The organism is Flavobacterium sp. CG_9.1, from assembly GCF_015751645.1.
Taxonomy (GTDB): domain Bacteria; phylum Bacteroidota; class Bacteroidia; order Flavobacteriales; family Flavobacteriaceae; genus Flavobacterium; species Flavobacterium xanthum.
In genome coordinates, this window is sequence record NZ_JADOVC010000014.1 from 57672 (window position 1) to 99608 (window position 41937).

Genomic DNA, 41937 nt, shown 5'->3' on the forward strand with positions numbered 1-41937 from the left:
ATTGAAAAACACGATTTAAAAGGAGATCATTTCATGGCAAATGACCAGATGAAGGGCGTTTTTGCCACAGCTGTGGATGTAGATTGGATTCCGAGATACATAGTCGTTGACAAAAACGGAAAAATCGCTTTGTACCGTGCTATTGAAACTGATTTTGATCAAATCAACGAGACCTTAGAAAGTTTAAGATAAAATTTCGAAAACAAAGAGAAAGAGAATTCTATTGAAAGAACTTTCAAAAATTTAAAACTAAAACTAAAAATAACACAACTAAGATGAGAAAAAAAATTGTTGCAGGAAACTGGAAAATGCATAAAAATGCAGAACAAACAGAAGATTTATTGAATGAATTAATAGCAAAAATCCCAACTGAGACGATAGTACAAGTTATTGTAGCTCCTACTTTTGTAAACTTGGCTTCTGCTGTTGATCATTTAGAATTTACTAATATTGAGGTTGCTGCGCAAAATGTTCATCAAGCAGAAAGTGGTGCTTTTACTGGCGAAATCTCCGCTGATATGTTGAAAAGTGTAGGTGTGGATACTGTAATTCTGGGACATTCAGAACGCAGGGCTATTTTCCATGAAACAGACGCATTAATAGCGAATAAAGTAAATACCGCATTGGAACATGACATGAGAGTTATCTTTTGCTTTGGAGAAGAATTAAAGGACCGTCAATCTAAAAATCATTTTAATGTCGTTGAAAATCAATTAAGAGATGGTATATTTCACATTGAAACTAAGGACTGGGAAAGTATTGTTTTGGCCTACGAGCCAGTTTGGGCAATAGGAACTGGAGAGACAGCTTCTCCAGAACAAGCACAAGAAATGCATGAGTTTATCAGAGAAACAGTTCGCAAAGCTTTTGGAAGTGCTATTGCTGAAAACGTATCTATCCTTTATGGTGGAAGCGTAAAACCGGACAATGCAAAAGAAATTTTCTCAAAACCAGATGTTGACGGAGGTCTTATTGGTGGTGCCGCACTCAAAGCAGACGATTTTGTTGCCATCGTAAACGCACTATAAAAGTTTATTAAAAAACGTAAAAAAAGCGGTGATTTTCTCTATCACCGCTTTTTTTTATATGCCTATCTCCACCTGAAAACGCACATACCAATTATTTTTTATACTTCCATCAAAATAATTTAAAGTATCAAAAGTTAATTCACTTTGAAGTTTGAAACTGTGCTCCCAAATATATTTAGTTAAGCCCACGGTATATTGTTTGGAATTTGGGGCTAACGCCTGAATATCTTTCCCTAGTTTTTGTGTTGAATATCGCCCAATGACCTCATAATTTGAAGGAAAATTATAACTCAATTGATAATCAAATCCACTACCAACATAAGCGAAATTTGATTGTGAACTATCATCTGGATTTACTGTCACAGCATTTCTTGACGTAGCTCTAGACATGTAACTTGACATTGCAGCCCATCCGTTGTATTTTAACATGGCATCTAACATTACTGATTTCATCGTGCGCTCTTCAAATAAATCATTTCCTAATTGCCCTTGTGTTCTTTTGGCGTGATTATTTTGTTGAAAAGCTCCAGAAAGTAATAATTTAGGTCTTTTTTCTCTGATGATATCCCCTTCAAAATAAGTTCCGTCTTTAGCAAAAGATCCAAAAGGCAAAAGTTCCACTTTACCAGTCACTGCTACTCCGGCATCCGCATTTCCGGTGATGTTGCGTCCTTCACCACTAGAAATAGCCGTTTTAAAATTATATGAAAATTTATCTTTAAATTCATTCATATTATGGACTTGAAAACCAAAATCCCTATCAATCGTAAAGCGGGCATTATTAATAGAGCGATCCGTTAATTGCAACCCACCAGACGAATTAACACGCTGACGATTTCCAGGTAATTTAGTTTGTCCAAAACTGATATTCCAATGTTTGTTGGGTCTGTAAAAAACTACTGCATCCCGAATAATATTTAAATTTTCCCCTTCTTTAATTTCTCCCACATCACCTGGGGCAAAAGATAATTGGATGGCATATAAAAATTTTGGCGTTCCTACATAGCCATCCAATCGCAAACGCAAACGTCTAATTTGTCCATCATAAGCTCCATCTTCTCCATCATTCTCTAGATAAGTTACTCTGTTTTGCATCCGAAACCGAATATTCAATTGGTATAAACTGTCCGGAGAAGTAATTCCAATTCCTTTTCCAAAGCTGTAGTAAGGCAGTGCCGATAATTTTAAATCGTTATCCTGTTTCGTTTGTTTGATGTTTTCTTGCGCAGTTCCTAAAAAACTGTACAAAAACACCAAAAAAAGTGTCGTTTTTTTCATTGTTAGTAGTGTGTTCCTTTTGCAAATGTAAAATAAAAATTGATTTCCAAATGCGATTTAAATAGTGATTGTTACCTTTGCAAAAAAAAGAAGCATGTCAAACATATATATTGGATATCATTTTACTATTGAATCAAAAGACCAAAGCGATAGCGAACAAGCGAAACAATTAGGTTCTGAAATATTAATCGCCGAGTTAGGAGAAAAAGCGTTTGAGAGTTTTACCGAAACGCAGGCGGGAATTTCCGCTTTTGTTCAAAAGGATTTATGGGACGAAACTATTTTAGAAGACATTCATATTTTGCAGTCGGAAGAGTTTACAATCACGTATACTTTTGAAGAGATAGCACAAGTCAATTGGAATGAAGAATGGGAAAAGAATTTTGATGCCATAGATGTCGATGGAAATTGCCATGTCCGTGCGCCTTTTCACCTAAAAACAGATGCCGAATTTGATATTGTAATTGAGCCAAAAATGAGTTTTGGAACGGGTCACCATGAAACAACGCACATGATGATTCAACATTTACTAGAAATGGATGTTACTGGACAAAAAACGCTCGACATGGGCTGTGGAACTGCAATTTTAGCAATCCTTGCTGAGATGAAAGGAGCACAACCTATTGATGCCATTGATATTGACAACTGGTGTTACCTAAACTCTATTGAAAATGCAGAACGCAATAACTGCAAACACATTACCGTTTATGAAGGAGAAGCTGCTTTATTGGCAGGCAAAAAATACGATTTGATTATTGCCAACATCAACAGAAATATTTTGTTGAACGATATGCAAAGTTATGTTGACAGCTTAAATCCAGATGGAACATTGCTTTTAAGCGGTTTCTACCAAGAGGATATTCCATTCATAGACGCTTCTTGCACGGAGAAAGGATTAACTTATGTTAAAAAACTAGAAAGAAACAATTGGGTATCTTTAAAATATGTAAATTAGTAGTGATGTTTTTTTATTAATTACGAAAGTACAAAAACCTACAAAAATGAGTACTAAAGAAAAAGTAAGAGAAAGAGTAAGTGTCAAAGAAGCAATACAATTAGACCATGAAATTGTAGTTTACAACGATGATGTAAATACTTTTGACCATGTTATTGAAACTTTAATTCGCGTTTGTGATCACACGCCTGAACAAGCAGAACAATGCTCCTTGATTGTGCATTATAACGGAAAGTGTACCGTAAAAACAGGTTCTTACGAAAAATTGAAACCACAATGCACCCAATTATTGGAAGCAGGTTTAAATGCAGAGATCATTTAAAGAATAGTAGAAACTTCCCAGAGAGAAATAAAGTACTGTGCATCATTTAAAAACATTTTCTTTTATTCTATATTTGAATATTAAAAATAGTTTTTATGGAAGAATATGGTAAAATTTTAGTTTTTGTAATGCCCATTTTTTTAATTTTAATTATCCTTGAAAAAATATATGGGCATTACAAAGGAGAAGATACATCCCCCAATATGGACTCTGTTTCGAGTGTTAGCTCTGGAATGGTTAATTCCTTAAAAGATGTATTGGGACTCAGTATCACGCTAGTTTCCTATGATTGGATTGCCTCTAAAATAGCTTTATTTGAATTAGAGGCAACTGTTTTAACTTATGTTATTGGATTCATTGCTATCGATTTTTATGGCTATTGGAGCCATCGATTGTCTCACCAAATTAATTTCCTATGGAATAAACATGCCATTCATCATAGTAGTGAGGAATTCAACTTGGCATGCGCCTTGCGTCAACCCATTTCAAGTTTTGTCAACTTGTTTACCTTTTTATTGATTCCAGCAGCCCTATTAGGAGTTCCCTCCAAAGTGATTGCGATTACCTTACCCATCCATTTATTCCTGCAATTCTGGTACCATACGAAGCACATTAAAAAAATTGGTTTTCTAGAACAAATATTGGTTTCTCCCTCACATCATCGGGTACATCATGCCATAAATCCCGAATATATGGATAAAAATCATTCCCAAATATTTATAATTTGGGACAAATTGTTTGGCACTTTTCAAGCAGAATTAGCAGCGGTTCCGCCCGTTTTCGGCATAACGAGACCAGCACGAACATGGAATCCAATCCGCATTAATTTCCAACATTTGTCATTGCTAATTACAGATGCTTGGCGCGCCGAAAACTGGAAAGATAAGTTTACAATTTGGTTCAAACCTACAGGTTGGCGTCCAGAAAATTTTGAAGAAAAATATCCAGTAACGAAAATCACCAATGTATATAACTTTGAAAAATATGGAACTCTACATTCCAAAAAACTGATGTATTGGTCCATTTTTCAGGCAATTGTTACTTTATTATTAATTAGCTATCTGTACAACTCCATTGCAATAATAGGCTTACCAAATGTATTTATTTACGGTGCTTTTATTTTTTTGACCGTTTATAGTTACACGGAATTAATGGATACGCGCAAAATTTCTATACTATGGGAAAGTATTCGTTTTGTGGTTGGTATTGGATTAATTTTCTATTTTGGAGATTGGTTTGGAATGAACCAACTTTTTCCTTTTGCCAGTTACATTATTGCGGGTTACCTTCTTTTATCTCTAGTAGTAACGCTCTATTTTGTAAAAAGTAATTTTGAAAAACAAACATTAATGGTACTTCAATCCTAAAATCAACTTATGAAAAGCAACATAATAGTAAAAAGTTTTATTGGTTTTAGTCTGGTATATCTTTTGCTAATTCTATTGGGAAGAGAGGATATTGCATGGTTTTTAAAACCATTTTTATTGTCGTTTTTAATTCTGGCAGTTTATGCACATGAAAGATTCGTTACCAAAAAAATTCTATTAACCGCATTGACACTGTCTTGGATAGGTGATATGATCTTAATGTTTGCGGATCAAGGGAAGTTTTATTTTATCGCAGGATTAATTGCTTTTCTACTTTCGCATATTTTCTACATCCTGCTTTTTAGCAAACAATTAAAAATATATTTAAAGAAAAGTAAAATCATTTATTGGGTTGGAGTTACTGCTATCGCCTTTTATTTAATTGTGCTGCTGTTGCTTTTATTACCTACTTTGGGAGACTTAAAAATTCCAGTTATTATTTATGCACTGACAATTTCAATTATGCTATTATTTGCCTTGAAAGGCTTTTTGAACTGGCAAAAACCAGCTAATATCTATATTCTGATTGGAGCTATTGTTTTTGTAGCATCAGATAGTATTTTGGCATTGGACAAATTTTATACCCCATTGCAATACAGCTCCTTTTTAATTATGACAACTTACCTCATTGCGCAGTACTTGATTGTTAGGGGCATTTTGAAATTAAACCAAAAAAAGTAGTGTTTTCGATTGAAAACACTACTTCATCCATAGCTTTATTTTAATTAATGGGGCAATTTACTCTTTAATAATCCATAGAGATAGGTTCCTACAAGTGCTCCAAAAAGCACAATTAATACAGTCCAAAAACCAGCACCAAGCAAAATGAATATAGGCCCTGGACAGGAACCCACTAAAGCCCAACCCAATCCAAAAAATAATCCTCCAATCCAGTACCGTGCTGATCCTTTTTCTTTGTCAGGAATTTCAATAGATTCTCCTTTAATGTCTTTGATGTTGTTTCGTTTTATGATTTGGATTCCAATAATTCCTGTCAAGATCGCAACCGAAATAATTCCGTACATGTGAAAAGACTGAAATTGAAACATTTCATAAATGCGATACCAGGAAACCGCTTCTGATTTGGTCAATACAATTCCGAAAACAAATCCAACCAAAAGATATTTTACTATATTTTTCATACTTTTTATTTAAAATTTTTAATGATGATTACTTTACTAGTTTAGAATTAATGGCAATAAAAAATGAGCCATAATCAAACCACCGATAAAAAACCCAATCACCGCTTTCAAAGAAGGAATTTGCAAATTACTTAATCCTGAAATAGCGTGGCCTGAAGTACAACCTCCGGCATAACGCGAGCCAAAACCGATCAAAACACCTCCAACAAGCAGAATAAAAATGCTTTTTGGAGATTCTAAAATAGAGTTTCCAAAAAGTGCCTCTGGCACTAATTTTCCATTAGGAGCATCGATTCCGAGCTCCGCTAATTGTGCAATCGTTTTAGGGTTGATAGCTACATTTGAAGCATCACTCATAAAATGTACGGCAACAAAACCACCTAACATGGCTCCTAAAACGACCACTAAATTCCACCGTTGTGCTTTCCAATCAAAATCAAAAAAGGCTACTCGTTTTCCTAAACCAGCCATAGAACAAAGCGAGCGTAAATTAGAAGACATCCCGAATGATTTACCAAAATAAATAAGCGCTAACATAATCATACCGATCAAAAAACCAGAAATATACCAAGACCAAGTTTGAAAAATTACATCCATAATTGTTTTTTTTGGGCAAAGATAAGAAGCATTTTAGCAGATAAAATGATAAATAAAAAATTCCGTGAAAAAGGTTTCAAAATATCTCTGAAACACGTTTCACGTATAAAGTTCTGTTTATCTTTGTAGCATTGTAAACATAAGATTCTCTAGTTACATTTTTCCCTTTTAATACTACCTACAACATGAAAAAATCGATTCTATTTTTTGCTATACTAATTGGCATGACCTCTTGTTCGAGTATACAATCTACTTTGAAAAATACGGATGATAATGCCCCAAACCTAGTGCTGAATAAAGACAATACATTTGTAATTACAGAATATAGTAAAGACAAAAAGTATGGCTTTGACAAAGACTATCCTATCAATCTATTTTTCAATAACACGAAAAATGAAACCGTTAATCAACAACGATTTTTCAATGCGCTTGCCGGGCCTAATGGTGAAAAAATAACTTTTATAAAATTAGAAAACTGCTGTCCGTTTCCGACAAAAAGAAGTGAACTTGGCGCCGGATTTTTAGAGGTATTTGAAATAAAGTGGGCCGGGCAAAAAAAACCAATTCTACTGTATTTAAACATCTATGAAAAAGGAATTTTGATGGTTCCAGTTGGGCTTACATTGAAAAAATAATCGCTTTAAAATCCCATAACATCCATGTTTACCAATTCCCTAGCCCTGATGGAAGTGGAAATCCTCCCGTTTTTCAGGGAGATTGAAGCGAACAGCAGGAAACAGCTCCTAAAAAAAAGTTAATGCCCCAAATTATTTGGAAATCATAAATCGTAAATCGTAAATCATAACTACCTTTGCACCTTTAAAAAATCATACTATGAACCTACAACATATTCCACAAATCAAATATACTGAGAGTGGCAATTTCTTTCTTCTAGCGGGTCCTTGTGCTATTGAAGGGGAAGAAATGGCTATGCGAATTGCCGAAAAACTAGTTGGTATTACTGATAATTTACAAATTCCTTTCGTTTTTAAAGGTTCTTTCAAGAAAGCCAATCGATCTAGAATTGACAGTTTTTCAGGAATTGGAGACGAGAAAGCATTGAAAATCCTTAGAAAAGTTTCGGAAACGTTTAAAGTTCCTACCGTTACCGATATTCATACCAATGAAGATGCTGATATGGCTGCTCAATATGTTGATGTGCTGCAAATTCCCGCTTTTTTAGTGCGCCAAACTGACTTGGTCGTGGCTGCTGCCAATACTGGAAAAGTAGTCAACTTGAAAAAAGGACAATTCATGAGTCCAGAAAGCATGAAGCATGCCGTTCAAAAAGTATTGGATTGTCACAATGAAAACGTGATGGTTACGGACAGAGGAACCATGTTTGGCTACCAAGACATGATTGTTGATTTTAGAGGAATTCCTACGATGCAACAATATGCTACTACCGTTCTTGACGTTACCCATTCGCTCCAACAACCCAACCAAACAGCTGGAGTTACTGGCGGAAGACCTGATATGATTGAAACTATCGCCAAAGCTGGTATCGCTGTAGGCGTAGACGGAATTTTTATTGAAACTCATTTTGATCCTGCTAATGCAAAAAGTGATGGTGCTAATATGTTGCATTTAGATTTTTTTGAATCCTTAATGACTAAGCTAGTTGCCATCAGAAAAACAATTAATACATTTTAAATTTAGGCCCCAAATACATTGAAACATTTTTTATTATATTCCGCATTCCTTACTATTTTATTTACCAATAACGCAACTGCACAGGAAAATACAGAAATTCAAAATAAATATACAACACATAACAAAGGGAAATTTTTTATGTCATGGGGAGGAAACAGAGACACCTACTCCAATTCAGACATCACTTTTAGAGGTAAAGATTATAATTTTACATTAGAAAATGTGGAAGCTCATGACAAACCAAAAGGTTGGCATGTGGATTATATTAATCCTTCGAGAATGACGATTCCCCAAACTAATTTTAGAATGGGGTATTTCATTAGTGACCATTACAGCGTAGCAATAGGAGTAGATCACATGAAATATGTCATGACGCAAGATCAGGCTGTTCCTATTGATGGCTATTATCAAAATCCAGGATCGTATGATGAAATATTGCCCAACAATCAAGTGTTATTGACAGAAGAATTTCTGAAGTACGAGCACACTGATGGTTTAAATTATGTCAATACTGAAGTATCCAGACATGACGATATCTCCTCAATGTTCGCTATTGAAAACACTGATAAAATTCAAATCAATTTAACGGAAGGAGTTGGTTTTGGTCTATTGTATCCAAAAACAAACACAACTTTATTGGGAAAAGAACGACATGATGATTTCCATGTTTCGGGCTATGGTACCTCGTTAAAGGCAGGATTGAATGTTACTTTTTTCAAGCACTTTTATTTACAAGGAGAACTCAAAGGAGGTTACATCAACATGCAAGACATTCGAACTACACAGAATACTGAAGACAGTGCTTCTCAAGACTTTTTCTTTTTCCAGAGAATTATCGCAGTGGGAGGAATATTTAGAATTTAATTCATCCTATATAAAAAAATTAAATAAGCTGTCATAAATGATGGCTTTTTTTATGAATTTGATTTAAAAAAACAAAACGTATAAAATTAACAAGTGTTTCATTTTTTTTTCTTTTTTTTAATTTTAATTAGTTAAATTTATAAATCGGATTTGCTAGTTTCAAGTTGCGTAATTTTAATACAGTATAATTTCTTAAAATTATAAATGACCAAAAATAACACCACTATACCTTCTTTAAAAACAGACTATCACTTTGATAATTTTTTTAATATCTCAGCAGATTTCATATGCATTGCAGGATTTGATGGCTATTTTAGAAGAATAAATCCCGCTGTTTCAAAGTTATTAGGCTTTACGGAAGAGGAATTATATTCTCGACCTATCAGCAGTTTTGTTTACACACCGGACCTCCAAATCACTATAGAAACCAGAGAACAAGTTTATAAAAACAAACCTCTTTTAAATTTTGAAAACCGCTATTTAACAAAAAGTGGCGAAATTGTCTGGTTATCATGGACATCAATGCCTGTTGAGTCGGAGAAATTAGTCTATGCAATTGCTAAAAACATCACCCATAAAAAAAGAATGGAAGATGAGCGCAATTTGCTTATTGCAAATTTGACGCAAATCAACAAAGAACTAACCGTTTTGTCTCATAAAACTTCGCATGATTTAAAGTCTCCCATAAATAATATGCTTTCTGTTTTCAGCCTTATAGACGTTTCAAAAATCAATGATCCAGAAACGTTGGAGTTAGTAGAAATTCTTAAATTAACCAGTGAAAATTTAAAACAAACTTTAAATGATTCTATTGATCAATTAGTAGAAAACGAAAGTATAAATACTCAAATTGAAGAAATAAATTTAAATGAATCACTTGAAGAAGTCCTAATTTCCATAAATTCTCTAGTCCAAGATTCAAAAGCAGTTATTAAAGTTGACTTTTCAGCTTTTGAGAATATTACTTTTAACAAAGCATATATCAAAAGTATTTTTTTGAATTTAGTAACCAATTCAATTAAATATGCAAAACCACAAAAAACACCCATTATTACCATCCAATCTAGAAAAGTCAATGGAGTAAATCAATTAATTTTTTCTGATAATGGACTCGGTTTTGACATGGATAAAGTTAAAGATAAGATTTTTGGCTTATACGAAAAATTCCATAATAACATAGACAGCAATGGAATAGGATTGTATTTAGTGTACAATCACATCACTAGTTTAGGCGGAAGAATCGCCGTGGAAAGTAAAATAAATGAAGGTGCTACATTCACAATTTCTTTTAAATATTAAAAAAAATGATTGTAATTAGTTGGAAATATTTAATGTCGCACTATAAAATGAGTGGAATAATTTTTAACATATAAGTCATGTAAGTATTAAACCTTAAATGACCTTATTGTTACTTAAGTTATATAAGCTCAACACAAGTGAAACTTAAACTTTTATGACTTATATGGTAAAAAAAATGCGACATTGTTTTATTCTTATTGCTTAAAACCAAAAACTATTGCTTTTTTTACTTAGCTATACCGTTTTGATCCATCAAATAAAGCAAAGAAGCCATTGCTGCCGCTCCTAGTTCCAACTCTCTTTTATTGACAGCATCAAAAGTGTCATTTGCAGCATGATGATAATCAAAATAACGTTGAGAATCTGGTTGCAATCCGACTTTTACAATGTGATTGGATTGTAACGGACCGATATCAACCCCGGAATGTCCCTTTACAAATTTGTGTATTAAATACGGTTCAAATAAAGTTGACCAACTGCTAATTTTGTTAAAATTTGCTTCGTCAGCTTCAATTGAAAATCCTCTTGGAGAAAATCCTCCCGAATCACTTTCTAAAGCAAAAATATGATTTTCATTATTTTTATTGGATTGTGTTTCATATTCTTTTCCGCCTCGAACACCGTTTTCTTCATTCATAAACAACACCACGCGTAACGTGTTTTTAGGTTTGTAACCAATATTTTTGAAGATATTCAACACTTCCATACTTTGGACACATCCTGCGCCATCGTCATGAGAACCATCTCCAAGATCCCAAGAATCAAGATGCCCGCCAACAACCATTATTCTTTCAGGATGTTCAGAACCCGTTATTTCACCGACTACATTATAGGACAACACATCATCAAAGGTCTCGCAAGATTGCTTGAAATATAATGCTGCGTTTGGATTTTGTTTTAAACTTTTACTTAAAAGTTCTGCTCCGTTTGTACTAATGGCTGCAGCCGGAATTCGTTGTTCTTTGGCAATATCTCCATAATTAGTTGCACCGGTATGCGGTAAATCATCTAAGCGCAAATTCATCGATCTGACAATAACGGCTAAAGCACCTAGTTTTCCAGCTTCTCTTGCTCCTGATGATCTTTGGTCTACGCAACTTCCGTAGGCTTTGAAAGTTTCTATGAATTCTGGATTCATCGGTCTATTAAAGAAAATGATTTTTCCTTTTACTTTTGCTTCTCCTAATGCAGTTAGTTCTTCCAAACTGTTTACTTCCAGTATTGGCGCTTGCAATCCTTTTTTTGGAGTGGCAACTGAGCCACCCAACGCACATATTGGGAAAGTAATTTTTTGTTTCCCCATTTGTAAATACGCTATTTCTTTTTCGCCTCGAACCCATTTTGGCACCATTACTTCCTGAAGGTATACTTTATCTAAACCTAGTGTTTCTAATTGTGCTTTGGTATACAAAACCGCTTTATCGGCTCCTGTGGAACCTGATAATCGAGATCCAATGGTGTTGGATAAATGTTCCAGCCAAGGATAACATTTGGCATTAGTAAGGGAAGATTTATAAATATCTTTTAACGCTTGTTCGTCTTTAGTTTGCGCAAAAACGGTGATTCCACCAAATAAAAGTGCGGCTAAAACAATTGATTTTTTCATAATAAATTTGGAGCTTTTTTTGGTATTCTTCTTTACAATTCTGATTTTGGTTGCTTTCGCAATTTCGTAATTCTTTGCGAATATTTCAGGTTAGATTCAAAAAAAATCCTGCAAGTTTTAAGTTCTTGCAGGATTTAACACTTATTGGATCGGTTCAAAACTGATTGCTGTTCCTCCACCTGGAGCCAAATTCAATTTGATTTTTGATTTGCTGGTCATCACAATAGTCTTGATTTTATAAGCGATAGGATTGTTTTTCCAATCAGCATTTTTAGCATCTTCATAAATGATGGCTTTGTATTTTTTCCCTTTGGTCAAGAAGTCTAATTTTATTTCTGATGTTCTGGCATTCTCATCGGTGATAGCTCCTAAAAACCATGTTTCTTTTCCTTTTGTTTTTCGGGCAACTGTCACATAATCGCCTGGTTCCGCTTCTAAGTAAATACTGTTATCCCAATCCGTTTCAACATCTTTGATAAACTGAAAAGCATCTGGGTATTTCTCGTAATTTTCTAATAAATCAGCCGCCATTTGCAACGGAGAATACATCGTTACGTACAAAGCCAGCTGTTTGGCTAAAGTGGTATGTACCTGCTCCGTTTTATTTTTATCATAATAGCTCATTTTAATTTCGAATATTCCCGGCGTGTAATCCATCGGTCCGCCCAATTGTCTGGTAAATGGCAAAATAGTTTCATGCATAGGCGGATTTCCAACGCTCCAAGCATTGAATTCATTCCCACGAGCCGCTTCAGCAGCGATATAATTAGGATACGTTCTTCCAAAACCAGTTGGTCTTGACGATTCATGAGAGTTAATCATAATCTTGTAATCTGCAGCGCGTTTTACCACAAAGTTAAAATGATTCACCATTGATTGCCCGTCATGAAATTCACCACGCGGAATGATTTTGCCCACATACCCTGATTTTACTGCTGGATATTCGTATTTTTTCATCAAATCAAAAGCGCGATCCAAGTGTCTTTCGTAATTCCCTACTGAACCAGATGTTTCATGATGCATGATCATTTTTACGTTTTTTTCTTTGGCGTAAGCCGAAAGAGCCGCAATATCGAAATCCGGATAAGGCGTGGTGAAGTCAAAAACTTCCTCTTTCCAGTTTCCATTCCAATCCTCCCAACCTACATTCCAACCTTCGACAAGAACCCCGTCGAAACCGTTTTTTGCAGCAAAATCAATATATCGTTTCGTGTTTTCGGTAGTTGCGCCGTGTTTTCCCGATGCTTTAGGTGCATCTGCAAAATTAGTGGCATTTTGAGAACCGGCATAATCCCAAGTCGATTTTCCTACGTGCATTTCCCACCAAATTCCAACATATTTCATAGGTTTGATCCAAGAAGTATCTTCTAATTTTGACGGTTCATTTAGGTTCAAAATCATCTTAGAACTTACAATATCCCGAGCATCATCACTAATCATGATGGTTCTCCAAGGCGATACACATGGCGTTTGCAAATAGGCTTTATCACCAATAGCATTCGGAACTAATTCAGCTTTTAATTTATAATTTGTCACATCAGCATTCAAATGCATGACTGGATAATTTACTACTGCCGCTTCAAAAATATTGAGATACAAACCGGAAGGCGCTTTCATCATCAACGGCGTTTGAACCATGTATTTCCCTGGAATTGATTTTACTCCAATTCCGTTATTCATATTGATTTTGGAGTTATCAATATCAGAAAATTTAGTTTCGTTGTATTCATATTCATTGCTGTCGAAATCTCCTGGAATCCAAAATACTTTATTGTTTTCAGTTAAATTAAATTGGGTAACCTCATCCGAAATAATAAAATAATTGAGCTCTGCTTGTTTTGGAAAATCATATCTGAAAGCTACTCCTTCATCAAAAACTCTAAAAATGATATTCATTTTCACCTTCGTTTCTTTGTTTAGCAGGGAGATAATAAGTTCGTTGTAATTATTAAGAATACTAGATTGTTCCCCTAAAACAGGTTTCCAAGACTCTTTGAAAGTACTTGCTTTTGAAGTCAGTATTTCAAAATTTGCATCTAAAGCTGGTTTTTCTTTTAATTTTATTCCCAAAGCACTTTCTAAAACGACTGCTTTATTTTTATAGTTGACCGCATAAGAAGGCTGTCCGTTAGCCTCTAATTTAAAACTTAAGGCAATTTTACCCGAGGGCGATGCGACGTTTTGCGCCTGTGCAAAACTCAATACAAAGAGCAGGCAAAGAGAAAATAAATATTTCATTTTGATTGATTTTTTTGAATTGATAAAAGTAAATAAAATAGGGTTGTATTAAAGTATCCGTTTTAACAAATCCATTTTTTTTGTTACAAAAAAACCCTCCGATATAAATACCGAAGGGCTGATCTTAAATAAACAAACCAAATTTATTTAATCAACTCAAAACTAACCTTGTTATCAGTACTGGAATTCGTACCTACAAATACATCAAATCTACCAGGCTCAGCGATAAACTGCAGCTCTGAATTATAAAATTTTAATTCTTCAACTGAAATTTCAAAAGTAACCGTTTGTTTTTCTCCTTTATTAAGAGCAATTTTCTGGAAACCTTTCAACTCTTTTAGTGGTCTTGTAACGGAACCCACTAGATCTCTTATGTACAACTGGACCACTTCTTTACCTTCAAAATTTCCTGTATTGGTAACATCAACAGTAACTTTTACATTCTCATTGAAGTTCATTTTATCCGATGAAATTTTCAAATTTGAATATGCAAAAGTCGTATAGCTCAATCCAAAACCAAACGGATATAAAGGTTCATTTCTTTCGTCGATATAATTCGATCTGAATTTTTCGAACTTTCCTTCTTTATTACCTAACGGTCTTCCCGTGTTTTTTTGATTGTAATAAATAGGGACTTGACCAACGCTTCTTGGAAAAGTAGCCGTTAATTTTCCAGAAGGGTTTTCATTTCCAAACAAAACATCAGCAATCGCACTTCCGGCTTCACTTCCTGCAAACCAAGTATTCAAAATAGCTGGAACTGTTTCATTTTCCTGTACCAAAACCAATGGACGACCTGTAAATAAAACTAGCACAACTGGTTTTCCTGTTTTCAATAAGGCTTGCAATAAATCTTTTTGTGCCTGTGGAATCTCTAAGTTCGTTCTGCTGCTGCTTTCTCCAGACATTTCTGCTGATTCGCCTAAAGCAGCTACAATCACATCGGATTGATTTGCAATTTTCAAGGCTTCCGCCAATAATTCTTCGGAAGTTCTGTTATCGCGGTGTAACGTTTTACCGAACATGGTTGCTTTTTCTTCGAAAGCGGCATCATAATCCAGATTGCTCCCTTTGCCGTAAAGCACTTTCGTATCCTTCCCAGCCACTTCTTGGATTCCTGCTAGTAATGAAATGGATTTTTCCATATTTGTAGCTACACTCCAAGTTCCTGCCATATTTTCTTTGGCATCAGCCAATGGTCCGATTAAAGCAATCGTTCCTGATTTTTTAAGCGGAAGCAACTGATTGTTGTTTTTCAATAAAACTAACGATTGTGCAGCAATATTTCTTGCTTCATCTCTATGACTTTTTGTAAAAATTTCTGTTTTAGCTCTTTTTTCATCACAATATTTGTAGGGATCTTGGAAAAGTCCCAAATCATATTTGGCATTCAAAATAAGACGTGCAGCGTTATCAATTTGTTCAATGGTTACTTTTCCTTCTTCTAATGATTTTTTTAAAGTCGTCAAGAAACCTTCGCCCACCATATCCATTTCTATTCCAGCATTCAGGGCCAGAGCAGAAACCGTTTGTAAATCGCCCATTCCGTGTTGGATCATTTCAGGGATTCCAGTAAAATCAGTTACTACAAAACCTTTAAATCCCCATTGTTTTCTTAAAACATCAGTCATTAACCATTTGTTTCCGGTTGCTGGAATTCCATCAATTTCGTTGAAAGACGCCATTACTGAACCTACACCGGCATCGATAGCCGCTTTATAAGGCGGAAAATAATCGTTGTACATTCTAATTCGGCTCATGTCCACCGTATTGTAATCACGTCCTGCTTCTGGCGCGCCGTACAAAGCAAAATGTTTCACACACGATAAAATGGTATTGTTTTTTGACAAATCATTTTGTTGGTAGCCATTGACCATTGCTTTTGCAATTTCGCTTCCTAAAAACGGATCTTCACCGGAACCTTCAGAAACTCTTCCCCAGCGTGGATCGCGGGAAATATCAACCATCGGAGAAAATGTCCAGTTAATCCCATCGGCACTCGCTTCCTGAGCAGCGATTTGAGCACTTCTTTCAATTAATTTCATGTCCCAAGTTGCGGATAATCCTAGCGGAATAGGAAATGTCGTTTCATAGCCGTGAATAACGTCCATTCCAAAAAGCAACGGAATTTTCAATCGGCTTTTTTCGACGGCGATTTTTTGTACTTCTTTTATTTTTTGAACCGATTTTATATTGAATAAGCCACCCACTTTTCCGTCTTCGATATTCTTCGCCACATTAGAACTGCTTGCTGCACCGGTAGTAATATCGCCGGAAGTAGGCAAATTCAATTGTCCAATTTTCTCTTCCAAAGTCATTTTCGAAAGTAAATCTGCTACGAATTCTGTTCTAGGTTTAATTTTAACCTGCTTTTTAGAGATCTTTTTTTGGCTGTAGCCAAAAAGTGAAATTCCAAAAAGTAGTATGATCAATTTAATTTTCATCTTGTCTGTTTTTTGTTTGTTTGAACATCCAGTCATATATATCTTGGTTGTCATATACTCGTGACCAACTGTCGTGATTGGCATCATCAAAAATTGTTAGTGTCACATTAGTATTACAGGTTTTTAATTTTTTATACATCGCAATCGAATAGTCGACATTTACAACATCATCAAGTAAACCATGAAAAATTCGGGTTGGGATCGCTGCAATTTTACAGTTTTCAATCATAGGAATTCGATCTACATATCCTGCAATAGGTACCAAAGCGGCAAAGGTTTCAGGATGTGCTACAACCAAATTCCAAGCGCCCAGGCTCCCATACTAAGACCTGTGAGATAAATTCTGTTGCTGTCGATGTTATTCTCTTTCTGGATTTTAAGAATCAATCGGTAGAGCACTTCTTCATTCCAATATTCATTTTCCGGGCATTGTGGTGCCAAAACATAAGCATCGATTTCGTGATTTTTCAAATACTTGAATGGTCCATGCGCTTTTACTTTTTCGATATCAGTTCCTTTTTCACCAGAACCGTGAAGAAATACAATTAAAGGTTTTTTCTCTTTAGTATTTTTAGGAATGTGTAAAGCAAAAGCCAATTCGCGTTTTTGTACGATTTCGGTTTTTAGGGTACCAATTATATCACTTTGTGAAAACATAAATTGCGTTGCACAAAGCAGTAGAAAAAGAAGCTTTTTATTCATTAGAAAAGAATTAAAAAAAACAGATTACTTTTAAGATTAAGTAATCTGTTTTTGATGTAAAATTATTATCTGTTTGTTTTTTCCAATTTATAAAGCGCTACTACTTCACTTGTGCTTAAAGCTGATTTATAAATTCTCATTTCGTCCAGCAACCCGGCATAATCAGTAGCCCAGCCTTCGTCTCCATGCGTAGTTGTTAACGATGGTGAAGTACTAAATTGATTGGATCCAATCACTAGCTGAGATAAATTTGGAGTTGCAAAAACCAATGCACCGTATAGTGGAGCGTTGTTTGGGTTTGCATTGCTTCCGTCAGGACCACCTGGATTATCACCATAAAGAATACAAGAACCAGTTACATCAGTAAAAGGACCATAAGGAGTTCCGTAAATACTACTCGTACCTTTTTCTCCATTTTTATAAACAGTGTATCTCGAAGTTACGGCATCATAAGTTAAAACTACTTGAATCCAAGTATCAATTGCACCATCGATATTAAAAATTGGGCCTTGTCCTCCCCAAGCTACTCTTTTGTTTTCAATTCCCATTTTCAAACGAAGGGTATTAGGTCTTGCATTATCAGGATTTTCAAGAAACAAGTTTAAGCCTCCCCAAAAACCAGCTGGGTTTACTAAAGAAAATATTCCTTGAATCCCTTTTCCTTGTCCTGGAGCACCACCATCAGGAACGGTTTGTCCGGATTTCATCCAAAAACTGAAACTGAAACTACTCAATGCACCTACAGCAGTTGCATTATTGTAAACTGCATAACGCTCCTGCGCATTCGAACCTTGAAAAGCCTGTCCTTTAATACCTTCTGTGTAGGTTACATTTTTTCCGGTTCCTGTCAGTCCGCCTTTTGTATCGGCTATGCTATTATCGAAATTCCATTTTGCAATCAGATTTTCTGCATTTACATCATCAGATGTATTGTAAGAACCTATTGGAGGATATTCTAATGGCTCATTACTGTCTACATTATCTGAGCAACTTGTCAATAACTGCATTGAAAATACCGTAGTAAGACAAAATATTTTTATACTATTTTTCATGTTTTATATTTTATTAATTACAAATAATTATTAGTATTTCTTTGGATGAATTTGGTTAAAAACCATATTTACCAGAATGAAAACCAAGATTAATCAAACCTTGTTTAACCTCCGGAGCATTCATGAACAACTGCCACAATAAACCCGTACGATAATTCTCTAACATCACCATTTCTGGTCCTTGGTCAATCGCCAAATAACGTTGCGCTGTCCATTGATAATGCTGGCTGTGTGCATCATAAAATCCAGCCACACCCCAAGTTTCTGTTTTATAATTTTCATACAAATTACGTATGAAAGCTTTAGATTCTAGCGGAGTATACACTATCGAACTTATCGCAGCTGTTGGCGAAATAACGCCTTTGTCATTGCTTGGCATGTGCGCATCATAACCTATTGAGCCATCGCCATTACGAGAATACGAAGCCGTCAATCCCCAATAATTAGCACCATATCCTTTGAAATTTTTTGGATTAGCCACAGCATATAAATAGTTGATTTTAGTATGATTGGTATTCAAATCCCAATAATTGGCATATTTGTCCGTCAATTGATTTGGGTCCAAACCTAAATAAGAATAATGAGCCCAAAATAAAGGTCCGCCAAATTCTTCAGCTCCATTGTGTTTTAAAATCAAAGGGAGATTGTATTTGGTTTTGGCTGAAACTATGCCACCACTTCTTGCCCATCCTTCGTGATAAGCTGCTGGAGCAATTGCGTGTGTTGGTGAAGCTGCTGCCATGACATACGTAATCAAACATTCATTGTAGCCTTCCAGCGGAAAATTCATTTCCCAATTGTAATTAGGAGACCAATGCCAGAACAATTTGTTTTGATTGTTAGTGTACCATTGCCATTCGACTCCTTTCCATAACGTATCGAATTTTTGGGCTACAGCTTTTTCTTCGGTTGTTCCGTTTTTAAAGTATTCGCGAACAGTTATCATTCCTGCTACTAAAAAAGAGGTTTCTACTAAATCACCGCCATTATCTTTAGTCCCAAAAGGAATTACGCGACCTGTAGTACCATTGATCCAATGTGGCCATGCACCGTGAAAACGCTCTGCAGTGTTCAGAAAATTAGCAATTTTGTTCAAACGGTCCGCTCCTTGTGCTTTTGAAATATAACCACGAGACATTCCTGAAACAATCGCCATCAAACCAAAACCAGAACCACCTGTGGTAACAATATTTTGATCAAATGAAGGATCCTGTGGAATATAACGTTCTCTGGCCATCCCTGAATTTGATTCCGCATAATCCCAAAAATAAGCGAAAGTTTGTTTTTGAACTACATCTAACAATTCGTCATCCGTTAGTTTTACCACCGGAGGAACGGTAACTGGCGGTGTAACTACGGGACCATTATCTGTACTTGATCCAGAAGAATCACATCCAAGAAACGTAATGAGCATAAATAAAGCTGAAAATTTAATCATTTTTAGATTTTTTATGTGTTTGTCCTTGCCTCTAACTCCTTCCTGAACTAGCTAAGAAAAGAGAAAAGATGCTGGATTTTTTTTAATTAATACCCTGGATTTTGTGTCGCTTTTCCATTAGCTTGTGTGATGAATTTTTGAGGAATCGGAAACAATTCATGTTTACCTTCTACAAAAGTTTTTCCATCTGCCGCCATAACTGCTTTTGCCTGACCTGTTCTAACGATATCAAACCATCTGTCATGCTCAAAAGCCAATTCATGTCTTCTTTCTGCTCTGATAGCAGCTCTCAAAGCAACTTGTCCTGTAGCGGTTGTATTAGCTAAACCAGCTCTGCTTCTTACTCTATTTAACGGTCCTGTAACATCACCTGTACCGCTTTCGTTTGCAGCTTCCGCTTGCATCAATAATACTTCTGCGTAACGCAAGACGCGGATATTTTTAGTAGTTTCCCAATCCCCATTAAACGTTTCTGCTGTATTACTTACATACGCTTTTTCATTATATCTCGGATTAGCAACAAGTGGAGAAACTATTCTGCCGTCCCACATCGTTTCGCCTGCAAAAATAATTGTAGCGTCTCTTCTTACATCGCCAGTTTCATACGAATTAGCTAAACTTGCAGAAGGAGTATTGAAACCCCAGCCCCAACCGCTTGTTCCTCTGGCTCCTTGAGAAACCATATATCCCTCAATCCCTTGCGATGGATTTCCTCCGTAACCACGGATTTCAAATATAGATTCAACACTATCCTCACCAACTTCTCTCCAAATTGTAGCATAATCAGTAACTAAATTATATCCAGTTACAGCAGCACTTTGGTCTCTGACACCTTGCCAATTTCCTTGGTACAAATATACTTTGGCTAATAAAGCATGAGCAGCACCTTTTGTTGCTCTTCCCAAATCAGAAATTGCGTAGCCGGATTTTTCAGGAAGTGCAGCAATAGCCGCTAATATATCTGTTTCGATGAATTTATAAACCTCTTCTTTCGATTTGCGAATTAATGTCATATCGGTATCTTCGGCTGATGATGGAACCGGAACGTGATCCACAATTGGCACACCACCGTAACATCTAACCAGATTAAAATACATTAGAGCGCGAAGAAATTTAGCTTCACCTGTTAATCGTTCTATAACAGCAGCATCCGCTTTGTCTAACCTCGGAAGGTAGTTTAGCGCAATATTGGCCTTGCTTATCCCTTGGTAATTAGTTTCAAAAACTTCTTGAACAGATAATGAAGTAGCATCTAAGGTCAATGCATCACACTTGTCTTTATCGGTCCCTGAATCTCCCGGATCTGATCCTTTATCAGCATCATCTGAGGTCATACTGGTTAATCCGTTCCATGAAAATGAACTCGCACTAAAGCTTAAAGCGTTGCTATAAATAGCCGTTACAAAACTTTTTGCTCCTTCATTGTTATTATAGATTGTTAGCAAATCGGCTTCGGCAATGTTTTCTGTGGGAGCGACTTCAATAAAATCATTGGAACAATTACTAGAAAGCAGCGCTACAGCTACTAAAGTTATGGGTATAAATATTTTTTTCATCTTATTAAAATTTTACGTTAGCACCAATAATGAAAGAACTCAATGTCGGATAAGCATCTAACTCAATTCCTTGCAGTCCCATTGGATCACCATCATTATTCAATTCTGGAGAATATCCGGTGAATTTTTGAGATATAAATGGATTTATAGCACTTGCATAAATACGAACTGAAGAAACAGATTTTGTCATTTTAGGTAATGTGTATCCTAAAGTAATGTTGTTTACTCTAAGGAAAGCTCCTGATTCTAAATAGTAATCTGAAGATAATGGAACTGAATTAAACGGTGCCGGATTTCCAGCAGTAGTATTTGATGGAGTCCAAAAATCAGTAGCTATACTGGCTTCAATATTTTCGTTACCAAAACGTTGTGCTTTTTTACCGTTATACACTTTGTTTCCGCCTACTCCGTAACCGTCAACTGAAAAATCAATGTTTTTGTATTCAAAACCTAAATTCATACCATAATAATACGTTGGTAATGAAGACCCAAAGAATTTTCTATCTGTTTCCACTGGATTAGAAGTAATTCCGCCATCTTGATCAAAATAAGTGAAATTACCATTCGCATCGTAACCCGCTACTTCAAACAAATAGAAACTTCCCAAAGGTTCTCCTACTTCCAATCGTTTTGTAAACTGACCGTTGTTAATGGAACCTCCATTTTGTCTAATGGCTAATGGATTGTATACTTTTGAAACTTCATTTTTATTATTCGAATAATTGGCACCAATCCAATATTTTAAATCATCATTGATGTTATCATCCCAACGCAACGAAACTTCAAATCCAGTATTAGAGATTTCACCGGCATGAGCTGGAGTAGCTCCTGTACCCACTGTAAGCGGTGGAGTAACATTAAGTATTACATTAGATGTATTTTTATCATACCAATCAAATGATCCAGATAATTTGTTTTCTATAGCTTTAAAATCTAAACCAACAGAAGCCTCATCCGTAATTTCCCAACCCAAAGTAGGGTCAATAAATGCACCAATAGTTGTTCCTGAATAAAGTGAACCTCCAAAATCATATCCTAATCCAGCACCAGAACTAAAAGTTTGTTGGTTAATAGGAACATTTTGATTCCCTAATCTTCCCCAACCACCTCGTAGTTTTAAGAAATTAATTGTTTTACTTTCTGCAAGGAAGCCCTCTTTTGAAAGAACCCATCCTAAACCAAATGACGGGAAATTACCCCATTTATTATCGGAACCAAATTGTGAAGAACCATCTCTACGAATCGTACCCGTGAAAAGGTATTTTTCCATTAATGTATATTGAAATCGAGCAAAATACCCAATTAAATTTCTTTGATTTCCAATAACGTGTCGTGTTACAAGATTATTAGAAGGAGCATTAGACAAATTTAAACTCCAATAATTAGAGTTTTCAGGTACGTTTCTGCCTCTTACTTCTAATTCTTCACGGCTTCCAAATTCTTGAGCTGACATACCTAATGTTACTTCAACATCATGAATATCGGCAAACTTTTTATTGTACGTCAAGAAATTATCAAAATTCCAGTTAAAGTAATCGCTTCTTCCAGTTACCAATTCATTTATTGGCTCTGAAGCCGAGTAATTAGCCACATCTCTTGAAGGATCTGCTGCCAACCATAATTCACGTGTAGGCGTATAAGAAAATCTTTTAAAAGTATTGTACTCCAATCCAACTCTAGATGTGAATTTTAATTCTTCAAAAATTTTGTATTCCAGTCCAATACTTCCCTGTAGCAATAGATTTTTTTGTTCCTCGGTAAAATAGTTTAATTGAGCTACAGGATTTCCAACGTTATTAAATAAAGATCCAGTAGTTGAAGCTTGTCCATCAGCCCCAATAATTGGCATTCCCCATCTTCCATTGTCATAACGCACTGGTACCAAAGGCGATTGTTTGTAAGCCGAAGTAAAAGCAGATAATGGCTTTGGCGTAGACTTAGATATCGAACCACTTAAAGTTTGAGTGATTTTTAGTTTATCCGAAAGCTTGTAATCGTTATTATTTCTAAAAGTAAAACGATTAAAATCCAATCCGTCTAAAACACCTTTTTCGTCATAATAATTCAAACTGAATAAATAATTGATTTTTTCAGATGCACCAGAAATGGATAAATTATTAGACGAATACATTCCTAATCTAGTAATTTCATCAAACCAATTCGTATTATAACGTTGATCTGTTGAAAATCTAGTGTTTTGTTCTGCCACATCAGAGTAATAAGCAAACCGATTAGAACCAGCCATTTTAACTGTTTTTAGCGGTGTACGAACCCCGTAAAAACCATCATATTCAACCGTCGTTCTGTCTCCTTTTCCTTTTTTAGTAGTGATAATAACTACTCCATTAGCCGCTTGATTACCATAAATTGCTAATGATGAAGCATCTTTTAAAATATCAAAAGACGCAATATCATTTGAATTTAAATTATTAATATTTTTGGTAGGAATACCATCCACAACATATAATGGTGTTCTATCAGCACCATACGTACCAATACCTCTAATGATAAGTGAAGGAGAGGCACCTGGCACATCAGTTCCAATAACTTGAACACCTGCTGCTTTTCCTTGAATCGCTTGCGTGGCATTCAGTACTTTCGTTTTGGTGATATCCGATGCGGAAAGTTGTGAAATTGAACCTGTATTATCTGATTTTTTTCGAGATCCATACCCAATAATAACAACCTCTTTCAATTCAGTATCCTTTGAATCGCTTAATGTTATATTCATTACCCCGTCAGTTGCTGTAACAGAAATAGCTTCGAAACCGAGCATACTTATTTTTAATACCTCACCGATTTTGGCATTGATATCAAAATTACCATCAAAATCAGTATCAGCAGAAGTTTTAGATTCAGTTGCAATAATAATTGCTCCAGGAATTCCTAACCCTACCTTATCCACTACTTTTCCCTTAATTACTTGACCAGACATGTAGGCTGGAAGCAATAGGAGTGCTAAAAAGCTAAAAATAATATTTCTCATATATTAATAATTTGTTAAATTAATTACAGCCAAAGTAGATAATTACAACGTTATAGTTAGTTAAATGAAATTACTACATAATTACATCAAAATTGTAAAATAAGACAATAAATCAATGTTTTATGGGAGCTAACGACCACACAAGTGTGCTGTATCATGACTGTATGATGTAGTAATGATGTACTAGGATTTCACAACAAAAGAGGTTATTTAATAACGTATCAATAAAAATAACGCGTCTTTTATATCGTTAATAAAAATTTAGAAAGATTTTCTTCTTGAGTAAGGTTCAATTTCTTACGCAAACGATAGCGATGCAACTCCACTCCTCTGAAAGAAATATTCATCATGGGTGCAATTTCTTTAGATGAAAGATTCATTTTTAAGTAAATACAAAGCTTAATATCCTTTGAGGTGAGAGCCGGATATTTTTTAGAAAGATGAATGATGAATTCATTATGAATTTGGTTCAAATTTGTCTCAAATGTTTCCCATTCATGTTTGTTGACAGCATTAATTTTAATGACTTTTTTAATTTCACTTTTCAATTTATTGAAATCCATATCCGAATCTAAAATTCCTTGAATATTCTCTATCATTTCACTTTGCTTTGCAATTGATAGTGACTTTCCTGCTACTTCTGAGGATTTGGATTGCAATTCTAATTCTAAAATATGTTTCTCATATTCCTGAATATTCAATTCGTTATCAGCCTTTAATTCCATTTCGAGAATTTTCTTTTGATGCTTTAATTCTTCATCTCGCAACGCTAACTTTTGAACATATCGCATTTTATTCCATTTGTAATACAGATACAAAATCAAACCGATAACAGTTAGATACAATGCAATCATCCAAAGCGAAAAATACCAAGGCTTGGCCACAATAAACTGGAAATTAGAAAGCAAGTCATAATTAAGTCCATCATGAAGATAAAAGCTAATCTCTGCAGAGCCACTATTTAAATTATTTAAAACAATCAATCCTTCGCTTACAGGAATAAATTCTTTTGTTCCGCTTATTTTATAAAATAAATTAGGTCTTGCTGCTCCAAAAACACCAGACAATACATGCAACTGTAATTCAGAATTATAAGGGATTTTAGATTTATTTGGAACCAAAACGTCGTTCACAAAAGCTTCAATCCTAATTTTAGAATCACTCTTATTTACCTCTTTTAATTGCAGCGAAATAAAACCATCATCCAGATTTAACAAATAATTGTTTTTGTATTTGAATACTTTTAAATTGTCATTGATAATTTTACCCCTATAATATTTCTCTTGGATAATGTTGCGAACAAATTTATTCCCTTTAGCATAAATAGTATATAAAAGCCCTTCTTGTAGTAGTAGAAAGTGATTTTCATCAATGGATACGATATTTGATACATTTTTAAAGTTTGCATTAAACAATTCATTTTCTTCTAATTGGTTAGTGATGGAATTATAAGTGTACCATAACTTATTGATTAAAAATAGAATCTCATTTCTAAACTCAAATATTTTCACCCCAAAATCATTCTTAATTTTGCTGCTTTGCGTTACATTCTTTAAAGCAGTTGTTTCGTACGCATCATTATAAAGAATTCGATACAAACCTCTATTATTATCCGCAGCCCATATTTCATTTTTTCGGTTTTGAGCAACATATTTTATCGGTTTTAAAATTCCCTTTATTACTATATTTTGATTCAAATTATTCACATCCTTATAAATAAATACGCCGCTGTAAGTTGCTTGCAAATACGAATTATTAATGCTGCTTTTGGTTACATTCCACCCTCCATTTATAGTACTTAGTTTAGAAAACACGCCATTATCGTAAAGAAAAGTCCCTTCATTATGACCTATCAAGTATTTATCATTTAATTTACTGATATTCCAAGCTTGTCCTTGCGTATCCGGTATTAAGGAAAGTTGCTTGTCTTCATATTTAAAAATCCCATGGTTAGAAGCCATCAAATAGCCTTTTGACGTACTTGCAACAGAATAAACCGATCCTAAAACACCTGAATTATCGTAAAAGATAGAAATAGGAGAATTAACCTCAATATGAGCAATTCCATTGTCTAATCCCAACCATAAGTCATTCTCTTTGTCTAAACCAATACTCAAAATGGAGTTGTTCATCAAGACATTATTCCGATTGATATTTTGATATGAATTCGTGTTTAAATCAAAAATATAAACCCCTTTATTAGCCGTTCCTATAACTAATTTATTGTTTTTAATGAAGGCCGCAACATTGATGTTAGCTGCTTTCAAAATTGGATTTAGAGTACTATTCCAAGGTTTAAGAACTCCGTTTTCTGCTACATAAACACCATTTTTTTTGGTAAAAAAATAGATTTTATTTTGGAATTTTTCAATAGCATGAATTACGTTATTTTCTAAGATGGACCATCCTGGAATTTTTTCAAATGCGGCACCATTCATTCTATGAATTCCTTTTTCTACTGAAGCTACTAATAATTGATTGTCTACCACAAAACAATACGAAACCAGAAAAGGGAATTTATTTTTCTGTATTACTTTTCCATCATACAAAAAAAGTCCGTTAAACGATTGAAAGTAAATTTTACCTTTGAATTTAAATATCTTCCAAATTTCTTCATTATCACTATCATCAAAAACCTTTGTTTTATCAGAAATAGAGACATAAATCATCTTTCCTTTTTTTCGGGTCCAATAGCCAAATTCTTTATACGAACCTGTATAAATACGATCCCCATCGACCATTACGGAACGAATTATGGTTTTGTTTGGCAAACTATATTTCTCCCATTTTACCCCATCATACCGCAGTAAGTAATAATTATTAGCAAAGTACATTGCGCTATCATTCCCTTGTGCTACACTCCAGATCTGATTATCACCTTGATAATTTGATTTGTTATAATTTTCAACAAACGGAAGCAACTCTTGCGAATAAAAGGGCAAGGAGCTAAAATATAAGAGGAAGAAGAGGGCAATTTTTACTTTCAAAATAGGGTATTTTATGTCCAAATATAAACAGATTTATTAAATATAGAGCCAGAAAAAGCTTCTGGTTAGAGAAGCTTTTTTAGTACTATTGCATTTATTAAGTCGTTAGCAATTCAAAAACCTGATTGGCAATTTCGATTTCTTCATTGGTAGGAATTACTAATATTTTAGTTTTAGAATCCTCGGTATTGATTTCTCGAATAGCCTTGGACCGAATTTCATTTTTGGACTCATCCAATTTTATTCCGAAATAGTCCATATCCGTACACACTAATTTCCGGATATAAGAAGAATTTTCTCCAATTCCCGCCGTAAAAATAATAGCGTCTAATCCATTTAAAACTGCGGTGTAGGATCCAATATATTTCTTTATACGGTAGGCATTCATCGCCAAAGCCAACTGACAATCGGCATTTCCATTTTCCGCATTGGCTTCTATGTCTCTTAAATCGCTGTAGCCGGTAAGTCCCAGCATTCCGCTCTGTTTTTGCAACATCGTATTCACGGCTTCAAGCGAGTACCCTAATGTATTGACCAAGTAAAAAATCACGGATTGATCTAGATCTCCGCTTCGGGTTCCCATAATCAATCCGTTCATTGGACCAAAACCCAACGTATGATCGATGCTTTTCCCATCTTTTATCGCGGTCATACTGCAACCATTTCCTAAATGGATCGTGATAATTCTAGACCCTTTATTTAAAGAATTTTGCTTTAAATACTGAATCGCATTTTCCGAAACATATTTGTGACTCGTTCCGTGAAAACCATATACGCGTATTTTATTTTCTGTCAAAAGGTAATTGGGTATTGCATATTTGTGGGCCACAACTGGAATAGTTTGGTGGAAGGCCGTATCAAAAACAGCCACTTGTTTGGCTCCACTAAAAATCGCTTCCGCCACAATTATTCCTTCTAAATTTGCAGGATTATGCAAAGGAGCTAATTCAAAAAGCTGTCTAATTTTATCCTTGACTGCAGCAGTAATAATTACCGTATTAGAAAATGCACTTCCTCCATGAACGACACGATGTCCAACGGCATCAATTTCTGCGGTGCTTGTAATCACTCCAACTGTTTCATCCAGTAAGAGTTGGGCAATTTTTTCTAATCCAATTTTATGGTTTGCAATAGGCACGTTTTCTTCTAATTTAGTCGTATCCGTTACATACGTTAAATTCGAAGTTTCCAATCCTATTCTGTCAATCATCCCTGAACAAATCACTTCGTTTGCCGGCATACTGATTAACTGGTATTTTATAGACGAACTGCCTGAGTTTATAATTACTATTTTCATTTATTTTTTAATTTTTTTACGGTTCTAAGATCCAAAGACACTAAGGCCCTTAGTCACTTAGAACCTTAGTGCCTCTTTACAATCCCTGTGCTTGAATGGCCGTAATCACGACTGTATTTATAATATCATCTACCGTACAACCGCGGCTCAAATCGTTTACCGGTTTGTTCAATCCTTGCAACATTGGACCAATTGCCAGCGCACCTGTTTCTCTTTGTACCGCTTTATAGGTATTATTTCCTGTATTTAAATCCGGAAAAATCAAAACACTCGCTTGTCCTGCCACTTCTGAATTGGGTAATTTACTTTTTCCAACGGCCATATCAACGGCAGCATCGTATTGAATAGGACCTTCAATTTTTAAATCGGGGCGTTTTTTCCGCACTATTTCAGTAGCTGTTCGCACTTTGTCTACTTCATCGCCTTTTCCGGATGAACCAGATGAATAGGAAAGCATGGCGATTTTTGGTTCAATTCCAAAAGCCAAACTAGAATCTGCTGAGGAAATAGCGATTTCAGCCAATTGCTCCGCGGTAGGATTAGGATTAATGGCGCAATCTCCAAAAACAGAAACCCTGTCCTCTAAACACATGAAAAATATAGATGAAACTACAGAGGAATTCGGTTTTGTTTTAATGAATTGCAGCGCAGGTAAAATGGTGTGTTGCGTGGTATGTGCCGCTCCAGAAACCATTCCGTCTGCGTGGCCTTTATACACCATCATCGTTCCAAAATACGAAACATCTTCCATCAAATCTTTCGCCATTCCCAAGGTTACATTTTTGGCTTTTCGCAACTCATAATACGTATTTACATAATCGTCATAATGCTCAGATGCTATGGGATTGATGATTTCTACTTTGGAAAAGTCAAAAAACAAGCCCAACTCTGCGACCTTACTTTCTATTTGTTTTTTATTTCCAATGATAGAAATATCGACTACATCCATCTCTAATAAACGGGAAGCTGCCATTATGATTCTGTCGTCATTGCCTTCTGGCAACACAATATGTTTTCTATGCTGTCTCGCTCTTTTTACCAAATTATATTGAAACATTTTGGGTGTCATTCCTTCTGCTTCAAAAGTGATTAATTTTTCAGCTAAGTTGTCTAAGTCCACATATTTTTCGAAAGTAGTAATCGAAATTTCAATCTTCTGCTTGTTGTTTGCGTAAATTTTAGATTTAATAGAACCTATTTTATTGGTAATATAATACGTTCCTTCTTCTACTGCAATAATAGGCACAATGGTCGAAAGACCTTCAATAAGCTTGAGAATACTGACTTCAGGCACAATATTCCCTGTTAAAACGATCCCAGAAATAGTAGGATAATTAGCCGACTCATTTGCTTGTAAAGCTCCCAAAATAATATCGGCTCTATCGCCCGGAGTAATTACCAGACTGTTTTCTTTTAAGTGCAGTAAATAATTTCGCAACTGCATCGCGCCTACACTAAAATTTCCTGTTTGATTGTTTAGGTGGGCTTCGCCAAAAAGTACTTTTGCATCCAGCTCCTTAACAATTTCTTGAACTGTTGGATTATTCAAATTGTGGATCAAAGGAATCGCATTTACCAACACGCTTTCAGGCAAACTTTTTCGTAGGCCAGTTGTGACTATGTCTATATTTTCATGCTGCACTTTATTGGCAATTACGGCCAAAACCTCTACATCTTTCACTTTAAAAGAATCATAGGCGAGATACAAACTGTCCAAGAGTTCCTCTAAGGTTTTACCTACTCCAGATCCAACAATAATGGTTGGGATTCCCAAATTTTTAGCAATCAGCACATTCATATCTAATTCGATCACGGTTCCTTCTCCGCTGAAGCCAGTTCCTTCGACCAAAACAAAGTCAAATCGTTCCTCAAGTTTTTTATATTTTTCAATAATCAAATCAAGAACCTCCCCTATTTTTCCTTTATTTTTTTTCTTGATTAGCTTACTTTTCGTAATAGCAAAAGCATCTTCAAATGCGATATCTAAACCAAAATGGCCAATCACCGTCTCAATGTGATTGTCAAATCCTCCTTCTTCAATATCTTCAATTATAGGTCTAAAATAGCCCACCTTGGCAGTTTTACCAATTAGCATGCTCATTAGTCCTAGTGTGATAATCGACTTACCGCTATTTTGCTCGCTTGTCGCTATATAAATGGCCTTGTTCATTTTTTTATTTTTTATTTAATTCCAAAAATTGAATATTTTGAATGATCGCTATTAAAACCAACGGCGTTTTTTAAAGTAAATAATCATTCCAACTACTATTAAAAACATAGCACCCATGACCGTATGATAACCGTAATGCCGCTTGAGTTCTGGCATGTATTCAAAATTCATTCCGTAAACTCCCACTATAAAAGTAAGTGGAATAAATATAGCAGAAACAATGGTCAACGTTTTCATAATCTCATTCATCTTATGCGTTTGTGCCGAGAAATAGAAATTAGAAGCACTCTCCAAGGAACCCATATCTGATTCTATTTGCTCTAAAAGTTCTAAACTCTTTTGATGCAAGCGGGCAAAAAAGCTAAAAGTATCACTTTCCATCGCATTAAAAACATTGTCATCCTTAATGCTTTTGATGTCATACAAGGAATCCCGAAGCGGAATAATGGACCGCTTCAAAAAATTAAAATTATCCCTGTGCTTCTCAATCCGTTCGAGAATTTCGGGATCTGGGCTCTGCTTGCTTAGATTGATTAACTCCTCTAGCTTATCCTCTTCATTTTCTAACGTAATGTAAAAATTTTCCATGATAGCATCCAGCAGAACGTACAATAAATAATCTGCTTTCTTTTCTCTCACTAGTCCAGAATGGGTGCGAATTCGCTCCCGAATGTGGGTAAAAAAATCACTTCTTTTTTCCTGAAAAGAAATTAAAACCCCCTCTTTTAACAGAAAACTGATTTGCTCCACATTAATATTATCGGAGTTTTCCGTAGGCAATATTGATTTTATATTGAAAAATAAAAATTCATGTGATTCCTCCAGTTTGGTTCTTCGTACCGTATTCATAATATCGGCCAACATGAAGTTATCGATTTTAAAATAAGCGCTTATCGATTTTAACCACTCTACATTATTTAATCCATGAATATTAATCCAATTTGTTTTTTGACCGTCTATATACTTATCTAGATTAGACACTTTAAAATCTTCGTACTCTGATAAGTTCAAATCATCATAAACGAACAATTGAATCTCTGAATCCTTAGTTTTATGAATTCCAGTATACTCCAGATTATAGGGTTGTAATTTCTTTCCTTTTTTGTACTTAATTTTTCTCATTCCAACTGATTTATGAAGTAATATTACAAAAAATCTTTTTCAAATGTACCGCAGCTGGTCCACTTTGAAGCTCCTGCGGTCACGAACACGTTTTTGATTTGCAATTGTAGCGACAAAAATAAGCAGAAATAAGTCGCTTCATGCTGAGAAAAATCATGTAAAATAAGCAAAACAATCCTTTTCAACGAATGTTAATTTATGTTAATTATTTGAAATTGAATTTTCAAACGGTATATTTTTCAAAATATATCAATAGATTTGAGGATTAATGGTATATAAATAGAAGATTCTCTTCTTTATATGCTAAAAACTAATTATTAACCATTTTATGTAGAACTACATGCTTAAAAAAAAACTAACCCTAATTATTGTATTTCTGTTGATTTTTTCCGCTCCAGAGACCTTTGCTCAAAGCAGAAAAAAGAGAAAAGCAGATAAAAATGCCGTTGCCAAAGTAGATACTAAGGCAAGTGATGCCAAAAAAGAACCTAAACCGTATAAGAAAGTAATTGATTCGAGTGCTGTTACCCAAAAAGGTTTGATTGATGTTCATAAAATTGACAACAAATACCTTTTTGAAATTCCAGATTCTATTTTAGGAAGTGAAATGATGACCATCACCCGTTATTCTAAAACTCCTGCCGGCGGAGGAATCTTTGGTGGAGAAGAAATCAACAGACAAGTGGTTCGCTGGGAAAAAGGATTAAATAACAATATCCTGCTGCGCTCTATCACCTATGTGATTATGTCTCCAGATGCAGATAAACCATTGGCTCAAGCGGTTAAGAATTCAACTTCGGATCCAATCATTGGTAATTATGACGTGCTGGCCTATAAAAAAGATGAAGCTGGAAAAATTACTGGTTATGTGGTCGACTTAGCTACCACTTTTGATGCTGATGTGCAAACTTTTTCTTTGGATCCAATAAAGAAACAACTATTAAACATTCAAGCGTTTCAAAAAGACCGATCGTTTATTTCAAAAGTAAGTAGTTTCCCGATCAATACTGAAATTAGAAGTGTAAAAACCTTTACTACAACCCCTCCAAAAATAAATACTTCGCCAACACCAAAAATTGGAGTTGATTTGCCATCGGCTTTAGATGCTGGAGTACTTACTGTAGAAATGAATACTTCCATGATTTTATTGCCAAAAAATCCGATGCGTAAAAGAGCTTTTGATGCGCGTGTAGGTTATTTTGCCAATCAATATGGTGTGTTTGAAGAAGAATCTCAAAAATCAGATACCAAAGTCTTTGCGGTAAGATGGCGCTTAGAACCAAAATCTCCTGAAGATGCCCAAAAACAAAAAATGGGGGAATTGATTGAGCCTTTGAAACCTATTGTGTACTACATTGATCCGGCTACTCCAGAAAAATGGAAAAAGTACATCAAACAAGGTATTGACGATTGGCAGGTTGCTTTCGAAAATGCCGGTTGGAAAAATGCAATCCGCGGTGAATATTGGCCAGAAAATGATCCAACAATGAGCTTGGAAGATGCCCGTTTCTCTGTACTACGGTATTTTGCCGCCGAAATTCAAAATGCTTATGGTCCTAATGTTCATGACCCAAGAACAGGTGAAATTTTAGAAAGCCACATTGGTTGGTACCACAATATCATGAGTCTTTTAAGAAACTGGTATTTGATTCAAACCGCTGCGGTTGACCCTGCGGCAAGAGCTAAGAAATTTGATGATAAATTAATGGGAGAATTAATCCGATTTGTTTCCTCGCATGAAGTGGGACACACTTTAGGATTGCGTCACAATATGGGAGCCAGTTCAGCCACTCCAGTTGAAAAACTAAGAGACAAAGACTACCAAGACAAAAACGGTCACACTTCGTCAATCATGGATTATGCTCGTTTTAACTACGTAGCACAACCAGAAGATGGCGTTACAGCTTTGTTTCCAAGAATTGGAGATTATGATAAGTGGGCTATCAAATGGGGCTATTCTTATTTTGAAGACACTAAGACTGAAGCGCAAGAAAAAGCATTCTTAAACGAAATGACTAAGGAAGCGTATAAAAATAATCGCTTGTGGTTTGGTTCTGAATCTAGCCCTTACGACCCAAGATATCAAACAGAAGATATAGGTGATAATGCAATGCGCGCTTCTGAATACGGAATTAAAAACTTGAAAAGAATCCTTCCTAATTTATTGCAATGGTCTAAGGAAGATGGCGAAAGTTATTCAGAATTAGAGGAACTTTATGGTGCACTTACCGGACAGTTTAGAAGATATATGGGCCACGTTACTAAAAACGTAGGGGGGATTTATGATTCTCCTAAAACCTATGACATGTCTGGAAATCAATTTCAAGTAGTACCAAAAAGCATCCAAAAAGATGCGGTAGCGTTCTTGAATACACAATTATTCACTACGCCAAAATGGTTGTTGGATCAAAACATTCTTTCCAAAATAAATCCTGAAAGTGGTGTTGAAGCGATCAAAGGAATGCAAGATGCGACCTTGTCAAGTTTGATGGCAGGAGACCGAATGGTGCGCCTTTTAGAAACTTCTACAGCCAGTAAAGACAATTATTCTGTTGATGAATTGATTACTGATTTGAATAAAGGAATTTTCTCTGAGTTGAAAGGAAACAGTTCTATCGATATGTATCGCAGAAACGTACAAAAATTGTATGTAGATAAAATGATTGAACTGCTAAAACCAGGTTCTACCACGGTGCGATCAGTACCTGTGGGCGTAACGTATGGTTTCAATACCAGAAGAGTTAACTTAGCTCAAACGGACTTACCATCTATTGCTAGAGGCCAATTGAATGCACTAAAAAATGATTTGAAAATGTCATCTTCTCGAATGACTGATCGAATGAGTAAATATCACGTACTCGATTTAATATCCAGAATTAGTGAAGCTTTAGATCCTAAATAAAATAATTAAATAGAATTAAAAAGGGAAAATGTATCACTACATTTTCCCTTTTTTTTTACACTAAACAAAACTCTCAAAAACTAATTACAAATTCGCAGATTTATAGCTATAGTAATTAGGCGAACAAGAGTGGAAAGCCTTTTTTGTATCTTAAGTAATATCGCATAACTACTTTTGGCGAAAGTATTCCTTTTTTATTTCTACTACTCCCAGGGTATTTTGAGATACAGGAAATTTTCATTACCGCAGATTCACAGATGTATACTTTCATTAATCAGATACATAATTATTTTATACCAATATAATTTGTTTTCAACACAATTAAAATTAGTACGCCTGTATTCTTGCTATTTGTCATACTGGAAGCGTCTAAATTATGTTGCATTTTTACAGTGAGTATAATGGAAACCTGTGCAATGGTGCAAAATAACAAGTGAACTATGTTAAACCTGAAAACATATAAATCTCTATTTATTACTTATTATAGCAACCTAAGTAATAAGAATAAAACAATGATGTATTTTTTTTTACCATATAAGTCATTAAAGTTTCATTTGTGTAAGACTGATAACTTAAGCAATAATAAGGTCATTTAAGGTTTAATGCTTACATGACTTTTTATGTTAAATAGTATTTCACTCATTTTATAGTACGGCAATAAATAAGTCCAACTACTTACTATGAATTGCAATGAATAGAAAAATCGGATATTACTTTTACCCATAAAAAAAACCGAACTATTTCTAGTTCGGTTTTCAAATTAAAGATGAAAAAAGGAATTAATCTTTAGAAGACTTAACAGCTAAACTGTAGATTACTAAACCAAATCCAATTTTATTGATAGCATCTGCAATGTTGTACACTACATCGATGTTACCCGCAGGGATAAATGAGTTGTACCATCCTGTTGTTCCCATCATATATCCTAATGGATAGATTGACCAACCTACTAGTACAAACCAACATAAAATTTTGTGTGCTTTAAGCACTTCTCCACCAGCTGCTGTAGCTAATTTTGATGCTTCACCTAACCATATTTCATACACGATTAAGAAATAAGCAGCTCCGGAAATGAATCCCCATAAAGCAGCACTATCTGGAGCAATTACTTCTCCAATGTAACCTGTAACTAACATTACAATAGAATAAATAATCATCTTCCATAGTAATGATTGTTTGGCTCCCGCTACTTTTAGTATTAGGTAAAATTCCAAACACATTAACGGCACCGTTAGTACCCAGTCAACGTAACGAAAGAAAGTAGGCGATTCTCCAAATGAAGCCCAATAATCTCTCATGTAGAAATAATGTACCGCAGCAATAAAGGTAATTAAACCTGAAACTAATACTGAAGTTCGCCACTTTTTATCAAATTGGCTCAATGATAAAAAGAAGAATGCTGATGCAGCCATCATAGCCATACAGCCTACAAAAAAAGTAAATCCAACATAATCAGTAGGTAACATTTTCCCGACTAATCCAGAAATAAACATAAAATTTGTCATAAAAATTAATTTTAAATGGTTTTGTTTAACCAAATATATGAAAAGCTAAACGATAAAAAAACATTTTTGTTTATTATTTTTTACCTAATTTTAAACAATAATTAAATTAAATGAAAAATTATTCAAATATCGCAATAGTAGCTAGCTTTTTCGGATTGTGGATGGATTCCTTCTTATCCACAAAAATGCAAATACTATCCGGTTTCCTTTTGATTTTTACCTTTGGAATTTTACATGGCGCAAATGATTTGCTCCTAATTAAAAATACAAACACGATAAAGCAAACCAATTCTCGATTTAAAATACTAGCATATTACGTAATGGTTGTTTTAGCAGGGATATTTTTGTTTTACATTATTCCACAAGTAGCGCTTTTACTTTTTATCATAGTGAGCGCGAATCATTTTGGAGAACAGCAATGGCAAAATTTAGAACATGACTTTCCAACTTGGCTCCTATTACTATTCCACTTTTTTTACGGATTTGTTATTTTGCTCTTGTTATTTAATTTTCACACCATTCAAGTGCAGAACATCATCTTTAAAATAGCAAATGTGCTTGTGCCTCTTCCCTACTTTTGGATAGCACTGCAGGTTTCAGTTGGTGCTTTCCTAGGCTTAAGCGCCTATTTTTATTGGAAATCAGAAAAAATCAGAAAAAAATTACTAGTAGAATTCTTTTTTTTACTGCTCTTTGCGATCCTTTTTAAATCTTCCAGTCTAATATGGGGTTTTGCAATCTACTTCGTTTTATGGCACAGTATTCCTTCTATAATTGACCAAATTAAGTTTTTAAACGGCTCCTTTTCTACTACCTATTTTGTTGCCTATTGTCGAGCAGCAGGAGTTTACTGGCTCATCTCCATTGTAGGGATTGCACTGATCTATTTTATATTTAGAGAAGAGCAGCTTTTCAATGCTTTATTTTTCTCTTTCTTGGCTGCCATCACTTTTCCACATGCAGTTGTGATCACAAGAATGTTTGGCACAAAACAAACTACAAAATAGAGGCATAAAAAAAACCGAGCCATTGCTGACTCGGTTTTCACTATTCAAATTTCGATTACTATAAGGATTGTCGATTTGTACTTATTTAGTACTCAAGAAAGCAACCCTAAAAAAACAAATACACAAAAAAACCGAGCCATTGCTGACTCGGTTTCTCTTATTTAGATCCCGATTAAAATCGGGATAAGCGATTCACATCCCGATATATCGGGAGTTCTCTGCTTATTTTACTTCTTCAAATTCAACGTCTTCAACATTGTCTCCTTGAGCTGCATCCCCTTGAGGTTGTGCATCCCCTTGACCTTGTTCACCTTGAGCATACATCGCTTCAGTTGCTTTTTTCCAAGCACCGTTGATGTTGTCAAGAGCCGTTTGAATTGCAGGAATGTCTTGAGATTGGTGTGCCATTCTCAATTCAGTCAATGCATATTCTACTGCCACTTTGTTATCGTCAGATAATTTAGCTCCTAGTTCTTTCAATTGCGTTTCAGTTTGGAAAATCATTCCATCTGCTTCGTTCAATTTTTCAGCTCTAGATCTTGCGATTTTATCAGACTCAGCGTTAGCTTCAGCATCTTGTTTCATTCTTTCGATTTCTTCAGATGTTAATCCAGAAGAAGCTTCGATACGAATATCGTGAGATTTACCAGTTCCTTTATCAGTTGCCGAAACTTTGATGATACCATTAGCATCAATATCAAAAGTTACTTCAATTTGTGGAACCCCTCTTGGTGCTGGTGGAATACCGTCTAAGTTAAAACGACCGATCGTTTTGTTATCAGCAGCCATTGCTCTAGCGCCTTGCAATACGTGCAATTCAACTGTTGGTTGAGAATCTGCAGCAGTAGAGAAAACTTGAGATTTTTTAGTTGGAATAGTAGTATTAGACTCAATTAATGTAGTCATAACTCCACCCATAGTTTCAATACCTAAAGATAAAGGTGTAACGTCAAGTAACAATACATCTTTTACATCTCCAGAAAGAACTCCACCTTGAATAGCTGCTCCAATTGCAACAACTTCATCAGGGTTTACTCCTTTAGACGCTTTTTTACCAAAGAATTTTTCAACCTCTTCAGCAATTCTTGGCATACGAGTAGAACCTCCTACAAGGATCACTTCGTCAATATCAGAAACTGTTAAATTAGCATCCTTAAGCGCTTTAGCAACTGGTGCCATAGAACGTTTTACTAATGCGTCAGTTAATTTTTCAAATTGTGCTCTAGTTAATTTTTTAACTAAGTGTTTTGGTCCTGAAGCTGTAGCCGTTACGTACGGTAAGTTGATTTCAGTTTCCGCAGAAGAAGACAATTCAATTTTTGCTTTCTCAGCAGCTTCTTTTAAACGTTGCAAAGACATTGGATCTAAACGCAAGTCAATACCTTCTTCCGTTAAGAAATCAGCAGCTAACCAGTCAATAATTTCATGGTCAAAATCATCTCCACCTAAGTGAGTATCTCCGTTTGTAGACAATACTTCAAAAACTCCGTCTCCTAATTCAAGAACAGAAATATCAAATGTACCTCCTCCTAAATCGTAAACAGCAATTTTTTGATCTTTTCCTTTTTTATCTAAACCATAAGCAAGTGCAGCTGCTGTAGGCTCGTTGATAATACGCATTACTTTAAGACCTGCAATTTCACCCGCTTCTTTCGTAGCTTGACGTTGTGCATCATTAAAGTAAGCAGGAACCGTAATAACCGCTTCCGTAACTGTTTGACCTAAATAGTCTTCAGCAGTTTTTTTCATTTTTTGAAGTGTCATAGCTGACAATTCTTGAGCAGAGTATAAACGACCATCAATATCCACACGTGGTGTATTGTTGTCCCCTTTTACAATTTTGTATGAAACTCTTTTTGCTTCAGCCGAAACTTCACCAAAACCACGTCCCATAAAACGTTTGATAGAAGCAATAGTCTTAGTTGGATTAGTTACCGCTTGTCTTTTAGCAGGATCTCCTACTTTAATTTCCCCACCTTCAACAAAAGCGATGATAGATGGAGTTGTTCTTTTTCCTTCTGCATTAGGAATAACAACTGCTTCATTACCTTCCATTACAGAAACACAAGAGTTGGTCGTACCTAAATCAATTCCGATTATTTTACCCATTTTAAATATATTTAATTTTATTGTATACTAGTTTTAATGACTCGAAGTCGATAAGTCAATCTTTGTGCCAATACAAAACCCACTAATAAATTGTCAGTTTATGTTAAAATTGGCGTAAAAAAATCTGACAAGATGACATTTTAGGAGCTAATCCTGCTGTTCGTTGCAATCTCTGCCTGGGGTGGCTTTTTTTTCAAGGCGGCAAAGGAGCTTCCGATGGTCGCTCTTTGCAGCCAGAAAAAAAATAGCCATCCCTAGCCAGAGGATTTTCACTGCCATCAGGGCTAAAAAAAATACCAAAGCATTTCAGTACACCATACAATACACAACAACAAACCTAAAACTTACATGACTTATAGGATAAAAATCTCAAAACATATAAGTCATATAAGCGCAACACCGTACATGGCGCTTTCTAAACCTAAACGATACAACAAAAAACTTACATGACTTATAGTATAAAAAATCTCAAAACATATAAGTCATATAAGCCATAGAAGCGTAACACTATTCACTGCCTCTTTCTAAACCTAATCAATAAACATAAAACTTACATGACTTATATGTTAAATAATTAAAAACATATAAGCCATATAAGCGCAACACCGTACATTGTCTTTTTTCTCACTCTAATCAATAAACATAAAACTTACATGACTTATAGGATAAATAATTAAAAACATATAAGTCATATAAGCGCAACACCTTATATGGCGTTTTCTAAACCTAAAGAATACAACAAAAACTTACATGACTTATAGGATAAACAATTAAAAACACCAAACACAAAACTTATATGACTTATATGGTAAACAACCATAACTCAATCTATTTACCGTAAACAATTAAGCAGCTCCCGCTACTAGATTAAAAATCAATATCTTTAGTTTTTTAATTCGCTCCATATGAACTGGTCTGCAAAACTCCTCACACACAAAAACGAAAAACGAATAGCCGTTTATTTCGAAAAAAATATCGAATTCATCACCCGAATCAAACAAATTGACGACGCACGATGGAGCCAAACCCTAGTAGCTTGGCATTTGCCTGATACAGAAAATAACCGATTGCGATTTAAAATAAAGCCAGCATCGCACACCGTACCCTCTCTAGAAGGCATAGCACAGATAGAAAAGTTCACACAATGGCTATCCTCAAAAAGATATAGTCCCAGCACTATAAGAACATACAGCGAAGCATTAAAATCGTTTTTGGTTTTTTATCGAGAAAAAGCAATCCAAGAAATATCAAATGATGATGTAATCATGTACACTAATGACTACATACTAAAAAACAACTTATCTGCTTCCTACCAAAACCAAATCGTAAACGCCATCAAATTATATTTTAAGACCGTTCGTGAAACCAAAATAGAAATTGAAAAAATTCATCGACCAAAACGTTCTAAACTATTACCAAATGTATTAAGTAAAGAAGAAGTGAAATTAATTTTAGAAGCACACAGCAATATAAAACATAAAATGATGCTTTCGTTGATTTACAGTTGTGGTTTGCGTTGTGGTGAATTATTGGCACTGGAACCCGTACATATTGACTCCAAAAGAAATATCGTACTGCTCAAAAACTCCAAAGGCAAGAAAGACAGAATTGTACCTTTGAGTCCTAAGATCTTACATTTGCTGCGTGACTATTACACTTTATTTAAACCTGAAAAATATTTATTTGAAGGACAACAAAAAGGTCATGCTTATGACAGTCGCAGCTTGCAACAAGTACTAAAACAAGCATTACAAAAAGCAGGAATAACAAAACCTGTAACATTACACTGGTTGCGCCATAGTTACGCAACTCATCTGCTGGAAAACGGAACTGATTTAAGATACATACAAGAATTACTGGGTCACAACAGTAGCAAAACAACTGAAATATACACTCATGTTAGTACAAAAAGTATTCAACAAATAAAAAGCCCATTTGATGATTTGTACTAAATTTATTATTTATATATTTGTCAACAATGCGCTACGCAGTAGCGCCTATACACCCAAATTTGGGTAGATAAGCGCTACTGCGTAGCGCATATATACTAGTTATAAGCCATTTACCCGCTCAAATATATGACTCCATGTTTCAAAATATTTATCTTCACAATAGCTACCGTCAGAATATATCCATTCATTAGATGGTAATTCAATAATATCTCCGATTTTGCAAGTCATATCGGGGAATTCATTAATAACCTTAAAACGGCTTATAATCGAGTAGACGGCTCCGCCAGTAACTGACGGAGTGCGCCTCTCACACCACCGAACGTACGGGTCACGTATTCGGCGGTTCGCAAAGAGATGGG

31 protein-coding genes (1 of these 31 cut by a window edge) are annotated in these 41937 nt (G+C 35.1%); 13 read left to right on the forward strand and 18 right to left on the reverse strand.

What is annotated here, in order from left to right; genetic code table 11:
• Window positions 1–192 carry the end of a TlpA disulfide reductase family protein gene (locus IWX83_RS09330; protein WP_196829234.1) on the forward strand. Its footprint begins 303 nt before the window's first position, so the window shows 192 of its 495 coding nt (coding positions 304–495); its start codon lies off the left edge, out of view; the stop codon is at window positions 190–192.
• Window positions 193–275: 83 nt separating this feature from the next.
• Window positions 276–1028: a triose-phosphate isomerase gene (gene tpiA / locus IWX83_RS09335; RefSeq protein WP_073353025.1), complete on the forward strand. Its 753-nt coding sequence runs from the start codon at window positions 276–278 to the stop codon at window positions 1026–1028.
• 54 nt (window positions 1029–1082) lie between these two features.
• Here the strand turns inward: tpiA and IWX83_RS09340 are convergent, their stop codons facing one another.
• A complete protein-coding gene (locus tag IWX83_RS09340) occupies window positions 1083–2306 on the reverse strand; it encodes a porin (RefSeq protein WP_196829236.1) in 1224 nt (407 codons plus the stop codon).
• Window positions 2307–2400: 94 nt separating this feature from the next.
• On the opposite strand from IWX83_RS09340, the gene prmA reads away from it, so the two are divergent.
• The 4 genes from prmA (at window position 2401) to IWX83_RS09360 (ending at window position 5631) form a co-directional block, all read left to right on the forward strand.
• On the forward strand, window positions 2401–3261 hold the full coding sequence (gene prmA / locus IWX83_RS09345) for a 50S ribosomal protein L11 methyltransferase (RefSeq protein WP_196829238.1): 861 nt from the start codon (window positions 2401–2403) through the stop codon (window positions 3259–3261).
• 46 nt (window positions 3262–3307) lie between these two features.
• Window positions 3308–3583 carry an ATP-dependent Clp protease adaptor ClpS gene (locus IWX83_RS09350; protein ID WP_066077086.1) on the forward strand — a complete coding sequence of 92 codons (276 nt, stop codon included), beginning with the start codon at window positions 3308–3310 and terminating at the stop codon, window positions 3581–3583.
• Window positions 3584–3678: 95 nt separating this feature from the next.
• Window positions 3679–4950: a sterol desaturase family protein gene (locus tag IWX83_RS09355; RefSeq protein ID WP_196829240.1), complete on the forward strand. Its 1272-nt coding sequence runs from the start codon at window positions 3679–3681 to the stop codon at window positions 4948–4950.
• Between the two features lie 9 nt (window positions 4951–4959).
• On the forward strand, window positions 4960–5631 hold the full coding sequence (locus IWX83_RS09360) for a lysoplasmalogenase (RefSeq protein WP_073353029.1): 672 nt from the start codon (window positions 4960–4962) through the stop codon (window positions 5629–5631).
• Window positions 5632–5675: 44 nt separating this feature from the next.
• On the opposite strand, the gene IWX83_RS09365 is transcribed toward IWX83_RS09360, so the two are convergent.
• Both IWX83_RS09365 and IWX83_RS09370 read right to left on the reverse strand, forming a co-directional pair.
• A complete protein-coding gene (locus IWX83_RS09365; RefSeq protein ID WP_073353030.1) occupies window positions 5676–6092 on the reverse strand; it encodes a DUF6691 family protein in 417 nt (138 codons plus the stop codon).
• Window positions 6093–6128: 36 nt separating this feature from the next.
• On the reverse strand, window positions 6129–6689 hold the full coding sequence (locus tag IWX83_RS09370; RefSeq protein ID WP_073353031.1) for a YeeE/YedE family protein: 561 nt from the start codon (window positions 6687–6689) through the stop codon (window positions 6129–6131).
• A gap of 185 nt (window positions 6690–6874) precedes the next feature.
• On the opposite strand from IWX83_RS09370, the gene IWX83_RS09375 reads away from it, so the two are divergent.
• The 4 genes from IWX83_RS09375 to IWX83_RS09390 all read left to right on the forward strand — a co-directional run bounded on the left by IWX83_RS09375 (window position 6875) and on the right by IWX83_RS09390 (window position 10505).
• Complete coding sequence (locus IWX83_RS09375) at window positions 6875–7324, forward strand: 2-dehydro-3-deoxyphosphooctonate aldolase (RefSeq protein ID WP_073353032.1); 450 nt, start codon at window positions 6875–6877, stop codon at window positions 7322–7324.
• Between the two features lie 199 nt (window positions 7325–7523).
• A complete protein-coding gene (gene kdsA, locus IWX83_RS09380; RefSeq protein WP_073353033.1) occupies window positions 7524–8342 on the forward strand; it encodes a 3-deoxy-8-phosphooctulonate synthase in 819 nt (272 codons plus the stop codon).
• Between the two features lie 18 nt (window positions 8343–8360).
• A complete protein-coding gene (locus tag IWX83_RS09385; protein WP_196829242.1) occupies window positions 8361–9206 on the forward strand; it encodes a hypothetical protein in 846 nt (281 codons plus the stop codon).
• Window positions 9207–9410: 204 nt separating this feature from the next.
• Window positions 9411–10505, forward strand: a complete 1095-nt coding sequence (locus tag IWX83_RS09390; RefSeq protein ID WP_196829244.1) for a PAS domain-containing sensor histidine kinase — start codon at window positions 9411–9413, stop codon at window positions 10503–10505.
• 226 nt (window positions 10506–10731) lie between these two features.
• Here the strand turns inward: IWX83_RS09390 and IWX83_RS09395 are convergent, their stop codons facing one another.
• The 13 genes from IWX83_RS09395 to corA all read right to left on the reverse strand — a co-directional run bounded on the left by IWX83_RS09395 (window position 10732) and on the right by corA (window position 32103).
• Window positions 10732–12111 (reverse strand): M28 family peptidase, encoded by a 1380-nt coding sequence (locus tag IWX83_RS09395; RefSeq protein WP_073353036.1) that lies wholly within the window; start codon window positions 12109–12111, stop codon window positions 10732–10734.
• Between the two features lie 141 nt (window positions 12112–12252).
• Window positions 12253–14349: a glycoside hydrolase family 97 protein gene (locus IWX83_RS09400; RefSeq protein WP_196829246.1), complete on the reverse strand. Its 2097-nt coding sequence runs from the start codon at window positions 14347–14349 to the stop codon at window positions 12253–12255.
• A 143-nt stretch (window positions 14350–14492) separates the two neighbouring features.
• Entirely contained in the window at window positions 14493–16793 is a 2301-nt protein-coding gene (gene bglX, locus IWX83_RS09405) for a beta-glucosidase BglX (protein WP_196829248.1), read from the reverse strand.
• The gene (locus IWX83_RS17215) at window positions 16783–17091 is read right to left on the reverse strand and encodes a prolyl oligopeptidase family serine peptidase (RefSeq protein ID WP_231379915.1); all 309 of its coding nucleotides are present in this window, start codon (window positions 17089–17091) and stop codon (window positions 16783–16785) included. Before IWX83_RS17215 ends, bglX begins: the two co-directional genes overlap by 11 nt.
• Window positions 17082–17495 carry a hypothetical protein gene (locus tag IWX83_RS17220; RefSeq protein ID WP_231379917.1) on the reverse strand — a complete coding sequence of 138 codons (414 nt, stop codon included), beginning with the start codon at window positions 17493–17495 and terminating at the stop codon, window positions 17082–17084. The genes IWX83_RS17215 and IWX83_RS17220 overlap by 10 nt, the downstream gene beginning before the upstream one ends.
• Window positions 17496–17560: 65 nt before the next feature.
• Entirely contained in the window at window positions 17561–18547 is a 987-nt protein-coding gene (locus tag IWX83_RS09415) for a LamG domain-containing protein (protein WP_139259439.1), read from the reverse strand.
• Window positions 18548–18602: 55 nt separating this feature from the next.
• Window positions 18603–19985: a glucoamylase family protein gene (locus IWX83_RS09420; RefSeq protein WP_073353040.1), complete on the reverse strand. Its 1383-nt coding sequence runs from the start codon at window positions 19983–19985 to the stop codon at window positions 18603–18605.
• An 86-nt stretch (window positions 19986–20071) separates the two neighbouring features.
• Window positions 20072–21541, reverse strand: a complete 1470-nt coding sequence (locus IWX83_RS09425; RefSeq protein ID WP_196829249.1) for a RagB/SusD family nutrient uptake outer membrane protein — start codon at window positions 21539–21541, stop codon at window positions 20072–20074.
• 4 nt (window positions 21542–21545) lie between these two features.
• Entirely contained in the window at window positions 21546–24527 is a 2982-nt protein-coding gene (locus IWX83_RS09430; protein WP_073353042.1) for a TonB-dependent receptor, read from the reverse strand.
• 242 nt (window positions 24528–24769) lie between these two features.
• Window positions 24770–27514: a histidine kinase gene (locus IWX83_RS09435; protein ID WP_196829251.1), complete on the reverse strand. Its 2745-nt coding sequence runs from the start codon at window positions 27512–27514 to the stop codon at window positions 24770–24772.
• 97 nt (window positions 27515–27611) lie between these two features.
• Window positions 27612–28811: an acetate/propionate family kinase gene (locus tag IWX83_RS09440; protein ID WP_196829253.1), complete on the reverse strand. Its 1200-nt coding sequence runs from the start codon at window positions 28809–28811 to the stop codon at window positions 27612–27614.
• A gap of 76 nt (window positions 28812–28887) precedes the next feature.
• On the reverse strand, window positions 28888–30981 hold the full coding sequence (pta, locus tag IWX83_RS09445) for a phosphate acetyltransferase (protein WP_196829255.1): 2094 nt from the start codon (window positions 30979–30981) through the stop codon (window positions 28888–28890).
• Between the two features lie 51 nt (window positions 30982–31032).
• Window positions 31033–32103 carry a magnesium/cobalt transporter CorA gene (gene corA, locus IWX83_RS09450; RefSeq protein ID WP_196829257.1) on the reverse strand — a complete coding sequence of 357 codons (1071 nt, stop codon included), beginning with the start codon at window positions 32101–32103 and terminating at the stop codon, window positions 31033–31035.
• Between the two features lie 340 nt (window positions 32104–32443).
• On the opposite strand from corA, the gene IWX83_RS09455 reads away from it, so the two are divergent.
• Window positions 32444–35005 carry a zinc-dependent metalloprotease gene (locus IWX83_RS09455; RefSeq protein WP_196829259.1) on the forward strand — a complete coding sequence of 854 codons (2562 nt, stop codon included), beginning with the start codon at window positions 32444–32446 and terminating at the stop codon, window positions 35003–35005.
• 779 nt (window positions 35006–35784) lie between these two features.
• Here the strand turns inward: IWX83_RS09455 and IWX83_RS09460 are convergent.
• Complete coding sequence (locus IWX83_RS09460) at window positions 35785–36510, reverse strand: bacteriorhodopsin-like (protein ID WP_073353058.1); 726 nt, start codon at window positions 36508–36510, stop codon at window positions 35785–35787.
• A 110-nt stretch (window positions 36511–36620) separates the two neighbouring features.
• On the opposite strand from IWX83_RS09460, the gene IWX83_RS09465 reads away from it, so the two are divergent.
• Window positions 36621–37517, forward strand: a complete 897-nt coding sequence (locus IWX83_RS09465) for a Brp/Blh family beta-carotene 15,15'-dioxygenase (RefSeq protein WP_196829261.1) — start codon at window positions 36621–36623, stop codon at window positions 37515–37517.
• A gap of 222 nt (window positions 37518–37739) precedes the next feature.
• Here IWX83_RS09465 and dnaK read toward each other — a convergent pair whose 3' ends face one another.
• Window positions 37740–39626, reverse strand: coding sequence for a molecular chaperone DnaK (dnaK, locus tag IWX83_RS09470; protein ID WP_196829263.1), 1887 nt, complete (start codon window positions 39624–39626; stop codon window positions 37740–37742).
• Window positions 39627–40531: 905 nt separating this feature from the next.
• On the opposite strand from dnaK, the gene xerA reads away from it, so the two are divergent.
• Window positions 40532–41578 carry a site-specific tyrosine recombinase/integron integrase gene (xerA, locus tag IWX83_RS09475; RefSeq protein ID WP_196829265.1) on the forward strand — a complete coding sequence of 349 codons (1047 nt, stop codon included), beginning with the start codon at window positions 40532–40534 and terminating at the stop codon, window positions 41576–41578.
• The last annotated feature ends 359 nt before the right edge of the window (window positions 41579–41937 follow it).

What these genes read in the sequence shown, in the direction of transcription:
- IWX83_RS17220 (WP_231379917.1), bottom strand. Translation starts at nt 17,495, where the DNA reads ATGAATAAAAAGCTTCTTTTTCTACTGCTTTGTGCAACGCAATTTATG.
- tpiA (WP_073353025.1), top strand. Translation starts at nt 276, where the DNA reads ATGAGAAAAAAAATTGTTGCAGGAAACTGGAAAATGCATAAAAATGCA.
- IWX83_RS09360 (WP_073353029.1), top strand. Translation starts at nt 4,960, where the DNA reads ATGAAAAGCAACATAATAGTAAAAAGTTTTATTGGTTTTAGTCTGGTA.
- IWX83_RS09460 (WP_073353058.1), bottom strand. Translation starts at nt 36,510, where the DNA reads ATGACAAATTTTATGTTTATTTCTGGATTAGTCGGGAAAATGTTACCT.
- IWX83_RS09420 (WP_073353040.1), bottom strand. Translation starts at nt 19,985, where the DNA reads ATGATTAAATTTTCAGCTTTATTTATGCTCATTACGTTTCTTGGATGT.
- IWX83_RS09370 (WP_073353031.1), bottom strand. Translation starts at nt 6,689, where the DNA reads ATGGATGTAATTTTTCAAACTTGGTCTTGGTATATTTCTGGTTTTTTG.
- IWX83_RS09425 (WP_196829249.1), bottom strand. Translation starts at nt 21,541, where the DNA reads ATGAAAAAAATATTTATACCCATAACTTTAGTAGCTGTAGCGCTGCTT.
- IWX83_RS09430 (WP_073353042.1), bottom strand. Translation starts at nt 24,527, where the DNA reads ATGAGAAATATTATTTTTAGCTTTTTAGCACTCCTATTGCTTCCAGCC.
- xerA (WP_196829265.1), top strand. Translation starts at nt 40,532, where the DNA reads ATGAACTGGTCTGCAAAACTCCTCACACACAAAAACGAAAAACGAATA.
- IWX83_RS09455 (WP_196829259.1), top strand. Translation starts at nt 32,444, where the DNA reads ATGCTTAAAAAAAAACTAACCCTAATTATTGTATTTCTGTTGATTTTT.
- IWX83_RS09350 (WP_066077086.1), top strand. Translation starts at nt 3,308, where the DNA reads ATGAGTACTAAAGAAAAAGTAAGAGAAAGAGTAAGTGTCAAAGAAGCA.
- IWX83_RS09375 (WP_073353032.1), top strand. Translation starts at nt 6,875, where the DNA reads ATGAAAAAATCGATTCTATTTTTTGCTATACTAATTGGCATGACCTCT.
- IWX83_RS09465 (WP_196829261.1), top strand. Translation starts at nt 36,621, where the DNA reads ATGAAAAATTATTCAAATATCGCAATAGTAGCTAGCTTTTTCGGATTG.
- IWX83_RS09395 (WP_073353036.1), bottom strand. Translation starts at nt 12,111, where the DNA reads ATGAAAAAATCAATTGTTTTAGCCGCACTTTTATTTGGTGGAATCACC.
- IWX83_RS09400 (WP_196829246.1), bottom strand. Translation starts at nt 14,349, where the DNA reads ATGAAATATTTATTTTCTCTTTGCCTGCTCTTTGTATTGAGTTTTGCA.
- bglX (WP_196829248.1), bottom strand. Translation starts at nt 16,793, where the DNA reads ATGAAAATTAAATTGATCATACTACTTTTTGGAATTTCACTTTTTGGC.
- IWX83_RS09415 (WP_139259439.1), bottom strand. Translation starts at nt 18,547, where the DNA reads ATGAAAAATAGTATAAAAATATTTTGTCTTACTACGGTATTTTCAATG.
- prmA (WP_196829238.1), top strand. Translation starts at nt 2,401, where the DNA reads ATGTCAAACATATATATTGGATATCATTTTACTATTGAATCAAAAGAC.
- IWX83_RS09340 (WP_196829236.1), bottom strand. Translation starts at nt 2,306, where the DNA reads ATGAAAAAAACGACACTTTTTTTGGTGTTTTTGTACAGTTTTTTAGGA.
- IWX83_RS09365 (WP_073353030.1), bottom strand. Translation starts at nt 6,092, where the DNA reads ATGAAAAATATAGTAAAATATCTTTTGGTTGGATTTGTTTTCGGAATT.
- corA (WP_196829257.1), bottom strand. Translation starts at nt 32,103, where the DNA reads ATGAGAAAAATTAAGTACAAAAAAGGAAAGAAATTACAACCCTATAAT.
- pta (WP_196829255.1), bottom strand. Translation starts at nt 30,981, where the DNA reads ATGAACAAGGCCATTTATATAGCGACAAGCGAGCAAAATAGCGGTAAG.
- IWX83_RS09440 (WP_196829253.1), bottom strand. Translation starts at nt 28,811, where the DNA reads ATGAAAATAGTAATTATAAACTCAGGCAGTTCGTCTATAAAATACCAG.
- IWX83_RS09390 (WP_196829244.1), top strand. Translation starts at nt 9,411, where the DNA reads ATGACCAAAAATAACACCACTATACCTTCTTTAAAAACAGACTATCAC.
- kdsA (WP_073353033.1), top strand. Translation starts at nt 7,524, where the DNA reads ATGAACCTACAACATATTCCACAAATCAAATATACTGAGAGTGGCAAT.
- dnaK (WP_196829263.1), bottom strand. Translation starts at nt 39,626, where the DNA reads ATGGGTAAAATAATCGGAATTGATTTAGGTACGACCAACTCTTGTGTT.
- IWX83_RS09355 (WP_196829240.1), top strand. Translation starts at nt 3,679, where the DNA reads ATGGAAGAATATGGTAAAATTTTAGTTTTTGTAATGCCCATTTTTTTA.